The following is a 57,671-nucleotide window of genomic DNA, read 5'->3' on the forward strand; positions in this document are numbered from 1 at the left end:
CGCGGGGAAGCGCGCTGCGCTTGCGGAGGACGATGCGCCCCGTAGGGGCGCGGGGAACTGCGCGGCCCGCCCCCACCGGCCGGTGGTCCGAAGACAACGCGTCTGCCCCTCTGGGGCCGGTGGTGACGTGCAGGAGCGCGACGGCTGGTCGCGCAGTTCCCCGCGCCCCTTCGGGGCACTACGGTGCCTGCCCTTCCGCAAGCGCAGCGTGCGTCGCTGATCCGTACTACCGTGAGTCGGATGCTGACCCTGGACCTGCACCCGATCTTCCGCAACAACCGCGACATCGAGCTGGCCCTGCGCGAGATCATCTTCCGGGCGGCGCGCACCGGCGTCAGCACCGTCGAGATCATCCCCGGCAAGGGGACCGGCCAGCTGAAGAAGCGCGTCCTGGCCTTCCTGGCGCAAAAGCACATCAGGAAGCTGTACGTCCGCGTCGAGACCGACGCGACCAACAGCGGCCGGGTGCTGGTGCACTTCACCTGAGACAGGTGCGGCGCCGTGCCGCCGGGAACGGCACGTCACCCGGGACCGGGCCCACGGTCGGAGGGCCCGGTCCCGGGTGCGTGTGTCCGTACCGGCGTCAGTGCTGGGGCGCGGGCACCCAGGGACCGACGCCGCCGACCCGCTCGACCTCGTAGCGCAGCACGAAGCCCGCGGAGTCGCCGGGCGCGGTGAACTCGAACTCCGGCGTCACGTACACCTTGCCGAGCCGGTGGAGCAGCTCGCGCGCGCCGCCCTCCTCCACGGTGGCGGTGGCCCGCACGATGGCGTGCTCGGCCAGGAACGCCCCCGGGGTGGGCGGCGCGGCGAAGGACAGCACGACCCGGGGGTCGCGCTCGACATTGCGCACCTTCAGGCTGCGATGGATGTGGCCGCTGACGATGGAGTCGCCGTCCAGGCCGATCCAGATGGCGGTGACCTGGGGGCTGCCGTCGGCGTTGACGGTCGACAGATGGGCCAGCGGCCCGGTCTCGATCAGCTCGCGCAGCTCGCGGGGAATGGTCGTCACGGGCACCAGCATAGGCGGCCGATGATCACCGCGCGGGCGCTAAAGGTCAGCCTCTACCGGCTGGCCACCGGCACGAGCCCCGCTGCGGCGGCCGCCTCCCGCAGCGCGTCGGCGACCGCGGGGCCGAGGGGTTCCGGGGCGGCGCCCGGCTTCCGGCCGAGGCAGGTGATCCTGCGGTGGCCCGCGACGGGTACGGGCGCGGCCGCCACACCGTCCGGCGGGGCGCCGCCGAGCGCGAGTGTGGGCACCACGGCCGCCCCGGCGCCCGCCGCCACCATGGCCAGGACGGTGGGGAACTCGCGGCAGGTGTGGGCGAGGTCGGCGGTGAAGCCGTGCTCGGCGCCCAGCCGTTCCAGCGCCCGCCCGCAGGCGGTGTCGGCGGGACCGGCGACCCAGGGCCGCCCGGCGAGGTCCCGCATCGCCGTCGGCGGCCCGGCCCGCGACCCCGAGCGCGGCCTGTGCCCCGCCCCGGCCGCGGGAGTCCCCTGGGGCGCCGCCCAGGACGCCGGGACCACCACCAGGTAGTCGTCGTCGGCCACCGGAAGCACCGACAGGCCCTGCCAGTCGGCGGGTTCCGGGCTGTCGCCGTCGTGTTCGGCGACGACCAGGTCGAGCCCGCCGGCCCGCAGGTCGCGCAGCGCCTCGGGCCCCTCCCGCTCGACCACCCGCGGGGCCAGCTCGGGGTGGGCGCGGGCCAGCGCGTCCAGCGCGGGCACCAGCAGATGGCAGATCGCCGAGGAGAACGCCGCGATCACCACCGGCCCCGACATCCGCCCGCTCAGCTCGGTCAACTCCCGGCGTGCCTCGGCCAGTTCGCGCTCGATCCGCTCGGCCCGCGCGGCGAGCAGCCGCCCAGCCGGGGTGAGCGCGACCCGGCGCCGCGAGCGGTCCACCAGCGGCTGGCCCACCTCGCGTTCGAGCTGCGCGAGCTGCTGGGAGACGGCCGAGGGCGTCAGATGCAGCAGCCGCGCCGCGTCCATCACACCGCCGCGCACGGCCACCGCGCGCAGCACCCTGAGCCGCCGGGGGTCCAGTTCCATAAGCAGAACTGTAGCGTCACTTCAGAAAACATCGATTGAAGTAAAGTGCCACTTCAGTAAGGATGGCGGTATGGCAAGCACCGAGCAGTGGCGGGTCCAGTTCGACGCCGACGTGACCTTCAGTAACGGCGGCGGACTCCAGGTCCAGGAGTTCCGCCTCGACGTCCCCGGCCCCGACCTCGACGCGAAGGAGGTCGGCGAGCTGCTGGTACGCCATCTCGGTCTGCTCATGGTCGGCGAGGTGCGGGTCAGCGGCCTGCGGGCGCTCCGCGAGCCGCACAAGGGCGGCCGCGGGGTGGACGCCGCCTCCGGCGCGGGTGACGGCGGCGGGCGTACGGACGGAACGCGCCGCGCGGTGGACCTGAGCCACCCGATCCGGCACGGCATGGTCACCTACCCGGGCCTGCCGGGCCCCGAGATCGGCGACCACCTCAGCCGCGAGCAGTCCCGCGGCCACTACGCGCCGGGCACGGAGTTCGCGATCGGCCGGATCAGCATGGTCGCCAATACCGGCACCTACGTCGACAGCCCGCACCACCGGTTCGCCGACGGGCCGGACCTGGCGGCGCTGCCGCTCGACCGGCTGACCGATCTGGACGGGCTGGTGGTCCGGGTGACCGGCGGCGCGTCCCGGGCGATCACCCGCGCGCTGCTGCTGCCGTACGCGGTCACCGGCAGGGCCGTACTGCTCCAGACCGGCTGGGACCGGCACTGGGGTACCGACGCCTACGGCAGCGGCCACCCCTATCTCACGGGCGACGCGGCCGCCTGGCTCGCCGACCAGGGCGCGGCGCTCGTCGGCATCGACTCGGTCAACATCGACGACACCGCCGACGGCACGCGCCCCGCCCACACCACCCTGCTCGCGGCCGGTGTCCCGGTGGTGGAGCACCTGCGCGACCTGGACCAACTCCCGCCGGAGGGCTTCCGCTTCCACGCCGCGCCCCCGGCGATCGAGGGCATGGGCACCTTCCCCGTACGCGCCTACGCCCTCGTCGGCGAGCGGCGCTGACCCGCCGTGTCCCTCCTCGTCGCGGCCGTCGGCTGGGCCGGTGCCGCCCTGCTGCTGGCGGCCTACGCGCTGGCCTCGGCCGGCCGACTCCCGGCGGCGGGGCCCGCCTTCCAGTCACTCAACCTCTCGGGCGCCGCCGCCCTCACGGTCAACGGCGCCTACCACCACGCCTGGCCGTCCGCCGTCCTCAACATCGTCTGGATCGTCATCGGCCTCACCGCCCTCACCATCCGCCGTACCCCGCACGTACCGTGACGCTCCGTCAATTCGCTTACCCCGGAAGGCCCGTCACCTCGGTGCGCGCCCCATCCGGCGGGGCACGCACCCGTGACAGGTGGGGCGAGCGTTGCTTGAATGTGGCAAGCGCTTACCAACCACATTCCTGGAGGGTCCGCCGTGCAGATCTCGCGTCGCGTCCTGCTGTCGATGATCCCGGCCACGACCCTGTCGGCGCTCGCGGAGCCGCTCCGGGCGCGGGCGGCCGACCGTAGCCCCGCCGCCGTCGCGGCGGCCGCGGGCGACCACGCGAGGGTGACCGCCAACACGGTGGCGATATTCGCCGGCACCGAAGCGTCCAACAGCCGCCCCGAGGCCGCCGCGAAGCTCGCCGCCATCGCCGCCACCGCGCGGACCCGGCTCGCCGCGATGGACACCGCGGGAGCCGGCGAGCTGTTCCACGGTGTCCCGCTCGGCACCAGCGACCCCAACCTGACGACGTCGTTCCAGTACCTGTACGAGACCGCGCTCGCCACCCGCGCCCCCGGCGCCGCCACCGCCGGCCTGCGCGACGACCCCGCGGTGCAGCGGCGGGTGATCGACGGCCTGGCATGGCTCTACGACCGCTACTACGGCGACGAGTCGAAGGGCTACTACGGCAACTGGTTCAACTGGGAGATCGGCATATCGACCTACGCGAGCAAGACGCTCGTCCTGCTCCAGGACGCGCTGGCGGCGTACCGGCCCGATCTCACCGCGCTCTACGTCACGGCCATGGACGGCTATCTGCGCAACGGCAAGGACGGCGACGTCGACCTCGACTCGCGGTTCCACACGGGTGCCAACCTCGCCGACATCACCACCAACCGCGTCCTCCAGGGCGCCGTGCTCGGTGACGACGCGCGGATCGGCAAGGCGGTCGCCGACCAGCTGACCGTCTTCGCCACCGTCGACCCGTACGCCCTCCGGCACGGTGTCACCGACGGTTTCTACGCCGACGGCTCCTTCCTCCAGCACGCCTCGGTCGCCTACACCGGCTCCTACGGCACCGGTCTGCTCACCCGCGTCGTGCAGACCATAAAGATCCTCGACGGCACGGGTTATCTGCCCGGCGGCGGCCTGACCGGCGTCGTCCAGGGCTGGGTGTCGGGCAGCTTCGCCCCGCTGGTCTTCGAAGGCTGGATGATGGAGATCGTGAAGGGCCGCGGGGTGTCCAGGACCGGCACCGGATACGCCGACGTCGCCGCGGTCGTCGAGGCGGTCGTCGACCTGTCCGGCTACGCGACCGGCGCGGACGCCGAAGCGCTCGCGGGATACGTGAAGTTCGTCCGGCAGACCGCCAAGGCCCCGCTCAACCCGGCCGCGTTCGTCTCCCCGGTGAGCGTCGTTCGCTACGCCGACCTGCTGGCCGACGCCTCGGTCCCGGCCCGCGACCTGCAACCCGCCGCGCACCACGCCGCGTTCAACGCCATGGACAGGACCGTCCACCGCCGCCCCGGCTACGCCTTCGCCCTGGCCCGCAGCTCCACCCGGATCAGCGGATACGAGTACATGAACGGCGAGAATCTCCAGCCGTGGTTCCAGGGCCAGGGCGCCCACTACCTCTATCTGTCCGGCGAGGACCAGACGCTGGCCTTCGGCGTCGACTACTTCACCACCGTGCCGCCGTACCGACTGGCGGGTGTCACCGCACCCGTGGAGGTCCGCCGTACGATCCCCGAGCTGTACGGCACACCCTGGTACGACAACCCGGCGCTGGGCTTCACCTCGTCGTCGACCTCCCAGAACACCTATGTGTACTTCCCGCTGGCCACCAACGTGTTCTCCGGCGGCGCCCGGCTGGACGGCTACGGCGCCGCCGGGCTGGTGCAGTCGAGCGACGCCGCCTACGCGGCCAAGCAGGCCGGGCTGCTGCCCGACGACTTCACCGCCTACCGCAACGCGGACGCGACCAAGTCGTGGTTCATGTTCGACGAGGAGGTCGTGGTGCTCGCCGCCGGAGTGGGCGACGGGGCGGGCCGGGCGGTGACCACGACGGTCGACAGCCGGATCGCCCGCCCCTCCGACACCGTCGAGCTCACCGGCGAACTGCGCGGCGGCGCCCCCTGGTCGGGGACCGGCACCGCCCCGCTGTCCTGGCTGCGCTACGCCAACTCCGGCCAGGGGGCGGCGGTCGGCTATGTCCCCCTCGACCACGGCGGACCGCTGCCGACCGTCGCGCTCGACGCCGTCACCCGCAGCCGCCGGGTGGTCCGTACCGCCAACCCCGACACCATGGTCGGCAAGCAGGTGTTCTCGCTCCGGGTGGACCAGGAGGCGGGCGCGCCGCCCGCCGCGTTCGCCTACGCGCTGCTGCCCAACGCCGCGCGGGACCGGGTGCGGTCGTACGCCCGCCGCCCGCCGGTCCGCGTACTGGCCAACTCGCCCAGGATGCAGGCCGTGCGCCACGACGGCCTGGGCATCCTCGCGGTCAACAGCTTCGCCCCCGGCGCCGGGCACACCGAACGCCTCGCCCTCGACGGCCCGGCCTCCGTGGTCCTCCAGGAAACGCGCGACGGCGAGGTGTCCCTCGCCGTCGCCGATCCGACCACCCTGCGCGACCGCGTCGTGGTCACCCTCCACGGCCCGGCAGGGCGCGTGGTCGCGGCCGACGACGGCGTCCGGGTGCGACGGGTCCCCGGCGGCACCCGGATCGAGGTCACCACCCGCCAGGCGTACGGCAGCAGCTTCCGGGTGACACTCCGGCCGGCCCGGTAGGCGGTATCCGGCCTGATCGAGCGGAACCCCTGACGCGAAAGCCGCGAACACGCGACTCGCGGCGAGGGGCGCCGTAGTGTCCGAGGAGAGACCATGATCAGCATTCGGCCGGTATCGGCGGATATCCGGCCCCTTGCCCCGGAGGACTCATATGGCCACCAGCGACACCGTTGTCGATCTCGCCGCGCTCGGACCGGACTTCGCCACCGACCCGTACCCCGTCTACGCCGAACTGCGCGCCCGCGGACCCGTCCACCGGGTGCTGATGCCCGAGGGCTACGAGGCATGGCTGGTCGTCGGGTACGAGGCCGGGCGGGCCGCGCTGAACGACGCCCGGCTCTCCAAGGCGTGGTCCAACGCCGCGCCCGACATGGGCGTGGAGTCGGTGGCCGCCGGGCGCACCATGCTCGGCACCGACCTGCCGGAACACACCCGGCTGCGCAAGCTGGTGGCACGCGAGTTCACCCCGCGGCGCGTCGAGGCGATGACGCCCCGGGTGCAGGGCTTCGCCGACGCCCTCTTCGACACGATGGCCAAGGAGCCGTCCCGGCGCGGCGACCTGGTCGAGGACCTGGCCTTCCCGCTGCCGATAACGGTCATCTGCGAGCTGCTCGGCGTGCCCTTCCTGGACCGCGCCAGGTTCCGCGGCTGGTCGAACACCGCGCTGACGGACCACTCGGCCGAGGCCCGCGCGGTGGCCCAGAAGGCCATGAACGACTTCCTCGTGGACCTGCTCGACGACAAGCGCAGGCAGCGCGGCGACGACCTGATGAGCGACCTGATCCACACCGCGGACGAGGACGGCGACCGGCTCGACGCCGAGGAACTGCTCGGCATGGCCTGGGTGCTGCTCGTGGCCGGGCACGAGACCACGGTCAACCTGATCTCCAACGGCGTGCTCGCGCTGCTCACCCACCCCGAGCAGCTCGCCGCACTGCGCGCCGACCCCGACGGCCTGCTCGACGGGGCCGTCGAGGAGATCCTGCGCTACGACGGCCCCGTGGAGACCACCACCTACCGGTTCTCCGTGGCGCCCGTGGAGCTGGGCGGCACGGTGATCCCCGGCGACGGGCGGCTGGTGCTGATCGCGCTCGCCGACGCCGACCGCGACCCGGCCCGCTTCCCCGACCCGGGCCGCTTCGACATCAGCCGGGACGCGCGCGGCCATGTCGCCTTCGGCCACGGCATCCACTACTGCCTGGGCGCGCCGCTGGCCCGGCTGGAGGGCAGGATCGCGCTGCGCGGGCTGCTCGACCGCTTCCCCGGGCTGACGCTCGACACCGATCCGGCCGAACTCACCTGGCGCGGCGGCATGCTCATGCGCGGCCCCGTGCACCTCCCGGTGCGCTGGTGACCGAACGCGACGAGGCAGGCCGCCGCTTCACCGCTCAGGCGTTGGGGTCGAAGGGGATTCCGGACGGCATGGAATGGGCGAGGGCGTAATCGAAGTCGACATCCCGGATTTTCAGTGTGGCGGCGCCGAAATCGGCGTTCATGAGCGTGTCGCGCAACCCGGGCGGATAGCCGTTCCAGCCGACGAGCCGCGGATAGAACCAGCCGCCGGTCTCGTTCTCCGGCGGTTCGTCGTTGCTGTTCGCGAAGCGGAAGTCATGGGTGGAGGCGCCGTCCTTGTGGTAGACGACTTTGGGGTGGGTCCCGTCGAAACGCACCGATGAACTGGCGGCCACCTGGTAGCCGGAGTGCTGCGACACCGCCACGTACTTGACCTGGTTGCCGTTGATCCACACCACGACGTGCTCCCAGTCGTGCCGGTGCCCGATGGCCGCGGGGCCCAGCGTCGCCTGGTCCTTCTCGAAGTAGCTGCCGTACACCACCGCGCACCAGTCGTGGTTGCACTTCTCGCGGGAGTACGTGTTGGCGTTGTCGAGCTGCGCGGCGTCGTGGCAGTGGCCGTTGACGTCGCCGCCGAGCTTCAGGCCGGGGTTGAGGGTGCCGTCGGCGCCTATCGCGGCGGTGGCGTAGCAGCCGTCACCGTCGTAGTCGTAGGCGGGGGAGAAGCTCTGCTCCAGTCCGTCCGCGTTCTGCGGCAGCCGCTGCAGGACGTCGGCACGGGCGTCGGCGGGGAAGGCCAGGAGCAGTGCCACGGCGCCGAGGGCGGCCGCCGGCGTGGAGCGGCGGGTCCTCCTCGAACGCGGCGGCCGGCCGGGGGATTCGGGGGATTTCCTCATCGATGGCAGCATGCCGCGCACGCCAACTCCTCGGTGGGTGTGGGGGGAAAGGATCCTGGGCGGGAATCCCCGCAAGGTTATGCCCCACCGGGCTGGCGGTATCCCGGTGAGGCGGCATCAAATTAGCCCGTGGGTGCGGCCCGCGCAAGGCGGGCCTTCTGTTCATTCCGCGTTCAAAGAGGCGACCAACTCGGGCCATTGTGCGGGGTGCGGGAAATACCCGAAGTGGTGACACACTGTCACCAAAGCCGCTGTGGTGGAGTGAACACTGGGGCGGGGAAACCCTGTTGGGGCCATTGACACGCGCTCGGGGTTCACGTTTCACTCACCACTTGTGTGCAGGGTTGGCAACGTTGTCATGCCGTAGACCGCAGGACGACGTCGCCTGTTTTGAGCGCAGTCACGTTCACGTCAGCGTATGAGGCACGACCCGCCTGCGGAGGCAAACCGATGGTCAGACCGCGACGTTCAGGTGCACCACTCCACTCCCGCCGATACCGTCCACGCTTGGCCGCCGTGTCCGTCCTGGGCATGGCGGCGGCGCTGCTGGCCACACCGGTCGGCGCGGCGTCCGCCGCGAGCGGCACGGACCTGGTCAAGGACCCCGCGTCCCTGGTCAACCCGCTGATCGGCACCTCCGGGGCGGTCGACACCTTCCCCGGCCCCGACATGCCGTTCGGCATGATGCAGTGGGGTCCCGACACCACGCCCAACCGCCCCTCCGGCGGCGGCTACGAGTACCAGGACAGCAAGATCTCCGGCTTCAGCCTGACCCATGTCTCGGGCCCCGGCTGCCCGGTGGCGGGCGACCTGCCGATCCTCCCGGTCACCGGCGCGCTGTCCGGGAACCTGTCGAACACCTCCTCGCAGTTCAGCCACACCGCCGAGCAGACCGGGATCGGCTACTACGGCGTCACCGACGCGGGCGGCGTCAAGACCGAGCTGACCGACACCACCCGCGCGGGACTGGGCAGGTTCACCTTCCCGGCCGGGTCGCCGGCCAATCTGCTGCTGAAGCTCAGCGGCGGCGCCACCCAGGTCGACGGCACCCGGGTGCACGTGGTCAGCGACCACGAGGTGAGCGGCGCCGTCGACAGCGGCCACTTCTGCGGCGCGGGCAACCGGTACACGCTGCACTTCGACATCAAGTTCAACCACCCCTTCACGGCCAGCGGCACCTGGGTCGGCGGCACCATCAACCCCAACGCCACCTCGCTGAAGCAGGGCCGCCCGCAGCAGGACCTGGCGTCCGTACCGGCCGCCAAGCGCGGCGGCCACCTCGCCGTCCCGGCCACCCCGGCCCCGACCCTGCACGGCGCCAAGCCCGCCGCCACCGCCGGGGGCACCGCGAAGAGCGCGGCGAGCGCACCGCCGGTCACCGGCGCCAACGGGATGTACCTGACCTTCGACACCGCCGCCGACCCGAGCGTCACCGCGGCCGTCGGCATCTCGTACACCAGCGACGCCAACGCGACCGCCAACCTCTCCACCGAGGTCAAGGGCTTCGGCTTCGACGCGATGCGGCAGGCCAACCACACGGCCTGGAACGCGGTGCTCGGCAAGGTGAAGATCGGCGGCGGCAGCCACGACCAGCAGGCGCAGTTCTACACCGCGCTCTACCACGCGCTGCTGCACCCCAACGTCTTCTCCGACGACAACGGCCAGTACATGGGCATGGACAACCAGGTCCACAAGCTCGCCAAGGGCCAGCAGGGGCAGTACGCCAACTACTCCGGCTGGGACACCTACCGCTCGCAGACCCAGCTGATGGCCACCGTCGCCCCCAAGGTGACCAGTGACATCGTCACCTCGATGCTCAACGGCTACGACCAGACCGGTCTGCTGCCCAAGTGGGCCTCGAACAACGGCGAGAGCTACGTGATGGTCGGCGACCCGGCCGCCGGGATCATCGCCGACGCGTACGCCTTCGGTGCCCGCGGCTTCGACACCGCCCACGCGCTGGACGCCATGCAGCACCAGGCCACCACCCCCAGCCAGGACCGGCCCGGCGAGTCCGTCCGCGACGCCAAGGGCTACCTCCCGCTGGACAAGACCGACTACGGCTGCTGCAACTTCTACGGCCCGGTGTCGACCCAACTGGAGTACGACAGCGCCGACTACGCCATCGCGTCCTTCGCCAAGTCGCTCGGGAACACGGCCGTGTACACCAAGTTCGCGACGCGCGCCCAGGACTGGATGAACGTCTTCAACCCGCAGACCGGCTACATGCAGGGCAAGAACAGCGACGGCCAGTTCGTCGGCGGCTTCACCCCCGGCACCTCCAACGGGTTCGTCGAGGGCACCTCCGCCCAGTACACCCCGATGGTGCCGTTCGACCTCAAGCAGCTCTCGATGGCCCGCGGCGGCACGGCGGCGTACTCCTCGTACCTCGACAGCCTGCTCAGCGACATCACCGAGCCCGGCGGCACCAACGCCGACCTGAGCAACGAGCCCAGCGTCGAGATCCCCTGGGAGTACAACTACCTCGGCCAGCCGTGGAAGACGCAGGCCGCGGTCCGGCAGGCGCAGCAGAAGCTCTACTTCAACGCCCCCGTCGGTTCCTTCGGCAACGACGACCTGGGCGCGATGAGCTCCTGGTACGTCTGGTCCGAGCTGGGCATGTACCCGGAGACACCGGGCACCGACACGCTGGTGCTGGGCAGCCCGGTCTTCCCGGTCGCCCAGGTCACCTTCGGCAACGGCAAGACGGTGAAGATCAACGCCCCGCAGGCCGCCACCGACGCGCCCTATGTCCAGGCGCTCGACGTCAAGGGCAAGAAGTGGAACAAGTCCTGGCTGACCTTCGGCCAGTTGGAGGCCGCGGGCTCGCTGGACTTCGCGCTCGCCACCGTGCCGAGCACCTCGTGGGCCACCGCGGCGTCGTCCGTCCCGCCGTCGGACACCACCAGTGGTGAGCGGGTGCTCGCCGCGACCGGGCCGACCAGCGACGGCCTGAACCTCGCGCCGGGAGGCGCGAGCCACGGCACGCTGCACCTGACCAACCTCGGCAGCAAGCCCGCCACCGTGGACTGGACGGCGACCGCGCCGTCCGGCGTCACCCTCGGCACCACGTCCGGCTCGCTGACCGTGCCCGCCGGAGGCAGCGCCGAGGCCACCATCGCCGTCACCGCCGGGACCACCGAGGGCACGTACCCGGTGACCTTCGCGCTCACCGACCACACCAGTGGCGCCTCGATCGGCGGTGCGAGCATGCGGGTGACCGTCGCCCAGCCGGGCGCCCTGTGGCCGTACGAGACCAACAAGGGCATCTACCCGGACGGTGCGACCTTCAGCGGCGGCTTCGACGACGGCGGCTGGGCGTACTCGCAGAACGCGCTGGCCACCGCGGGTGTCACCGGCGGCAGCACCGTGACCGCCGACGGCATCGACTACAAGTGGCCGATGATCGCCGCCGGTCAGCCGGACAACCTGGAGGCCGCCGGCCAGACCATCCCCGAGCCGTCCACCACGACCGGTTCGTGGCTGGGCCTGCTCGGGTCGGCCGCCAACGCCCCGACCGACGGCAGCGGCGTGCCCGGCACGCTGACCGTCACATACACCGACGGCAGCACCGCGAAGGCGCAGGTCACCTTCTCGGACTGGACGCTCAACGGCGGTGGCAGCAAGCCGGTCGCCGGGGATACCACGGCCGTCACCACCACCTACCGCGACACCGCGAGCGGCGGCCGGGACACGGTGAAGGCGTATGTCTTCTCCACCCGGGTGCCGATCGACCCGACGAAGACGGTCGCCTCGGTCACCCTCCCGGTGACCAGTGCCTCGGGTACCGTGCACGTCTTCGCGATCGGGTTCGGCAAGTGAGGCGCTGAGAAAAACGCCTGACGGATGATCAGGAGCCGGTCCTGCCCGCCGCGACGGTGGGGAGGACCGGCTCCCGCGGTGTGCTCAGCGGAACTGGGTGTCGTGGCCGACCCGGTGGTCGCCCGCGTCGAACTCGTCGACGGAGGCGATGCTCCGGTCGGCCGGGATCGCCACCGCCCATGCGCGGTAGACGGTGCCCGGCACGGCGACGGTGGACGCGGTCAGCCGCTCGCCGTCGGACAGCGTGACCGTGGCGTGGGTGACCGCGGCCTCCGGGTTGCCCACGACCAGCCGTGAACCGACGGCCCCCTTGTCGTGCAGTCCCCACAGCCCGGTCTCGCCGCCCACCGACGGGTCGTGCGTGCCGTTCACCAGCTGGCAGTCCGACCAGGGACCGCCGTTGTGGTCGACACGGACACCGTCGATGACCATCCGCTGGCACAGCAGCGAGGTGCGGTTCGGCGGCTGCGCCATCCCGGGCGGCGGCGATCCGGCGCTGAAGCCCGCGGGCAGCGTCGGGTGGAACTCCAGGGTCACCGACCACGGCGTGCCGTCGACCGTGCCGTGCCCCACCACCGCCTTCACCAGAGCGCGGCCCGGGGTGTCGCGGTCGGACGCGTCGGTGTGCGACGGGTGCGCCACCGGACGGCCGGGCCGGTCCGCCGGGCGCACACCGCCGTGCCCGGTCAGTGGCAGCGCGGTCAGCCCCGCGGCCAGCACGGCGGCGGCGGACGCCACCACCGCGGCCCGGCGGCGCCGGGCGCGGTGGGCGCGCCCGGCCGCGAGGATGCGGCCGACGGGCGCGGGGGAGGGAGTGTGCGCGTCCACCGTACGGGCGAGGGCGGCGCGCAGCCGCTCGCCCTGGTCCTGCTCTGGTGTCATCGCGGGTCTCCTAGCCTGCTGGCCAGCGGGTGTTCGGCGAGGGCGGGATGGGTGCGCAGCTTGGCCAGCGCGCGGGACGCCTGGCTCTTGACCGTGCCGACGCTGCAGCCCAGCGTCTGCGCGACCTCCTCCGCCGACAGGTCCTCCCAGTAGCGCAGCACCACCACCGCGCGCTGCCGCTCCGGGAGATCGCCGAGGGCGTCCATCAGCGCGTCGGAGTCGTCCGCCGTCCGGAAGCCCCCGTCGTCGGTGACGGCGGGGGACTCCGGCAGGACGGCCAGCAGCAGATGGGTGATCCTGCGTTTGCGGTACCTGCTGCGGTTGTTGTTCACCAGGGCGCGCCGCACATAGTGCTCCGCGGTCTCCGGCCGCACCCGCCGCCAGTGGACGTAGACCCGGGACAGCGTCGTCTGCACCAGGTCCTCCGCCTCATGGAAGTCGCCGGTGAGCAGATACGCGGTGTGGGTCAGCGCACGCCACCTGGCGGCGACGAACCGGGTGAAGTCGCTGTCCGGTCCGTCGACCGCCTCGCGGTCGTGAGGGTGCTGCACGAAGGGTGGATCCCGTCCTTCTCGGTCGTACTCGGTTCAGCGTGGTGGTGCCGGGTGCCGCGCTGCGGTCAGCGCCACTCGGTCTGGTGGCTGACCCGGTGGTGGTGCGCGTCGAACTCGTCGACGGAGGCGATCGTCCGGTTGTCGGGGATCGCCACCGCCCACGCACGGTAGCTCGTGTGCGGGACGGCGACCACGTGCGCGGTCAGCCGCTCGCCGTCGGTGAGCGTCACCACACCGTACGAGACGTTGGCCTCGGGGTTGCTGACGAACAGCCGGGAGCCGGTGGTTCCCTTGTCGTGCAGCCCCCACAGCCCGGCCTCGCCGCTGCCGGACGGGTCGTGCGTGCCGTCGACCGGCTGGCAGTCGGCCCACGGGCCGCCCTGGTGGTCGATGCGGATCCCGCCGATGACCATCCGCTGGCACAGCAGGGAGGTGCGGGCGGGCTGCTTCGGCATGCCGGGCGGCAGCGTTCCGACCTTGAAGCCCTTGGGCAGCGTGGCGTGGAACTCCAGCGTCACCGACCAGGGCGTGCCGTCCACCGTGCCGTGCCCGATGAGCTGCGACACCACCGCGGGCGCGGTGGCCCTCACGGCCGCCTTTCCGAGGTGGTCGGCGACATGGGGGGCGGGGGCGCCCGCCGGCCGGCCCGGCGCCGCCGCCGGTGCGGTGGCGGGGTGCGAGGCCCCCGAGGTGGACGCGAACGCCGAGGCGCCGAACGAGATCCCGCCGATCGCGGCGACGGCTGCGCCGGTCACCACGATCTTCCTGACGCGGTTGCGAACCACGGACACTTCTCCTTCACGACACTCCGCCTGACGCTTCATCAGGCGGTGGAGCCGGTCGGCACGCCGGGCCCGCCGCGCCGACCACCGCCGGCCGCCCCCCGTGGAGCGGCCGCCGAATGGACATCCGTCCGTAGGTACTCCGGTGGGCCGTCCGGGGGTTGCACGCGACGCCGATCAATATCGCCCGCCGTTCGATGCAACCGATCGGGGCCGCACGGACTATCTAGGAGTGGGCGCCTGTCACAGACGCCGCAGAAGTACCGCAAGAGAACTGGAGTTTCCGTGTCTGTTCTTCGAACACGCCCCGCCCGTCGCGCACTCGCCGCGACCGTGGCCCTGGGCGCGCTCGGATCGGTCGTCCTCACCGCGGGCGCGGCGAGCGCCGCCCCCGGCTCTTCGGGACCGGCCATGGCCCGGTCGGTCACCGCGCTGGCCGTCCCGGCCCCTGGAACATCCGGCCCGGCGCCCGACCTTCAGGGCCTGAAGACGGCGCTGCAGGGTGTCGTCACCGCGGGCTCGCCCGGCGCCTTCGCCCGGGTGAGCACCGCAGGCAGTGCCGACCGCGGTGTGAGCGTCGGCACCGGCGACCTGTCGGCCAAGACCCCCGTCGACCCCGACGGACAGTTCCGGGTCGGCAGCATCACCAAGAACTTCACCGCCGTCCTCGTGCTGCAGCTCGTCGCGCAGGGCAAGGTGAACCTCGACGCCCCGGCGGCCGGCTACCTCGCCCCGGGCGTCCTGCCGGCGAACTCGGCCATCACGGTGCGCGAACTGCTCAACCACACCAGCGGCCTGTACGACTACACCAACGACATCCTGGCCGGTGACACCATCCCCGGCTACCAGAACTTCCGCTACAAGGTCTACAAGCCCGAGGACCTGGTCGCCCAGGCCCTCGCGCACGGCTCGCAGTTCACCCCCGGCGCGCGCTACCAGTACTCCAACACCAACTTCGTGGTGCTGGGCCTGCTGGTCGAGCACCTCACCGGGCAGCCGTACGCGAAGGTGCTCGGCGACCGCATCCTCACCCCGCTCGGGCTGACCCACACCCGCTTCATCGTGCCCAGCACCGGCATCGGCGGCCCGCACGCCATCGGGTACCTCACCGACGACGACCGCACCAAGCCGATGCTGGACGCGACGGCGCAGACCGGCTCCTGGATCTGGACCGCGGGCGCGGCCATCTCCAGCACCGCCGATCTCAACACGTACTGGCGCGCGCTGACCGGCGGCCGTCTGCTGCCCGCGGCGCAGCTCGCCGAGATGGAGAAGATGTCGCCGGTGGACACCACTTCCGGCTACGGGCTCGGCCTGCGCGAGTACAAGCTGTCCTGCGGTACCGAGGTCTACGGCCACGACGGCATCGTCGAGGGCTACCAGACGTACTCGTACACCACCAAGGACGGCCGCCGGCAGCTCACGGTGTCGGCCAACGCCTCCAACAACACCGCCATCTTCGCCGCCGAGCGCAAGGCCCTCGACCCGGTCTTCTGCGGCGCCCCCGCCCCCGCGGCGTCCGCCTCCGCCTTCACCGCGGACGCCACCCGCATCGCCCACGAGGAGACCACCGGCCTCCCGGCCCGGTCCCTCCAGCGCTGAACCCCCGCTCTCCCAGGGCCCGCCCCGCGACCTCGCGGGGCGGGCCCCGGCCTTGTGGGCGCCCGATTTCGCGGTACCGGCTCGCCCCCGGTGCGGGGCCAGGCGCAGGGCGGGGCGCCGCGTCAACCTCGCGCCCGGCGCGAAGACGTTCGCGTTGCGGCATTGACGCTGCGGCGAGTTCGGGTCAAGATTCCTGACGTCCCGTTGGCGTGTCCCGTACTCCCGGTTTTCTGGGCGTGAGGTGTGCGTGGCGCTCTGACAACGTTGTCAAAGGGGTGAAGGGCTGACATGGTTCACACGATGCAGCGGCTGCGGACGGCGGCCGTCGCGGCCGTCACCGCGTTGCTCGCGGTCGCGGCGACCGGGGCGGGGGCCGGGTCGGCGCACGCGGCGGGCAGTGCGGGGGGCGATCTGACGCACCTGGTCAACTCGTTCATCGGCACGCAGAACGACGGCAACACCTACCCGGGCGCCGCGGTGCCCTTCGGGATGGTGCAGCTCTCGCCGGACACCGGGCACAACACCGGGTACGACTACGACCAGGACCACATCCGCGGGTTCAGCGCGGTGCACCTGTCGGGCGTGGGCTGCGGGCTCGGCGGCGACCTCCCGGTGCTGCCGACGACCGGCGCGGTGAGCGCCACCGACGACGCGCGCTACGCGGCGCAGTTCAGCCACGCGGACGAGACCGCGTCACCGGGGTACTACAAGGTGACCCTGGGCACCGGAATCACCGCGGAGCTGAGCGCCACCGACAGGACCGGCTGGCAGCGCTACACCTTCCCGGCCACCGACCAGGCCAACGTGCTGCTCAACTCCGGCCAGGCGCTGCACCAGGTGACCTCCAGCACGGTCCGGGTGCTGGACGACCGTACGGTGGTCACCGCCATCACGGGCCGCGGTTTCTGCCAGGACACGAAGCCGTACACCGTGTACACCGCGACCCGGTTCGACCGCCCGTTCCTGTCGTACGGCACCTGGAGCGGGAACACCGTGACGGCGGGCAGCCGCACCTCCACCTCCACCGGGCTCGGCGGCGCCTTCGTACGCTTCGACACCACGACGGACCGCGCGGTCACCGCGGTGACGGCGCTGTCCTGGGTGGACGCGGACGGCGCGGCGAAGAACCTGGCCGCCGAGGGCGGCGGCACCTTCGACGCGACCGCGGCCGCCGCCCGCCAGGCATGGCAGGACCGGCTCGGCGAGATCCGGGTGACCGGCGGCAGCCAGGAGCAGCAGCGCACCTTCTACTCCTCGCTCTACCGCTCCTTCCTCGCGCCCAACATCGGCAGCGACGTCGACGGCCGCTACACCGGCTGGGACGACAAGACGCACTCGGCGGGCGGCTCGACGTACTACCAGAACTGGTCGCTGTGGGACACCTACCGCACCCAGCAGCAACTGCTGTCGCTGCTCGCGCCCGCCGAGTCACGGGACATGGCGCTGTCCCTGCTGCGGGTGGCCCAGCAGAGCGGGCAGCTGCCGCGCTGGGGGTACGCCACCGCCGAGACGAACATCATGACCGGTGACCCGGTGACCCCGTTCCTGGTCGACGCCTACCGGCAGGGCCTGCTCAAGGGCCATGAGGAGGAGGCGTACCAGGCGCTGCGCAAGCACGTGGACACCGTCCCGCCGCCCTCCTCGCCGTCCGCGGTACGGCAGGCCGACGCGGAGTACCTGGCCGGCGGCTTCGTCCCGTACGACCCGGGCCGGGCGCAGGACAAGCCCGGTGACGACGACTTCCAGCACGGCCCGTCCGCGACGCTGGAGTACGCGCTCGCCGACGCCGCCGTGGGCGGCATGGCCCGCGACCTCGGCCATCTCGCCGACGCCCGGCGCTATCTGGCCCGCGGCCAGAACTACCGCAACCTCCTCGACCCCAGGACCGGCTTCTTCCGGGCCCGCACCACCGACGGCGCCTTCACCGGCCCCGCCGACCCGGCCGCCAGCGTCGGCTTCCACGAGGGCACCTCGTGGCAGTACATGTGGCTGGTGCCGCAGGACGTGCCGGGCCTGGTCGGCCTCATCGGCGGCAACGCCACCGCCAACGCCCGCCTCGACTCGTTCTTCGCCTACGACAAGCTGCTGGCCGACCCGGCGGGCACGGCCCGCAATGTGTGGGTCAACGGGCCGTACTCCTACTACAACCAGGACAAGTACAACCCGCAGAACGAGCCCGACCTGAGCGCCCCGTACACCTATCTGTCCACCGGCCAGCCGTGGAAGACCACCGACGTGGTGCACGCGGCGCTGACGCTGTTCACCGACGCGCCCAACGGCGTCACGGGCAACGACGACCTCGGCACCATGTCGTCGTGGCAGGTGCTCTCGGCGATCGGCATCTACCCGACGACACCGGGCACCGACCTGTGGGGCCTGTCGACGCCGATCTTCGACCGCGTCGACCTCACGCTGGACAGGCACTACTACCCGCGCGGCCGGATGACCATCACCGCGCCGGGCACCACCGCCACCGACCGCTACATCCAGTCGGCGCGGCTCGGCGGCCGGACGCTGGACAACACCTACCTGACCACGAGGGACATCAAGGCGGGCAAGGACCTCGCCCTGACCGTCGGCGCGTCGCCGTCCACCTGGGGCACGGCCGCGTCCGCCGCCCCGCCCGCGCTCGACACCGTGCCCGACCGCCAACGGCGTACGGCGGCGGGGGTGTCCCCGGCGGCGCCCGGGCTGCTCACCGGCGGCCAGGGGACCGACCTCACCGTCTCCGCCGTGCTCACCGGTCCCGGCCGGGTCACCGGCACGGTCACCGTCACCGCGCCCAAGGCGCTCACCGCCGACCCGGCGCGGAGCACCTTCCGGCTGGACTCGGGGACGCTGCCCGCCACACGGGACGTGGCCGTCCGGCTCACCGCCGCGGCGGGCACCCCCGACGGCACCTACCCGGTGACCGTCACGATGGCACAGCCCGGCGGACCCACGGTGACCAGGACCGTACCGGTCTCGGTGACCACCGCGAACTGCCAGGCGGGCAGCGGCTTCTGCCCGCAGGACCTGGCGGCGCTCTACGACGTGGACGGCGTGGGCACGGCGGGCTCGAGCGGGGGAGGGGACTTCGACGGCACCGGCACCAGCTTCCCCGCCGAGCAGCTCCCCACCCCCGGCACCGGTGTGCTCGCCGGGCGCGCCTATGCCTTCCCCGACACGACCGGCAGTGCGCCCAACTTCGTCAGCGCCCACGGGCAGACCGTGCCGCTGGCGCCGCGCGCCTACTCCGCGCTCGACCTGCTGCTCAGCGCCCACCACGGCGATGTGACCGGCACCGCCACCGTGCATTACGCGGACGGGAGTTCGGCGCCGGTGACGCTGACCGCGACCGACTGGGCGGCCTCGGCCCCCCGGCTCGGCGAGGACCAGGCGCTGCACGCCGACAGCCGCTACGACCGGCAGGGCGCACCGGACGGCGTCGGCGTGAACATCTGGCATCTGACACTCCCGCTGGACGCCTCCAGGACCGCGGTCTCGCTCACCTTGCCCGACGACTCCCGCATGGCGCTGTACGCGATCAGCGGACGCAACGCCTGACGGCCGCCGCGTGGACAACTGACCGCCCGTACCGCCCGTACCGCCCGCCCGCCGGGCGGTACGGGCCCCCGACTCCCCCCGCACCGAAGCGCTGCGCCAGCAGCACCCGCACCACCGCACCACCCCGGAGCCGCACCCAGAAAGGCAGCACCACATGAGACACGGCCCAGTCCGCCGCACCCTCACCAGATCACTGTTCGCGGGGGCGGTCTCGCTGGCCCTCACCGTTCCCGTCTCGGCCGTCGCGCACGCCGACGCCGCGGGAGCGGGCGGCGGCGCCCCCGCCTTCAGCACCTCCTTCGAAACGGACCAGGCACAGCCCGCCGCCGACACCGCGGAGACCCGCGGGGGCGCCCCGTGGGTGTCGGGAGTGACCGCCGGCACCCTGCCGGTGCTGCCCGGCAGCATCAAGGACAAGATCACCGCGGTCACCGCCAACTCCGACAACCCGCCCAACGAGACGGCGCCCAAGGCCGCCGACGAGGACCCCAACACCAAGTGGCTGACCTTCAACTCCACCGGCTGGCTCCAGTACCAGCTCAGCGCTGACGTCACGGTCAAGAAGTACGCGCTGACCTCGGCCAACGACTCCCCGGGCCGCGACCCGAAGGACTTCCAACTCCAGGGCTCCGAGAACGGTTCCGACTGGACCACCGTGGACAGCCGCAGCGGCCAGGACTTCCCCGGCCGCTTCAAGTCCCGTGTGTACGACGTCGCGACGCCCGGCGCGTACCGCTACTACCGGCTCAACGTGAGCCTCAACCACGGCGACCCGATCGTGCAGCTCGCCGACCTGATCCTCTCCGACGGCTCCCCGGCGCCCACCCCCGTCGCCGGGATGACCACGGAGGTCGGCAACGGCCCCTCCTCGGGCCCCAATGTCACGCCGAACACCGGCTTCACCGGCCACAAGGCCCTTCAGTACGCGGGCACCCACACCCGCAGCGGCGCGGTGCACGCGTACAACAAGCTGTACGACGTCCACATCAAGGTGCGCCCCGACACCCGGCTGTCGTACGACATCTTCCCCGAGCTGACCGGCGGCGACCTCGCCTACCCGAGCACCTACGCCTCGGTCGACCTGCACTTCACCGACGGCACTTACCTCAGTGAACTGCGGCACCCGGCGCAGGACCAGAACGGCGTGGACCTGTCCCCGCGGGGCCAGGGCGACGGCAAGATCCTCTACGCCTCGCAGTGGAACCAGGTCACCGCGGACCTCGGCAAGGTCGCGGCGGGCAAGACCGTGGACCGGATACTGCTCGGCTACGACGACCCCAAGGGCCAGTCCGCGGACGGCGGTTCGACCCAGTTCAAGGGCTGGCTCGACGACCTCGCGATAGGCGCGGCCCCGCGCCGCGACAGCGCGGCGACCTTCGTGGACCACGTCGACACCCGCCGGGGCACCAACTCCTCCGGCTCCTTCTCCCGCGGCAACAACCTGCCGCTGACGGCCGTCCCGAACGGCTTCAACTTCTACACCCCGGTCACCGACGCGGGCTCCGACAGCTGGGAGTACAGCTACGCGGCCCAGAACAACGCCGACAACCTGCCCACCCTGCAGGCCCTCGGCATCAGCCACGAGCCCAGCCCGTGGATGGGTGACCGCGACCTCTTCCAGGTCATGCCGTCCGCCGCGGCCGGCGCCCCCGACCTCAACCGCCAGAAGCGCGCGCTGCCGTTCACGCACGCCGACGAGACGGCGAGGCCGGACTACTACGGCGTCACCTTCACCAACGGGATCAAGGCGGAGATCGCGCCCACCGACCACGCGGCGGAGTTCCGCTTCACCTTCACCGGTGACACCGGCGACCTGCTCTTCGACAACATCGACAACAACGGCGGCCTGACCTTCGACGCCGCCAACGGCACCCTCGACGGCTGGTCCGAGCACCGCAGCGGACTGTCCACCGGCGCCAGCCGGATGTTCGTGCACGCCGAGTTCGACCGGGCGCCGGCCACCGCCACCAAGACCACGGGCCAGGGCCGCGACAACGTCACCGGCTACGCGCAGTTCGACACCTCGGGCAGCAAGGTCGTGACGATGCGCATCGCCACCTCCTTCATCAGCGCCGCCCAGGCAAAGAAGAACCTCGACCTGGAGATCCCGGCCGGAACGTCCTTCGCCTCCGTGCAGAAGCAGGCCGCGCGGGCGTGGAACGCCAAGCTCGGCAAGGTCGAGGTGCAGGGCGCGAGCGACGACCAGCTCACCACGCTCTACTCCGACCTGTACCGGATGAACCTGTACCCCAACTCGGGTTCGGAGAACACCGGCACCGCCGCGCAGCCCGTCTACCGGTACGCCAGCCCGTTCTCCAAGCAGGGCCCCAGCTCGCCCACCGAGACCGGCGCCCAGGTGGTCGACGGCAAGGTGTACGTCAACAACGGCTTCTGGGACAGCTACCGCACCGAGTGGCCCGCGTACTCCCTGCTGGAGTCGAAGACCGCGGGGCAGCTCGCCGACGGCTTCGTCCAGCAGTACAAGGACGGCGGCTGGACCGCCCGCTGGTCCTCGCCGGGCTACGCCGACCTGATGACCGGCACCAGCTCCGACGTGGCCTTCGCCGACGCCTTCGCCAAGGGCGTCACCGACTTCGACGCCAAGGCGGCGTACGACGCGGCGGTGAAGAACGCCACCGTGGTGCCCACCAGTTCCGGCGTCGGCCGCAAGGGCCTGGACACCTCGGTGTTCAACGGCTACACCAGCACCTCGGTGGACGGCAGCGTCTCCTGGTCGCTGGACGGCTACATCAACGACTACGGCATCGGCACCATGGCGGCCAAGCTCGCCAAGGACCCGAAGACCGCCAAGGCCGACCGCGGGCGCTACCAGGAGGAGTCCGACTACTTCCTCGGCCGCGCGCGGAACTACACCACGCTCTTCAACCAGAACGTGGGCTTCTTCGAGGGCCGCAAGGCCGACGGCTCCTGGCGGGTCCCGGACGCCCAGTACGACCCCCAGCAGTGGGGCAACGAGTACACCGAGACCAACGCCTGGAACTACGCGTTCACCGTGCCGCAGGACCCGGCCGGGCTCGCCGCGATCTACGGCGGGCAGCAGAGCCTGGAGAAGAAGCTCGACACCTTCTTCGCCACCCAGGAGACCGCCGACGGCGACGCGGGCGGCTACGGCGGCACCATCCACGAGATGCTGGAGGCCCGTGACATCCGGATGGGCGAGCTGGGGCTGAGCAACCAGCCGTCCTTCGGCATCCCCTACATGTACGACTACGCCGGAGCCCCCGCCAAGACGCAGGCGGCCGTCCGCGAGATCGAGCGGCGGCTGTTCACCGGCAGCGCGATCGGCCAGGGCTACCCGGGCGACGAGGACAACGGTGCCACGTCCACCTGGCAGATCTTCAGCGCGCTCGGCTTCTACCCGCTGCAGACCGGCAGTGACACCTATGTGATCGGCTCCCCGCTGTTCACCCGGGCCACCATCCACCTCGACAACGGCCGCAGCATCGTGGTCAACGCCCGGAACAACAGCCGGAGCAACGTCTACGTGCAGTCGCTGAAGGTCGACGGCAAGCCGTGGAACAAGGTCTATCTGACGCAGAACCAGCTCGCCTCCGGCGCCGTACTGGACTTCACCATGGGGGCCGAGCCCTCGGCGTGGGGCACCGGCAGCCACGCCCTGCCCCCGTCGCTGACCCCGGCGGGCCAGGCGCCCAAGCCGCTCGCGGACACCACGGGTCCGGGCCTGGGCACGGCGACGTCCGCCGACGGCACCGACGCGGCGCCGCTGTTCGACAACACCTCGGCGACCCGGGTCACCTTCCCGACCGCGACCCCGGTGATCGGCTACGGCTACACCGGCAGCGGCGACCAGGCCAGGCACCAGGCGGCCTTCTACACCCTGACGTCGTCCACCACGGCGGCGCAGGACCCGAAGAGCTGGCAGCTGCAGGGCAGCACCGACGGCAGCCACTGGACGACCCTGGACACCAGGAGCGGTGAGGTCTTCGCCAACCGGCTGCAGACCCGTCCCTTCGAGATCGCCCACCCCGGCGCGTACTCCTCCTACCGGCTGGTGGTGACCGCCAACGGCGGTGACGCCTCGACGTCGCTGGCGGAGGTGGAGCTGCTGTCCCAGCACTAGCCGCACGGTGAGATGACGGGTGGGGCGGGGTGCCGGTCTCGGCGCCCCGCCCCACCCCTGTGTGCCGCGTACCGTCAGCCCGGCAGCGGCAGGACCATCAGCAGGCGGTCGGCGCCGGGGCCGAAGTAGTTCTCGCGGCGGTCGACCCGGGTGAAGCCCAGCGAGAGGTACAGCTCGATGGCGGCGGAGTTCGCCGGTTCCACGGTGAGCCGCACCTCGCGGACGCGCTCCTCGCGCAGTTGGTGCAGGCACTCCGACATCAGCACCCGGCCCAGGCCGTTGCCCCGCCACTCCTCCTCGATGCCCAGGCCCAGGATCCAGCTGCGGCCGCGGTCGGGATCGGTGCCCGCCAGCACGTAGCCGTGGAACCTGCCGCCGTCGTCCACGACCAGCAGATGGTCCCCGTAGAGGTCGTAGAACTGCCGCAGCACGAAGTACGGGTAGGCGTGCTCCTCGAAGACCTCCTCGTCCAGGCGGGCCAGTTCGCGCAGCTCTCCCTCGGTGATCCCTCTCACCCGTAGGGGCAGGCCGTCCGGCACCGGGAACAGCGGGGTGACGGGGACGGACGGGGCGAGGCGGTCGCCTGTGCCGTGAAGAGGAGTAGTCATGCCGCTCCCTGCGGAAGGGGTCAAGGAGGAAGTGCCTCGTACGAGTGACATGAATCGCGCGGCGTGCGGCCGGTCCGCCGGGGTGGTGGCGGCCACCGGTTCAGACCAGCATTGCCCGCCCGATCTGGACGTTCAAGGCGGATTCGGGCCTGAAATGGGTATACGCCACCGCGCGCCCCCTGTGCGCCCCGAAGGGCAGTCGGACGCAACGGGCGACGGGACGGTCACTCTGCACTACCATTGGACAATGGATCTGAGATCGCCCGGCGCTCACGTCGGCACTGACGTCGGTGCTCAACTGAATGCGGAGGTCGCGTGGGATGCCTTCGACCCCGCCGCCTATATTGATCACAACTACCGCCTGCTGCGCATGGACGACGAGCAGATCCTGAAGATCGTCCGAGATCATTTCAGTGATCATTTCAAGGGCCAACCGGAACGCCCCGCGAGGGGAATCGACGTAGGCGCCGGTGCCAATCTCTACCCGGCGCTCTCGATGCTTCCCTGGTGCGGAGAGATCACCCTTTTCGAGCGTTCCGCCGCCAACGCCGACTACCTTCTCGGCCAGCGTATCTCCTACGACCAGCACTGGGACCAGTTCTGGGACGTGCTGTGCGAAGACGATTCCTACCGCAGCGTCAAGTCGCCCCGGGAGCGCTTCAAGGACATCGTCGGGGTCGAGGAGGGCGACCTCTTCGACCTCGGCCACGCACGCCATCGCGGGCGGTGGTCGATGGGCACCATGTTCTTCGTCGCCGAGTCGATGTCGACCTCCCACACGGAGTTCGCGGCAGGCGTGGAGCGCTTCATGGGGGCACTGGAGCCCGGTGCGCCCTTCGCCGCCGCCTTCATGGAGGGGTCGCTCGGCTACAAGGTCGGCAACCACTTCTTCCCGGCGTGCAGCGTCACCGAGACCGAGGTGCACCACAGCCTGCGCCCCTTCGCGCGCGGCGAGATCGCCATCACCCCGATCGGCATGCCGGGCGAGGCGCTCAGGCCCGGCTACGAAGGCATGATCGTGGCCTGCGGAATCCGCGGCTCCGAATAACACCGCTGGAAATCAGCCGACCGAGAACAGCAGACCGAAATCAGCCAGACCACGACAACAGCACGGAAAAGTGAAAACCGGATCGCTCCCCGGCTCGCCCCGGGGAGCGTCTGAGCGAGGGGTATGGGGGATGCAGATCAAGCCGCGCCAGCACTTGCTGGACGTCTGGCAGGCAATCGCGCGCCACTCCTTCGAGGACGGCGAATGGCAATGGGGGGAATGGGGCGGGCGAAGCAGTGTCGCGGACGCGGAACGCCTGCTCTGCATCATGTATCCGGCCACCGAAATCCCGGCCTTCCGGCTGGACGACCCGGACACCACGGAACGCGATGTGCACACCGCGCTGAAAGAGGTCGGCGGGCGCCCGGAGATCCCCGGAAAGCTCGTCAACGCCCTTGTCGAATTCATGCGGAACCACACCACGGACGACAAGCGCCCGAGTTTCGCGGGCGGTTACTACTTCAGCGCCCGGGACCCCGAACTGGAACCCACCCAGGCGCAGCGGGACCTCGGCGTCGTCGACAGTTTCTCGATGTCGATCACCCTGTCGCTGGCCACCCTCGGCTTCCTCAAGATCTACGAGGGCAAGACCCGCCGCGGTGAGGTGCGGGCGCTGATCGACGAGCTGCGCACCGCCACCGAGTCCCGGCTGACCGCCGCCATGGTGAGCCTGCTGCGCTCCTTCACCGTCAACGTCTTCGACGCCGACGAGGCCCAGGGGCGTACGCTCTGCAAGCTCCTCGGCCAGGGCCAGGTCTCCGACCGGATCGTGCTGCAGCAGTTCCAGCGCCGCTTCAAGGCGCTGCGCGCCACGATCAGCGAGAGCTTCACCCTCGGCGTCGACATCGCCGACCGCCTCAAGGACGACAACCAGCTCTTCGAGTGCGGCTGGGCGTGGAGCCTGGTCAAGGACGCGCCGCCGGTCGAGACCAGCGAGCCGATCGGCCCGCAGCCCGACGGGTTCGCCAAGGCCATCCCGTACCTGTACTTCACCGTGGTCGCCCTCGACGGCATCCAGGACCTCTTCTCCGACCGCACCCTGACCCTCGGTCTGCTCAACGCCGAGCAGCAGCGGCTGGCGGAGGCGCTGCGACTGCGCTGGGAGATCACCCAGCAGTACTGGTCGGGCATCGCCCGGTTCGGCGACGGGAGCTGGCCGCTGGAGGACATCCCCTGGCGGACCACGGGCCAGCGGCTGGAGTCCGAGTACTTCTCGCTCTCGGTGGCCTCCATCCTCGTGCACGACCTGGTACGCCGCCGCGCCACCGACGACGACCTCACCAGGACCGTCAGCATCATGGAACGGCTGGCGGAGCGCGGCCGCATCACCAGCCGGATGACCCTGACCGACACCGCCGTCGAACTGCACAGCCCCGGCGTCAGGATGCCGCTGCAGGGCAGCGACACCCTGGGCCCGCAGCTGGTGTGGACGATGAACGACTTCTCCGCGCAGCTGCTCAAGCGGAGCATCCAGCTGTGCACGCTGTCCCGCAACATCTCCTCGCACGACCGGCTGTTACGCCTCGCCGAGCAGATCTTCGACCATGTGTGGAAACGCAGGAACCGCGGCGGCGAAGGCGTGGGACTGTGGGACAACGTCGAGGCGGTGTACCCCGAGACCAAGCTGGGACCACCGGGCCCGCTGTCGTGGAGCATCACCGAGCGCGTCACCGAGTGCATGGTCGCCGCCCGTCAGCTCTACACCCAGTCGCCCATCCGCAGCACCGAACTCGCCATCCTGGCCTCCGCGCTGCTCAGCGAGGCGACGCACCTGCTCGGCAACGAACAGCTCGAACCCACCTCCCACACCGAGGGATCGCGCGGCATCGCCCTCAAGGGCGTCGAGATCAAACTGCGGCGCGCCAGGCTCATCCTGGACAACCAGCCGGGCACCGCCGTCGCCCTCACCATGGAAGTGCTCGGCGAACTCGACACCCTGGCCCTGGCCAGGCACACCGCCACCAGGGGAGTGTGAACGGTGCTCGTCTTCGCCGCCTCCGACAAAGGAGGCACCGGGCGCTCGGTCACCAGCGCCAACGTCGCCTACCGCAGGGCGCTGACCGGGGACGACGTCTGCTACCTGGACTTCGACTTCGGCTCGCCCACCGCCGCCGCGGTCTTCGACGTACCGAGCGCGCTGCGCGGTATCGAGCAGGGCGGGCTGCACACCTACCTCAAGGGCAAGACGACCGAGCCGGTACGGATGGACGTCTGGGGCGAGACCGAGCACGAGGTGCTGCGCCACCGGCCGACCGGTTCCGGCAGCCTGGTGCTGCTGCCCGGTGACCGCAGCGGCGGTGAGTTCCCGGTCGGCAAGGAGACGGTGAACCGCTGTGTCGACCTCTTCCTGCGGCTCAACGGCGAGTTCGACCTGGTGGTGGTCGACCTCAGCGCGGGCCGCAGCTACGCGGTCGACATGGCGTTGGAGGCCACCTCGCGCCCCGAGTTGAGCGGTGTCGACGCCCGCTGGCTGGTCTACCACCGCTGGACCCGTCAGCATGTGATCGCCGCCGCGGGGCTGGTCTACGGCATGCGCGGCATCATCGCGGGCGGCGTGGCCCGCGGCCACGACGAGGAGCGGCTGGAGGCGTGCATCCGCTTCGTCCGCGCCGCCGTGCCCGATCCCGAGTCGCCGCTGTGGTCGCAGGTGCCGCTCGCGCAGTCCGCCTGGATGGCCAAGTGCGACCAGGACCTCAACGCGCTGGCCGCCGACCTCAACGTGGGGTTCTCCAGGATGCTGGGCGCGGTCCCGCTGGAGCCCGTACTGCAGTGGCGCGAGCAGCTGATCACCGACGAGGACGTGCTCGCCAGCCGGATCGCCAACCTGGAGACCCGGCAGGCGTTCGAGGACCTCGCCCTGCGGCTCACCGACGACGAGGCGTGGGGGATGGCATGACGGACACCGCGCCCGGCGGTGCCGGGACCGGCACGGTGTTCCGGGAGACCACCGCGGAACCCCGCACCCAGGCCGTACCGCTCGCCCATCTCTCCCTCGAACTCGGCCACTTGTACATGGAGGACTTCGAGGCGGGCCCCGAGCGGCTGCACCGGCACTTCGCCCAGGTACGGCCCTGGGCGGACGCGGCACGGGCGGCGGCGGCCGCGGCGGGGCGCGGCGCCCCGCGGATCAGCACCTGCTTCCTCATCGACGACTACTTCACCCGGCTGTCGTCCCCCGCCGAGCTGATCCCGATGCTGCTGGCCGAGGCCGAACGCGCCGGGCTGGCCATCGACTACCTGGCCCGCGAGTCGGCCTGCGCGACCGCCGACGGCATCGCGCTCGCCGACGCCGTACTGCACCGGCTGGTGGAGTCACCGCACCCCGGCAGCGACGGCTCCCGGCCACCCGCGAAGGACACCGGCTGGCTCACCAACGGCGAGCGCACCCCCGGTCTGGAGAGCCTGGAGGCGATGGCCAACGTGGCGTCCTGGCGCCCGCCCGCCGAGACCGCGGCCCGGCGCCACTCCGTGTTCCTGGACGTCGAGATGTGGGACGAGGCCGACGACGGCAGCCGCACCTGGTCGTGCGCCTTCCTCGCCGCCGTCTGGCAGTTGGCCCGGCTGGGGCTGCTGCGGCACGCCGGCGAAGCCGTACTGCGCCCCACGCCCTGGTCCGGCGACGGCTTCCCGCGCGACTGGGCCGCCCTGCCGCCGCTGCTGCAACTCGACCCCACCGCCGCGCCGTTCGCCGCCTACCGCACTCGCTCGGTGCTCCCGGCCCGCTTCCTGTCCGTCGAGCACGCCGTCGGTGTCGTGCTGGCGCACTTCGAGGCCGACGCGGCGGCGCTGCGGCAGATCGCCGAGCGCTCCCGGGCCGAGGGCCTGCCGGTCCCCGGCGACATCCCCGACCGCGCCACGTACTCCTTCTACGAGGCGCCCTGAGATGACGGTCCCCGACGGCGCGACGGAGCCCGTGCTCGCCTGCGGCGAGGTGCGGACCTGGCTGCTGCAGCACTCGCAGGCCCTGCCGCACCGGATGGCCGCCGACCTGCTCAGGCTGCGCGCCGACGAGCGGGTCAGGCTCTCCGAGCGGCCCAACCCGTACGCCCTGTCGCCCGACGTGCTCACCGGCGTGGACTGCCGGCTGACGACCGCGTCCGGCAGCAAGGTCCGCGCGGTCGGCACGGTCACCGCGCGCGCCGCCCTCACCGAGGGCCGGATGATCCAGGCGGGTGCCCACTTCCAGGCCCCCGCCGCGGGCCCGGACCAGCGCCAGCCCTGGGGCCACTACCTGCTGCGGCCGGGCGTGGTCGAGCCCTTCGGGAAGCTGCCCGACGAGGACGTGGCCCGCGGCTTCCTGTACGGGAGCAGGCAGCCCGGCGAGCTGGACCTCGGGGCGATCGCCGAGCGGCTGCTCGGCGCGGTGGCACGGAACCCGCTGCTCGACCGGCGGCCCCCGTTCAAGTCCCAGCCGACGCGGCTGCGCTGGGCGGCGTTACGGGCCCTCGACGGCGACGGGCCGTCGCTGACCCGCTTCACGCTCGCCGAGGACGGCCTGCGGACCGTGGAGCTGCGGCTGCCGCAGCAGACTGCGCCGGAGGCCGCCGCGGGGCTCTGCGAGGACCTCGCCCTGCACGACTGGCTGCTCACCGCGCTGCTGCGGATGATCGGGCGCAGCGGACTGGGCTCCGCCGACGGACGCGACGCGGTGGCGGCACTGCGCCCCGCCGTCGACCACCTGCTGCACCTGTGGATGCCGCAAGCACGTGTGGACCGGACCCTGGGACCGCTGTGGGAGGTGCTGGAGGGGGAACCAGGCTTCACCCGGCAGTGGCGGACCATGGTCCAGCGCATCAGGGACCAACTGGCACTGCAGGCCATCGACCTGCCGCGCGCGGTCCCGCCCGACCGGTGAGCGGCCCGGCACCCGCCCGATCCCACCAGGGGGAGACGAAGCAATGGACGGATCGACAACAGCGCGCGTCGCCGTAGGCGACACCCAGCCGACCGGGATCGCGCCAGTCCTGCTCAAGATGCTGGTCACGTCCCTGGTCGGGGCGGCCAGCTATCTGGTGACCAACATCGCCAACCAACCCGAGTTATGGAAGCTGACCGTCTCCATCTTCCTCGGCGGCGCGGCGCTCATCGTGCAGTACATGGTCGACTTCGAGCGGCGGCTGGAGGCGGTGGAGAGCAGCCTGTACGTGCACAACGGCGAGATGAAGGAACTCGTCGCCCGCGGCTTCGCCCGGATCAACGAGGTCACCGAGCTCTTCGGTCTGGTGGACCGCTCGGCGCTGCCGCCCGACGGCGTCACCCGGCTGATCCGCAGCGCGACCCAGGTCGGGTCCAGCGCCCCCACCCTGATGCAGTCCTTCGCGCGGGAGGAGATCAGCAGGCTCACCACCCTGATGGAGAACCTCAACCAGGAACTGGTCGACTACGAGGGCGAGGACCACGACTGGATCGTGACCCTCACCCAGTGCGCCGACCTCACCATCGACGCCACCAGCACCTCCGTGGACCGCGACTTCTGGCCCAGCGAACTCGGCCAGCGCTATCTGCGGGCACAGCGCGACGCCATCACGGGGCGCAACGTCCGGATCCGGCGGCTGTTCATCGTGGAGTCCCGCGAGGAGAGCGGCGCCGACCTGGAGCAGCTCTGCGACGACCAGCAGAGCCTGGGCATCGAGGTCCGCACCGTCGCGCTGTCCGAGCTGTCGCCGATCGACAGGATGGACGAGACGAACGACTTCATCGTCTTCGACGGCTCGCTGTCGTACGAGGTCGGCTCCGACCTGCGGGGCGTCAACACCAAGACGATCATGGACCTGCGCGCCGACCGCGTCTCCAAGCGGGTGCAGCGGTTCAAGGCGCTGTGGGAGGCGGGGGAGTAGTCCCCGCCCGGGAGCGGTACCCGACGCGCCGCGGGCCGGCGCGTCTGTGGCGTGCGACATAGCGGATCCGTGCGGGGCCAGGTGTCCGGGAGGGGCCGTCACGAGATATCTTGATGTCGAGACGTTGTAGACGTGAAGCGGGAGTACCGGTGACTGACTCGACCATCATCTATACGCACACCGACGAGGCCCCGGCCCTGGCGACGTATTCGTTCCTGCCAGTGATCCAGGCGTACGCCTCGACGGCGGGTGTCCGTGTGGAGACGCGGGACATCTCCCTGGCCGGGCGCATCATCGCCAGCTTCCCCGAGCGTCTCGAGGAGGGCCAGCGGATCGACGACGCCCTCGCCGAGCTGGGCGAGCTCGCCAAGACCCCCGGGGCCAACATCATCAAGCTGCCGAACATCTCGGCCTCGATCCCGCAGCTCAAGGCCGCGATCGCCGAGCTGCAGGCGCAGGGCTACGCGCTGCCGGACTACCCGGACGACCCGAAGTCCGACGAGGACCGCGACGTCCGCGCCCGCTACGACAAGGTCAAGGGCAGCGCCGTCAACCCGGTGCTCCGCGAGGGCAACTCCGACCGGCGTGCCCCCGCCTCCGTCAAGAACTACGCCAAGGCGCACCCGCACCGCATGGGCGTGTGGTCGGCCGACTCCAAGACCAACGTCGCGCACATGACCGCCGACGACTTCCGCTCCACCGAGCAGTCCGCGGTCATCGCGCAGGACGGCTCGCTGCGGATCGAGCTGGCCGCCGCCGACGGCACCACCACCGTGCTGCGCGAGAGCGTGCCGGTGCTCGCCGGTGAGGTCGTGGACGCCTCCGTCATGCGGGTCGCCGCGCTGCGCACCTTCTTCTCCGCCCAGGTCGCCCGCGCCAAGGCCGAGGGCGTGCTGTTCTCGGTGCACCTCAAGGCCACGATGATGAAGGTCTCCGACCCGATCATCTTCGGCCACGTGGTCCGCGCCTTCTTCCCGCAGACCTTCGCCCAGTACGGCCAGGTGCTGGCCGCCGCGGGCCTGAGCCCCAACGACGGCCTCGGCGGCATCCTCAAGGGCCTGGAGTCGCTGCCCGAGGGCGCCGAGATCAAGGCGTCCTTCGACGCCGAGCTGGCCGACGGCCCGGCGCTGGCCATGGTCGACTCCGACCGCGGCATCACCAACCTGCACGTGCCCAGCGACGTCATCGTCGACGCCTCCATGCCCGCGATGATCCGCACCTCGGGCCACATGTGGGGCCCGGACGGCGCGGAGGCCGACACCCTGGCCGTCATCCCCGACAGCAGCTACGCGGGCGTCTACCAGGTCGTCATCGACGACTGCCGCGCCCACGGCGCCTTCGACCCGGCCACCATGGGCTCGGTGCCGAACGTCGGCCTGATGGCGCAGGCGGCCGAGGAGTACGGCAGCCACGACAAGACCTTCGAGATCCCGGCCACCGGCACCGTCCGCGTCCTGGACGCCGCGGGTGTGGCCGTACTGGAGCAGCCGGTCGCCGCCGGTGACGTGTTCCGGATGTGCCAGACCAAGGACGTGCCGATCCGCGACTGGGTCAAGCTCGCCGTCAGCCGCGCCCGCGCCACCGGCGACCCGGCCGTCTTCTGGCTCGACGAGGGCCGCGCCCACGACGCCAACCTGATCGAGAAGGTGCGGGCGTACCTGCCCGAGCACGACACCGACGGGCTGCGGATCGAGATCATGACGCCCGAGCAGGCGACCGCGTTCTCGCTGGAGCGCATCCGCCGCGGTGAGAACACCATCTCGGTCACGGGCAACGTGCTGCGCGACTACCTGACCGACCTGTTCCCGATCCTGGAGCTGGGCACCAGCGCCAAGATGCTCTCGGTGGTCCCGCTGATCCACGGCGGCGGCCTGTTCGAGACGGGCGCCGGCGGCTCCGCGCCCAAGCACGTGCAGCAGCTCCTCAAGGAGAACTACCTGCGCTGGGACAGCCTCGGCGAGTTCCTCGCGCTGGCGGTCAGCTTCGAGCACCTGGCGCAGACCACGGGCAACGCGCGGGCCCAGGTCCTCGCCGACACCCTGGACCGGGCGACCGGCACCTTCCTCAACGAGGACAAGTCGCCCAGCCGCCGCCTCGGCGGGATCGACAACCGCGGCAGCCACTTCTACCTGGCCCTCTACTGGGCCCAGGAGCTGGCCGGGCAGACCGAGGACGCGCAGCTCGCCGGGGCGTTCGCGGACCTGGCCAAGACGCTGGCCGAGCAGGAGTCGACCATCGTCGACGAGCTGATCGCGGTCCAGGGCTCGCCCACCGACATCGGCGGCTACTACCAGCCGGTGGTCGCCAAGGCCGCGGCCGTCATGCGCCCGTCGAAGACGCTCAACGAGGCCCTCGCGACCCTCGGCTGACGAGCGCCACCGCGTCACACGAAGGTCCCCCGTACCGCCCGGCAGCGGTACGGGGGACCTTCGTCGTGTGCGGGGTGCCGCGGTGTGTCAGTGCAGGTGGTTGCGCCAGTCGGCCGGGAGGCGCTCGGCGGGGCCGGGCACCGGCTGGCTCTCCGGGTGGTGGTGCGGCGGGCTCAGCTCCACGTCGGTCTCGGCGTACTCCTCGGAGCGGAAGTCCCAGAGCCAGTTCTCGCCCGGCTCGAAACTGGTCATGATCGGATGCCCGGTCGCCGCCGCGTGCCCCCTGGCGTGCTGGGCGGGCGAGGAGTCGCAGCAGCCGATGTGCCCGCACTGCGTGCACCTGCGCAGATGCAGCCACCAGCCCGCCAGTTCCTCGCATTCCGCGCAGCCGGTGCCGCTGGGCAGCGCGGCGGGGTCGATCTCGGGTGTGGTGGTCATGACGGCTCCTGCTCGGTGTCGGGTTGCGGGGCGGTCAGCGGCAGCCGGACCCGGAACCGGGTGTCTCCCGGCACCGACTCCACCCGGAGGTCACCGTGGTGCTTGTTGACCACGATCCGCCAGGAGATGTCGAGGCCGAGGCCGGTGCCCTCGCCGACCGCCTTGGTGGTGAAGAACGGCTCGAAGATCCGGTCACGGATCTCCGGCGCGATGCCGGGACCGGTGTCGCCGAACTCGACCAGCAGCTGGTCGCGGTCGAGACCGGTCCGTACGGTGAGGGTGCCGGTGCCCTCCATCGCCGACACCGCGTTGTCGATCAGGTTGGTCCACACCTGGTTCAGCTCGCCCGGATAGCCGGGGATCCTCGGCAGCGACCGGTCGAAGTCCTTGACCACGGTGACACCGGGCCCGATCTTCCCGGCGAGCATCTGCAGGGTGCTCTCCAGCAGCTCGTGGATGTCCGTCACCTGGTACGGCGCCCGGTCGAGCTGCGAATACTGCCGGGCCGCGCCGACCAGCGCCGAGATCCGGGTGGTGGAGTCCTGGATCTCGTTCATCAGCAGCTCGGTCTCCAGGGTGTAGCCCAGCCACCGCAGCGCCCCGTCCAGGTTCGCCGGGGCGGCCACCGCCTCCACCCGGTCCAGCCAGCTCGCGTCGAGCCCGGACTGGACGAAGGTCGACGCCAGCTCCCAGCCGCGGGTGACACCGTGGTCGTCCATCCAGTCGGTGACCGCGTCCTCCCGGTCGGAGGTCTCCAGCGGGCTGAGCGGCTCGGCCTTCGCCGCCTGCTCGACCGCCTGCTCCTGCAGCTCCATCAGCGCTTCGAGCTCGGCCCGCTCGTGCGGGCCACCGGCGATCTTGCCCAGCTTGTGCCGCATTCCCGCGACCCGCTCGCGCAGCGTCGAGGTCGCCCGCAGCGCCGCCGCCGCCGGATTGTTCAGCTCGTGGGTGAGGCCGGCCGACAGCGAGCCCAGCGCCAGCAGCCGCTCGCGCTGGCCGATCACCTGCTTGGCGTTCTGGCTGCCGAAGAACAGCCCCTCCAGCATGTGCACGGCCATCGGGAACCACTCCCGCATGAGCTGCGCGAACGCCTCCGACGACAGCACGAAGAACCGCGACGCCACCGGGACCCGCAGCGAGCTGTTGTAGACCTGCGGCACCCGGTCGCCCAGATACGACTGGAAGGCGCCCGAGTACACCCCGCGGTCGGAGGTCCGGTTCACCTCCACGTCGTCCGCGCCGACCCGCCGCGAGAGCACCACGGTGCCCTCCAGCAGCACGTAGAAGCAGGTGGCCGGGTCGCCCTCGCGGTAGACGTAGCCCGGCTCGAACATCTGGACCCGGCCCTCGCGGCACAGCCAGGCGAGCTGCTCGTCGGTCAGCTTCTCGAACAGGAACAGGGTGCGCAGCTCGTCGACGCTGCACAGGATCGTCTCCGTGCTCATAGCCGCTCCAGGTATCGGTGGACGAGCATGACGGCCATGGCGCCCTCGCCCACCGCGGAGGCGACCCGCTTGGCGGACTCGGCCCGCGCGTCACCGGCCACGAACACGCCGGGGACGCTGGTCTCCAGGTGGTACGGCGGCCGGTCCAGCGGCCAGCCCGCGGGCAGTTCGCCGGGCGCCGCCAGGTCGGGGCCGGTCACCACGAACCCGCGCGTGTCGCGCTGCACCACACCTTCCAGCCAGTCCGTCAGGGGCGCCGCGCCGATGAACACGAACAGCCACTGGGCGTCGACCACCTCCGTCGCACCGGTCGTGGTGTCACGCAGTGTGATCTTCTCCAGGTGGTCCTCGCCGTGCGCCTCGACCACCTCGGTGCAGGTCCGCACGGTGATCGCCGGGGTGCCCTCGACCTGCTGGATCAGATAGTGCGACATCGAGGCGGTCAGCGAGGAACCGCGCACCAGGATCGTCACCGACTTCGCGCCCCTGGCCAGGTAGACCGCGGCCTGCCCGGCGGAGTTCGCGCCGCCCACGATGTAGACGTCCTGGCCCGCGCAGCCCGCGGCCTCGGTCAGCGCGGACCCGTAGAACACCCCGCGGCCGGTCAGCTCCGCCACCCCGGGCGCGTCGAGCTGCCGGTAGGACACGCCCGTCGCCAGGATCACGGTGTGCGCGGAGACGTCGGTGCCGTCGGAGAACCGTACGGTCCGCGACGAGCCGTTGACGTCGAGGCCGGTGACCTCGCAGGCGGTGAGGATCTCGGCGCCGAACCTGGTCGCCTGGCGGTGCGCCCGGTCGGTGAGCTGCCCGCCGGAGACCCCGTCGGGGAAGCCCAGGTAGTTCTCGATCCGTGAGCTCTGCCCGGCCTGCCCGCCGGTCGCCGTCCGCTCCACCAGGACGGTCCGCAGCCCCTCGGAGGCGCCGTAGACGGCCGCGCCGAGACCGGCGGGGCCGCCGCCGATGACGACCAGGTCGTAGAACCGCTCCGAGGGCGTGGTGGCGAGCCCCACGCTGCTGGCCAGGTCCTGGTCGGACGGTTCCACCAGCACCTTGCCGTCCGGGGTGATCACCACCGGGAGCTGCAGCCCGTCCTCCTCCGCGGCGGCCAGCAGTCCCTGCCCCTCCGGCTCGTCGGCGGCGAACCAGCGGTACGGCACCTGGTTGCGGGCCAGGAACTCCCTGGCCCCCGACGAGCGCGCCGACCAGCGGTGCCCGACGACCTTGGTCTCCCGCACCGGCCGGTGGTCGGACGCCTTCCACGCCTCCAGCAGGCTGTCCACCACCGGGTACAGCTTCTCCTCCGGCGGGTCCCACGGCTTGAGCAGGTAGTGGTCGAGATCCACCACGTTGATCGCGTCGATGGCCGCGCCGGTGTCGGCGTACGCGGTCAGCAGCACCCGCCGGGCCGTCGGGTAGACGTCCATGGCCCGTTCGAGGAACTCGATGCCGTTCATCGCGGGCATCCGGTAGTCGGCCAGGATCACCGCCACATGGTCGCCGCGCAGCCGGATCTCGCGCAGCGCGTCGAGCGCCGACTCACCGGTCTCCGCGCGCACGATCCGGTGCGACTCGCCGTACCGCCGCCGCAGGTCGCGGGCGACCGCCCGCGACACCGCCGGGTCGTCGTCGACGGTCACGATCACTGTCCGTGCCGCGCCGCCGGGTTCTGTCCCCAGCATGCTGCCCCCATTCGTGCGAAACCTCGGTGCCGATCAACGGCACTCCCCATCGTAGGTACCGCACTGCCGCACCGCAGTCCCGACCTGCGGGCGGCCCGCTGTGCCGGTCAGGTGCCGAGGGGGCCACGCCCGGGGGCCGGTCCCGACCACGACACGGGGTCATTTGACGACGGACCGTAGCGCCTCCCGCAACTGCTCCGGCCGCGGCTGCATCTCCCGGTCGAGCGCCGGGGCGAACGGCAGCACCGCGCCGTCGGGCCGGGTCACCCGCAGCGGCGGGGCGAGCAGCCGGGACTCCTCGGCGGCGACCGCCAGCAGCTCGGCGGCGAAGCCGCAGCCGCGGTTGGCGTCGTCGTAGACCACCAGGCGGCCGGTGCGGCCCAGCGACTCGCGCAGCGCGTCCCAGTCGAACGGGTACAGGGTGCGCGGGTCGAGCACCTCCACGGAGACCTCGTCGGCCAACTCCCGTGCCACCGCGAGGGCTTCGCCGACCAGATGGCCCACGGCCACCACCGTCACATCGGTGCCCGGCAGATGCCGCCGCGCCGAACCCAGCGGCACCGGCGGCAGCGGGCCGGTGAGGTCCTCGCGTATCCCCATCGCCCCGGCCGGGGCGAACACCACCACCGGGTCGTCGTCGGCGATCGCGGCGTGCAGCAGCCCGTACGCGTCGGCCGGCATCGACGGCACCACGGTCTTCACTCCGCTGTGCACGAACAGGCTGTACGGGTGGTCGGAGTGCTGCCCCGCCCACCCGGCCCGCGAACCGGAGCCCGGCACCAGGAAGGTCACCGGCACCCGGACCTGACCCCCCGTCATCAGCCGGAACTTGTGGGCCTGGTTGACGATCTGCTCGAACACCAGGAACAGCAGGGACGGGATCTGGAACTCCACCACCGGACGCATCCCGGCCAGCGAGGCGCCGATCGCGAAGGAGGTGAACGCCTGCTCCGACAGCGGCATGTCGAGCACCCGGTCCGCGCCGAACCTGCCCTGGAGGCCCAGCGTCGGTCCGGCCAGCCCCGCGCCGACGTCCTCGCCGAGCACGCACACCCGGTCGTCGGCCGCCATGCTGTCGCCGAGCGCCCGGTTCAGCGCCTTGGTGTACGACAGCCACGTCACGCGGGCACCCCCGGCCGTGGCAGCGGACCGTCGGCGTACAACCAGTCGCCGGCGCCCGCCGGTTCGGGGCGCGGTGACGCCAGCGCCCAGTCGGCCGCCGCCCGCAGCCGCTCCGCCACCTCGGCGTCGATTCGGTCAGCCGCGGCAACGCGCGGGCGCAGCCGCTCCAGCGGGTCCCGCGCCCGCCACAGCGCCACCTCCTCCGCGGAGCGGTAGCCGAGCCGCAGCCGGTTCTCCATCGTGTGATGGCCCTCGAACCGGTAAGTCAGGCACTCCAGGAAGCCCGGCCCCCGCCCGGCCCTGGCCCGTGCCACCGCCTCACCGGCCGCCTGCCGCACCGCGTCGACGTCCATGCCGTCGACCGTGACCGCGGGCACCCCGAAGGCCGCCGCCCGGCCGAGCGCGCTGCCGCCGATCCCCGCGGTGGCGGGCAGCGTGGTGGCGTACCCGTTGTTCTCGCAGACGAAGACGACGGGCGCCCGCCGTACCGACGCCAGGTTCAACGCCTCCAGCAGCACGCCCTGGTTGAGCGCGCCGTCGCCGAAGAACGCCACGACGACGGTGGACCGGCCCAGCCGCGCGGCCGCCCACGCGGCGCCCACGGCGATGGCGGCGCCCGCGCCGACCATGCCGTTGGCGCCGAGCACCCCGAGCGACAGGTCGGCGGCGTGCATCGACCCGCCGCGGCCGCGGTTGAGACCGCCCTCGCGCCCGGCGAGTTCGGCCAGCAGCCGCGCCGGGTCGGCGCCCTTGGCCAGCACATGGCCGTGGCCCCGGTGGGTGCTGGTGAGCTGGTCGCCGGGGGCCAGCGCGCCGCACACCCCGACCGCCACCGCCTCCTGGCCGATGTACGGGTGCACCCCGCCGGGGATCTCCCCGGCCCGCACCCAGTCGAGCGCGAGCGTCTCGAACTCCCGGATCAGCCGCATCATCCGGTACGCGCCCTCGGGCGTGCCCAACTCCGGTGCCCGATCCGGTGTGGGCGACGTGCGGGGTGCCTCGGGCTCGCTCACCGCGGCTCCCGCCACAGCACCGGGCAGAACTCAGGGTCCGCGTAGTCGGGCACACCGTCCGCGGTACGGCGCACCACCTCGTCGTGGTTGTAGACCACCGGTGTGCCGTCCGGCTTCGGATAGCGGCGGTACCGGTTCGCACCGTCCTGGAGGTGCAGCGACACCGCCCGGCGCGGCCGGTCCGACAGGTTCGGGCCGCTGCCGTGGTACGTACGGCAGTGGTGGAAGCTCACCGCCCCGCGGGGGATCTCCACCGACACCCTGCGCACCTCGGCGCCGTTGAACTCCGCGTTGGCGGCGAGCAGTTGGTCGAGCTCGCGGGGGTCGCGGGCGGCGAAGTGCCGGGTCGAGTCATCACCTCCGGGCCGCTCCTCCCAGCGGTGGCTGCCGTCCACCATCGTGATGGTGCCCATCTCCACCGTGCAGTCGTGGAAGGGGATGAAGGCGGTGAGCATCCGCTGCGAGGTCGACGTCTGCCAGTAGTGCTTGTCGAAGTGCCAGGGCACCACGTTGCTCGGCTCCTCCGGCACCGGCGGCTTGTGGATGAGCGTCGCCTGGAAGACCCGGATCTCCGGCACCTGGGCAAGCCCGGCGGCGACCGCGCCCAGTAGCGGTTTGCGCAGCAGCGCGCCGATCGCGTCGCTCTCGTAGTGCACGTAGTCGTTGTGGCGCTGGACCGGGCCGTCGGCGGGCCGCCAGGACGCCAGATGGCGTGGCCTGACCGGGAGTTCGCGGTCGCGGTGGCCCGCGTAGTAGCGCTCGGCCGCCTCCTGGAGCGCGTCCAGTTCGGCGTCGGAGAAGATCCGCCCGGACAGGAACCAGCCGTGTTCCGCGTAGTCGAGCGCGTCCCGCGCGGTGGGCAGCGCGGCGGTCTCGTGCGCGCCGAGGACGAAGCGGTCGTCGGCTGCGGGAATGGTCGTCGTATCCGGGGTGGGTGAGCCGGTCGTCGTGGTCATACGGGGTCTCCTGGGAGGGGGTTGCGGACGGGAGCGACTGCCGCACGGTTCACACGCCGTCGGCGCGCTCGCGCTCCACCGCCTCGTAGAGGGCCTTGATGTTGGCAGAGCCGAAGGTGCCCGCGCCGCGGCGCTCGATCAGCTCCAGGAAGAGGGTGTTGCGGGGGTGCGTGGAGCGGGTGAAGATCTGGAAGAGCTGGCCGCCGTGGTCCTGGTCGACCAGCAGGTTCAGCTCCCGCAGCACACCCGGGGGGATCCCGGTCCCGCCGAGACGGCCGGGCAGGGCGTCGTAGTACGTGCCCGGTGTGCTGAGGAAGGCCACCCCGCGCTCGCCCAGGGTGCGTACCGCCGTGGCGATGTCGTCGGTACGGAAGGCCAGGTGCTGGACGCCCGCACCGCCGTGGGCGGCCAGGAAGCCGTCGATCTGGCCCGGTTCGCGCGAGGGGTCGGGCTCCAGCAGGGTCAGCGTCACTCCGCCGCACGCGCTCTGCACCACCTGGGAGTTCATCGCCTGCGCGCCGATCTCCAGGTACTCGCTGAAGATCACCCGGAACTCCAGCGACTGCTCGCTGTATTGGACCGACCGCGCCAGCGTTCCCGCGGGCACGCACACCGCCAGATGGTCGATCTCGGCGAGGAGCGAGGGATCGGCATCCGGCGCGTGGTCGTTCCCGGCCAGCAGCGGGTCGTCCGCCCCGGTGAAGCGCAGCGCGAGATCGCCGAAGCCCGCCACGGTCGTGCCGTCCAGCGCCGACGCCCCCCGGCGCACGGCGCGTTCGGCCTGCTCCGCCGCGTCCCGCGCGTCGTCGCAGAGCAGGGCGAGCACCGCGACGCCGTCGCCGTGGCGGCTGACGAAACCGTTGACCGGATCGTCGGGAGCGGCCGCCGAGTCGAGTACCAGGGTGATCCGCCCCTGACGGGCGGTCAGCCTGGTCAGTCCCGGCCGGTCCGCCGGGGCGTCACGAATCGTGAACCCGTAGTCGTCGCGCAATCGGTCGGCGTACTTGTACGCGTCCTCGCAGAAGAACTGCACATAGGCGATGCCGTGGACACTCATGGTCTTCTCCCCGGGAGATGGGTGCCGCTGGTGCTCGGCGGGCCGAACACCAGGCTGAGGTTGTGACCGCCGAAGGCGAAGGAGTTGGAGAGCACCGCGCCCAGCGGTCCGTGCCGTGCCGCGCCGCGCACGTGATCGATTCCGTGCGCGGCGTCGGGTTCTTCGAGGTTGAGCGTCGGCGGTGCGGTGTCGGCGGCGAGCGCCAGCGCGCAGAACGCGGCCTCCACCGCCCCTGCCGCGCCGAGCAGATGACCGGTCGCCCCCTTGGTCGAACTGACCGGCGGACCGTCCGCACCGAAGACCGCCCGAAGCGCGGCGGCCTCTGCTGTGTCGCCCAACTTGGTGCCCGTGCCATGGGCGTTGACATAGCCGATGTCGCCCGGCGTGAGCCCGGCGGAGCGCAGCGCGGCGCGCATGGCGTCGGCCGCCCCCTCCCCGTCGGGCCGCGGCATCGTCGGATGGTGCGCGTCGGTGGAGGCACCCCAGCCGACGACGTCCGCGTACCCCGCGGCCCCCCGGGCCCGGGCGTGCCCGGCGCGCTCCAGCACCAGCACACCGCAGCCCTCACCGAGCACGAAGCCGTTGCGGCTTACGTCGAACGGCCGGGACGCCTCCGCCGGGTCCGCCCAACCCGAGGCGAGTGCCCGCGAGTTGGTGAACGCCGCCGCGATCGTGGGATGCAGCGGCGACTCGCTGCCGCCGCACACCACCACATCGGCCTCGCCGCCGCGGATCAGCCGCAGCCCCTCGGCGACGGCCTGCGCGCCCGCCGCGCACGCGGTCACCGGCGCCGCGCTGTAACCGCGGATGCCGTGTGCGATGGCCACCCGGGCGGCGGCCATGTTGAACAGCATGCCCGGCAGCAGATACGGGCTGACCGCGGGCCTGCCGCGCTCCAGCCTGCGGTGCGACTGCTGCTCGAACGTCTCCAGGCCGCCGCCCCCGGTGCCCAGCACCACCGCGCAGCGGTCCGCGGCCACGTCCCGCCCCACCAGCAGCCCGGCGTCGGCGAGCGCGTCGCCCGCCGCGGCGAGCGCCAGCAGCACGAAGCGGTCCACACAGCGGGTCTCCGTGGGCGGCAGCACCTCGGTGGCCGCCAGCGCGGGCGCCAGCCCGGCCGCCGTCAGCCACCCGTGCGCCGGGTGGCCCTCCGGCGGCGTACCGATGCCGCTCACCCCGGCGGCCAGCGCACCGAACACGTCCGCGGGCGCGCGGCCCAGCGGTGTGAACAGCCCGATCCCGGTGACGGTCGCCGCGTCCACGCCACGGGCCACGTCCCGGTCATTCACCCGGTCCTGGCCATGCGCCGCGTCCACACCGGGCGCCGTGCCCCGGCCGGGTGCCGCGTCCCTCTCCCGTGCCGCCCCGGTCCCGGGCTCCGGGCCCGCCGCGGCCGTCATCCGTCCACCCCGGCCAGGTGGCGCTCGCGCAGCAGGACCTTGCGCACCTTGCCCGTCGGCCCGAGCGGCAGGTCCTCGTCCGCGACGACCAGCACATCCCGTACGGTCGCGGCCACATGAGGTGCCAGCGCGCCGAGGACGCGGGCGGTACGGTCCGCGGCCGGGTCCGCTTCCGGCGTGAGCTGCAGCAGCACGTCGGTGACGGCCTTGCCGCCGCGCCGTACCGCCACCACCGTGCAGTCGAAGACGTCGGGGCAGGCGGCGAGCACCTGCTCCTCGGCCTGCGCGGTGTACAGCCGCAGCCCGCCACCGAGGTCCACCGCGTCCACCGCCCGGTCCAGGTGGTAGTAGAAGCCCTCCTCGTCCCGGTACATCAGGTCACCGGTGAGGAAGTAACCGCGCACCCGGGTGCGGTAGGTGGCCGCCGAGTCGTTCCAGTAGCCCAGCGCCAGGGTGGGAGAGCGTGTTCCCAGCTCGCCGACCTCGCCCGCGGGCAGTGTGTTGCCGTCCGGGTCGAGGATCGCGCAGTCCACGAAGGCGTGCGGGCGGCCCACGCAGCGGCCGAAGCGGGTGGAGGCGACGGTGTGACTGATGAAGAAGTGCGAGTGCCCCATCTCGGTCGAGCCCAGACCGTCCACGAACACCGAGCCGGGTGTCCGCACCCGGCCACCGCGTGCGGCCTCCTCGCGCGAACCGACCGCGGTGAGCCGCCGGATGTGCGTGGCGTGCGCGCAGTCGCCGGTGTTCCACCACAGGGCCACACTGTCGAGGTCACGCGCCCCCAGGTCGTACCGCGCCAGATCGGTCCAGGTGGTCGCGAAGCCGTAGACGCTGCCCGGCCGCCAGCTCTCGATGGCGTCGAGCACCTGCGGGCCCGTCTGCCGTGACAGCAGCAGCAGTTCGGAACCGAAGCTCAGCGCCAGGTTGACGGCGATGAGCGTGGCCGCGTGCGGCGACGGCAGCGCGCTCAGCATCCGGTGCGCCCCCTGCGGCCGGGGCAGGCCCAGCCGGTAGCGGATCGCCGCGTAGAGGCTGTCGTGCGAGTGCGCCACCGCCTTCGGGAGGCCGGTCGTGCCCGACGAGTGCGTGATCGCCACCGGATCACCGCCCCAGTGCCGGTACGGGGCCGGCGCGGACTCCGGGTCGCCCGCCGCGAGTTCACCGATCCCGGCGAGTACCGCGTGCGGCCGTCCGTCCAGCGCGGCCAGATGCTCGGCGTCCGCGACCAGGCCCACCCGCGCCCCCCGGCCGAGCCCCTCCAGATAGCTGGCGGTGCGCTCGCCGTCCAGCAGCGGGTTGATCAGTGCGGGCACCGCACCGAGCCGCGCCACGGCCAGGAAAGCCAGCACGTTGTCGGCCGCGTCCGCCGTCTGTACGGCGACCGGGTCGCCGCGCCGCACCCCCAGCCCGTCCAGCGCGGCAGCCCGCACCCGTACGGCCCGGTCCAACTCCCTTACGCTCAGCGGCTCCCACGCCGGGCGGCCGTCGACAGGCGTGTCGAAGGTGAGCGCGGGCGCGTCCGGGTCGAGCCCCCGCTCGACCCGCGTGGTCAGCACGTTCGCGGCACCGACCGCCGGATCTCCGGCCAGCTCTGCCCGCAGACTGCGGATGGTCATGGGATGCCGATCTCCTTGGGTCGTGCGGTGAAGGGATGTCAGATGACGCTGGGCGTAGGTGAATTGGTCAGAGCCCCGGGCGCCGCCGCCCCGACCGCCGCCTTCTGTCCGGGCGGGGCGCAGAGAGCGGCTGTCGCCAGCCCCGGCCGGGCGGTCAGCAGAAGCACGAGATCGGCGTCGCCGTCATCGAGGAGCAGGGCGGCGGCGTCCAACGGGCCGCCGTCACCGGGGGATGGCGATCCCTCGTCCGCCTCCGGCACCCCGTGGCCCGCGCCGAGCGACATGACCGGGCCGCCGAGGGCCCAGCGGGCGGCGATGTGGCCCAGTACGGCGTTCGGGTTGGACTGGAAGAACAGCAGGGGCGGTACGCGGCGGCCCTGGTCGAGGGCGTCGCTGACCGCGCGGGCCGTCCCGATGTCCCCCTGGGGGCTGATCAGCAGGACGGCGACGCGGTCGCCCGCCGCGACGGGCGGCGCCCCGAAGTGGGACTCCAGGCAGCGCTCGGCCGCGGCGGCGACCAGTGGGCTGAACTCCGACAGGACGAACCCGGCGACGGCCGGCGGCGGGCCGTCGTCGGCGGTGGCCCAGCGTGCTTGCGCGAGGACGGCGAGGACGTCCGGGGAGGTGGTGGGAACGGCGGGTCTCATGCCGCCGCCAGCAGGAGCGCGGTGTTGGCGCCGCCGAACGCCGCGTTGAGGGTGAGGGCATGGGTCGGGGGACGGGCGGGCGGCGGGTCGCCCGCCAGCAGCGGGCGCACACCGCACTTGTCGTCGGGGCCGAGCCACCCCGCCGTGCCCGGGAGCGCCGCGTCCGCCGACCTGCCGTCCAACGCCGCTACGGTGACGGCCAGTTCGAGCAGGGCGGACGCCTCCAGCGCGTGGCCGTGGACGGACTTGGTGGCGCCGACCGGCGGCAGCGCCAGGGACGCGCCGCCCGAAGGCGGGCCGTCGCCCCCGAACGGGCCGGAGGCGGCACGCGCACCGCGGCCCGCCAAGAGAGCGGTCCCCGCGAACAGGTCGTGCAGCGCCCGCGCCTCCGAAGCGTCGCCCAGCGCCGACCCGGCGCCGTTCGCGTTGATGTAGCCGATCCGGTCCGGCGTCACCCCGGCCCGCGTCAGGGCCGAGCGGGCGGCGCGGGACAGCCCGGAGCCGTCGGGGGCGGGGCGGCAGACATGGTGGGCGTCGCCCGCGCGGCCCCAGCCGGCCAGCCGGGCCACCGCCCGGCCGCCGCGCGCCCGCGCCGCCGCGGACGACTCCAGGACCACGGCCACCACGGCGTCGCCGAGCAGCACACCGGTCCTGTCCCTGCTGAACGGCCGCACCGCGCCGTCGCGCGCCAGGGCGCGGCCCGCCGAGAACAGTGCGTAGGTGTCACGTTCGACCAGATAGCCCGCGGCGACCACCACGCGGTCCTCCCGCCCGGAGACGATCGCGGCGGCGGCGTCGGCGACGGCCGTGGCGGCGGCCACGCACGCGCCGGTGTAGACGCGCGCGGCCGGGTCGACGGCGGCGGCGACCCGCGCGGTGCGGGCGTCGGCGTGCAGCGCGAGCAGCAGCGGCCCGGCCGAGCGCGGGCAGCCCGCGACGGCGCGCGCCTCGGCGACCACCTCGGCGAGCAGCGGACCGAGGCCGGGTGATCCGGCCAACGCCGCGGCGGGCGGCGGCGGTTCACCCGGGGCGGTGCCCGGCCCTGCCGCGGGCGCGGGGAAGCGGTCGACCGGCCGGAAGAGCGGCAGGGCCGCCGCCGTGGCCGACCGTAACCGCGTCAGGCCCTCTCCCGCGGCGCTGCGCACGGCCAGCCCGGTGACGAGAACCGTACTCATGGCGCGGCCGCCTCCTGGAGCACGTCCGACAGCACGCGGACGGCGTCGTCGACCGTCCGCACCGACGCGAACCGCTGCTCGGACAGCTCCAGCACCACCTCGCGCTCCTGCTCGACCTCGGCCAGCAGCCAGGTGAGTTCGAGCGAACCGATGTGCTCGTCCACCAGCTCGGGAGAGCGGTTGCCGAAGCGGGCCAGGAGGGTCAGCACCTCCTCGCGGGTCAGCGGCGTCACGACGCGCTCGCGACCGGCTCGCCGCCCTTGGCCAGCCGGTCGGCCACATAGGTGGTGAACTCGTCCAGCGTCATCAGCGCCGCGTGCTCCATGTCGTCGAGTTCGAAGCGGACCCCGTACTCCTCCTCCACCTGGACGGAGAGGTCGGCCAGCGCCAGCGACTCCAGATCGAGGCCCGCGGGGCCGAGGTCGGTGTCACCGGTGACCTCGGAGACGTCGTAGTTCATCTCCGTGAGCGCGGCCAGGACGAAGGCACGGATCTGCTCCTGCATGGGGTACTCCTCGGTGCACGGTGAGGGCGGTGGGAGAGCGCTTGCGGTACGGCGGTGCTGGTGGTCTGTACGGCAGTGCTGGTCTGTACGGCGGTACGGCGGTACGGCGGTGGCGTCGTGAGGCGACGCCTGCGGACGCGCCGCGGCCGGTGTCTGGGGCCGGACGCGGCGCGTCCGCGGCACCCCCGCGCGGCGGCCGGGGTCACGGGGCCGCGCGGGGGCGGAGGGGAGGCACATGTCGGGTGAGCGGAGTGGGGGAACGCGGTGCACTGGCGGAGGGCGCGCGGCCGCCGGTCCCCGCGGCGGTGGCCGCGCGACGGGTCCTGTGGCCGCCGCCGCTACGGGTGGTCGGAGGCGTGCTCGCGCAGTGTGTCGGCGCTGCGCGACAGCTTCCCGGTGGCGGTGCGGGGCAGCGCGGGCAGAACCACCATCCGGCGTGGCAGCTTGTATCCGGCCAGCCGCTCCGCGAGCCGCTCGCGCAGCGGTTCGGGACCGGTGTCAGGGCCGGACACGTACGCCTCGATGGCCCCGTCGGTGAACAGGACCACCGCCTCGGCCACGCCGGGCAGTGCGGCGAGCGTCTGCTCGACCTCGGTGAGGTCGACCTTCAGTCCGCCGATCGAGACCTGCGAGTCACGCCGTCCGTGGACGGCGACCCGGCCGGTGGCCGGGTCGAGGGAGGCGGCGTCGCGGGTGTGCAGCAGCCCCTCGGACCAGCGGGTCGGGTCGGGCTCCCCGAGATACGGTGACTCGGGCAGCGCGAGGTGCAACTCCCCGTCGGCGAGGGACAGTTCCATCCCGTGGACGGGTTCGAGCCAGGGCCGGGAGAGCCCGGACAGGTCCGTGGCGATCACCCCGGTCTCCGTCATGCCGTACATGGTGCCCAGCGGGATCCCGTAGCGCTCGGTGAACGCCTCGGGGACCCCCGGGCGGACCAGTTCGCCCGCCACGATCATCCGGCGGAACTGGGGCAGTGCGGGTGGTTCCCTGCGGCCCGCGAGCAGTTCGGCGTGGAAGGGCACGCCGATCACCGTGGTCGGCGCGTCCCTGCGGCCCACCGCGGCGAGGATGCCCGCGGGGGTCATCCGGTCGGGCAGCACCAACTCCGCGCCCGAGTGGAGGGCGTTGAGCAGACCGCCCACCAGGCCCAGCACATGGACCATCGAGGAGAGCAGTACGACCCGTTCACCGGGCCCGGGGAACGCCGACAGCTTGGCGTAGCAGGCCAGTTCGCGGGTGAGGTCGGCGGCGGTCCTGGCGATCGCCTTGGGCCGTCCGGTCGATCCGGAGCTGAGCTGGACCACGACGTGGTCCGTCGCCGCGGGGCGCCCGTCCGGCAGCGCCACCGCGACGACGTCCTCGCCCCCGCCGCCGGGGGCGCCGGCGGTGCCGAGTGCGGTGCGGGGAAGGTCGCGCAGCCCGGCCGGGGCATGGGCGGGGGAGCAGAGCAGTACCCGCGGGTGGAGCATGCCGAGCGCCACGTCCACCTCGGCGTCGGTGAGCCGGTGGTCGAGGAGCACGGCCGTGCCGCCGCCGCGCCACACCGCCAGCAGTGTGGTGACCAGGTCGAGTGACGGTGGCAGCCGCAGCGCCGCGGTGCCGCCTCGCAGCGGGCCCGCCGCGCCGAGCGCCGACTGCCGTTCCTCCACCAGCCGCCGCAGGGCGCCGCGGTGCAGCGGGCGGCCGAGGTCGAGGCACGGTTCGTGGTCGGGGCCCGCCAGCAGGACGGGGTCCACCCAGTCGGTCCGTTCGTTGAGGGGCAACGGGACTCCACATGACAGAAGACAGCAAAACCTGAAATGTGCGGTGAATCAGCCGAATGTGATGCGAACTCCGTCGGCTGACACTCGCACAGCGCCGCTCGGATCGTCAAGGTCTATACCAATAGTCCAGTACCCCTTAAGCTCCTTGCGCCCAGCCCGAGTTGATGAGCAATCAGCGCCGCGGAGGTGCGTCACGACCATGCCCTCGCTCACGATTCACGCGCTGCGCGAGCGAGCCGGGCACCTGCTCCCGGCCCCGGTCCGGGACTTCGTCGAGGGCGGCAGCGGCGCCGAGCACACCCTGCGCGACGCCGAGGCGGCGTATCTCGCGCTGCGCCTGCGGCCGCGCGTCCTCGTCGACGTGTCCGCCCCCGACTGCTCGCTCGAACTACTGGGCGACCGCCTGTCGTCTCCGGTGGGCATCGCACCAATGGCGTACCACCGTCTGGTCCATCCGGACGGTGAGACCGCCACCGCGGAGGCCGCCGGGACGGCCGGGGCGCTCCTGGTGACCGGTATCTTCGCCAGCCGCACACTGGAGGAGACCGCCGCGGCGGCCACCGGCCCGCTGTGGCTGCAGCTCTACTGGCTGCGGCGGCGCGACGCCCTCGCCGCGCTGGTGGCCCGCGCCGAGACCGCCGGATACCGCGCGCTGGTGCTCACCGTGGACGCGCCGAAGGTGGCCCGCCGCCGCCGCGACCTGCGCAACTCCTTCGCGCTGCCGCCCTCGGTCAGCGCCGTCAACCTCGACCCCGTCCTCACCGCGACCAGCCACCGGACCACGGCCGGCGACTCCGGCATCGAGGCGCACTCACGCGAGCAGTTCGACCCGCGGATCACCTGGGCCGACCTGGCGTGGCTACGGGCCAGGACCCGGCTGCCGCTGGTACTCAAGGGTGTGCTGACCGCGGAGGACGCCGCGCTCGCCGTCGACCACGGTGTGGACGCGCTGATCGTCTCCAACCACGGCGGGCGCCAACTCGACCGTGCGGTGCTCGCGTTGGACGCCCTGCCGGAGGTCGTCGCGGCCGTACCGCCGAGCTGTCCGGTGCTCGTGGACGGCGGCATACGCTCCGGGACCGACGTCGCCGTGGCCCTCGCCCTCGGCGCCCGGGCCGTGCTCGTCGGGCGCCCCGTGCTGTGGGGCCTGGCCTGCGACGGAGCGAAGGGCGCCGCCGCCGTACTGGAACTGCTGCGCTCCGAACTGCTGGAGGCCATGGTGCTCTCCGGCCGCCCGACCCTGGCCGACCTCGATGCCTCGGCCCTCGCCAGAACCACCCCGTCCGCCCCACCGCACGACCCCAGGAGGAATCGGTGACCAGTGTGCCCGCGGAACCGGCCGACGCCACCGGCCCCGGAGCCCGTACGGGAACGGGAGGCGGGCAGACCGACCCCGCGTTCCCCGGCTGGGACTGGGAGGACCCCGCGCGCCTCGACACCCTGATGGCCCGGTTCACCGAGAACCTGGCTGCCTGCGAGACGCTGGAGACCGTACGCGCCAAGGCCCCGCGCACCCGCGCCGACTTCCTCGAACTCGGCCTCACCGGCATCGAGTTCGCGTCCTTCCGCACCCCGCACCCGCAGGGGCTCGGCACCGACCTGCTGCCGCTGCACACCCCGCAGACGTCCACCGCGCCGGGACCGCTCTACCTCGTCGACGGCGTCCACCGCTTCACCCAGCTCGACATCGGCGAGCCGCTGCCCTTCGACGACGCGGTCGTGGACTGGGTCTACGCCGAGCACCTGGTCGAGCACGTGCCGCTGGGCATCGTGATCGGCTGGCTCGGCGAGGTGCGGCGCGTCCTGCGGCCCGGCGGGGTGCTGCGGCTCACCACCCCGGACCTGGAACTGTACGTCCGCGGCTATCTCGACCAGCGCGGCGGCTTCTTCGCCAGGCACCGCCGCCGGTTGCGCACCCTGCGCGTCGGGCCGCCCATGCCCGAGCGCCGGGCCTTCATGGTCAACCAGATCTTCTACCACTTCGGCCACCGCTGGATCTACGACGAGGCCGAACTGCGGTACGCGCTCGCCGTCGCGGGGTTCGACGGGTGGCAGGTGAGCAGACGCGACTACCGCGAAGGCACCAGAAACGACGTAGCCGCCCTGGACACCGGCTTCCGCCGGGACGAGACGCTCTACCTGGAGGCGGTGGCCCCGGGCGCACCTCCCTCGGAGAGCGCAATCCCCGCCGACGCCGACGAGGACGCCACCGAAGACGCGACCGACGCGGCCACCGCCCACACCCCCGAGGAGACCCGCTGATGGCGCCGCTGCACCCCCAGTGGCAGCGGCTGCGCGAAGCGCGCGCCCGGGCCGGGACGCCGCCGCTCTACACCCTCCCGCTGGACCGGGCCCGCGCCGACGACCTCGCGGCGCTGCGGTCGGCGGGCGGCACGCCGGAACCGGTGGCGCGGGTCGAGGAGAGCGTCATCCCGGGCCCCGGCGGTCCGTTGACCGTCCGGCTGTACCGCCCGGCGACGACACCCGGCCTGCCCGTGCTGCTCTACCTCTACGGCGGCGGCTGGACGCTCGGCTGCCTGGACACCGCCGACGGGGTGAGCCGCGGCCTGGCCAACGCCGCCGGGTGCGTGGTGGCGACCGTCGGCTACCGGCTGGCCCCCGAGCACCCGTTCCCCGCGGCGGTCCACGACAGCCACGCCGCGCTGCGCTGGCTGTACGCCAACGCCGCCCGGCTCGGCCTGGACGCCACCCGCGTCGCCGTCGGCGGCGACAGCGCGGGCGGCAACCTCGCCGCCGCCGTCGCCCTGCTGCGCCGCGACGACCCCGGCCCGCGTCTGCGCCACCAGCTCCTGGTCTACCCCAACACCGACTACCGGCCGCCCGGCGCCCCCTCGGCCCAGGACGGTGAGGACTCCCTCCTGTTCAACCGGCACTCGGTGGACTGGTACTGGTCCCACTACCTCGCCGCACCGGAGGACGGCGCCGACCCCCTCGCGTCCCCGCTGCGCGCCGCCGACCTCTCGGGCCTGCCCCCCGCCACCGTGATCACCGCCGAGTACGACCCGCTGCGCGACGAGGGAGAGCGCTACGCCGAGCGGCTGCGCGCCGCCGCCGTCCCCGTCTCCCTCCACCGCTTCACCGGCATGGCACACGGCTTCTTCACCATGACCGCCACCTTCGACGACGCCCGCGCGGCCCAGCGGCTGGCGGCGCGGCGGCTGCGGGAGGCGTTCGGGGAGGGGAGCGGACACGCACCCGCGGGAGAGGAGCCGGACCCGGGCGAGCTGCTGCTCGACGACCTCCACGGCTCGCTCTCGGACCCGCTGCTCGACCGGATGACCTTCCTCAACGAGGCGACCCTGCGCTACCCGGACGCCGTCTCCTTCGCGCCCGGCCGCCCCTACGAAGGGCTGTTCGACCCGGCGGAGGTGCCCGCCGCTCTGGAGGCGTATCTCACCCACCTGCGCGAGACCGAGGGGCTCGGACCGGACGCCGTGCGGGAGCGGCTGTTCCAGTACGGCCGGACGAAGGGCTTCATCAACGATCTGATTGCCCGTCAACTGCACGCGGACGAAAAGATCGTGGCCGACCCGGAGGCGATCGTCGTCACCGCGGGCGCGCAGGAGGGCATGCTGCTGGTGCTCCGGGCGCTGTGCGCGGGCCCCGACGACGTCCTGCTGGTGGCCTCGCCCTGCTACGTGGGCATCACGGGCGCCGCGCGGCTGCTGGACGTCACCGTCGTACCGGTGCCCGAGTCGGCGGACGGCGGTCTCGACCCGGAGGCGGTGGCGGTCGCGGTCCGCGAGCAGCGGGCGGCCGGGCGGCGGCCGCGGGCGTGCTACGTGGTGCCGGACTTCGCCAACCCGTCGGGTGCCAGCCTCTCCGTCCCGGCGCGGCGGCGGCTGCTGGAGGTCGCGGCGGAGGCCGGCCTGCTGGTCGTCGAGGACGACCCCTACGGCTTCTTCGCGCTCGACGGGCAGCCGCGGCCCACCCTCAAGGCGCTGGACACCGGGCGCCAGGTGATCCACATCGGCTCGTACGCCAAGACCTGCCTGCCCGGGGCCCGGATCGGCTACGTCGTCGCCGACCAGCGGGTGCGCGGCCCGCACGGCACCACCGCGCTCGCCGACGAACTGGCCAAACTCAAGTCGATGACCACGGTCAACACCTCGGCGGTGAGCCAGGCGGTCATCGGCGGCATGCTGCTGCGCTGCGACTTCCGGCTGCGCGAGGCCAACAAGGACGCGGGCGCCTTCTACGCGAGCAATCTCCGTACCCTCCTCGACGCCCTGGAGAGCGCATTCCCGGCAGACCGGCGGCACCACCACGGGGTGTCGTGGAACCTCCCGGAGGGCGGCTTCTTCGTGGTCGTCACACTGCCCTTCGCCGCCGACGAGCGGGCGATGGAGCGCTGCGCCCGCGAGTACGGGGTGCTGTGGACGCCGATGTCCGGCTTCCACCCGGCGGGCGGCGGCGAGCGGACGGCCCGGCTGTCGTGCAGCTATCTGACACCCGCTCACATTCGGGACGGGGTAAGGAGGCTGGCGGCCTTCGTCGCCGCCGTCGCCGCGGAGGAGGGCGGCCCGGTCAGCGGATCCGCTGGGTGAACAACCGGGCCGACCAGGCCACCGCCACCACCGTCAGGCCCGCCATCAGCACCAGCGCCCGCCACACGGCGGGCGCTCCCACATCGCCCGCGAACAGCGCCCGCATGCCCTCGACGGCCCAGAAACAGGGGTTCCAGTCCGCCGCGGCGCGCAGCCAGTGCGGGGCGAGGGCGATCGGCAGCAGGGTGCCGGACAGCAGTGCCAGCGGCTGCGCGATCGTGTTGACGACCGGGCCGAGGGCGGCGTCACTGGGCACCAGCAGCGCGAGCCCGTACGACACGCTGGAGGACATCAGCGCGATCAGCGCCAGCAGCAGGAAGGCCAGCAGCAGGTCCAGCGGCCGCACCGACAGCCCGAACGGCAGGGCCAGTACGGTCACCAGCGCCGCCTGGATCAGCAGCGCCAGCACCTCGCGCAGCGCCCGCCCCAGCAGCAGGGCGACCCGGCTGACCGGAGTCACCCGGGAGCGCTCCACGATGCCGCCGCGCAACTCGCCGAGCAGCGCGAAACCGGTGAACAGGCCGCCCATCAGCGCCAGCGCGCTGAGCAGGCCGGGTACGTAGATCCGGTACGCGTCGGCGTAGCTGTGGGCGCCGGAGGAGGCCAGTGCGGGCTTCAGCAGCGGGGCGAACAGCAGCAGGTAGCAGAGGGGCTGGAGGATGCCGACCACGATCCAGACCGGCGTGCGGAACATCAGCAGCACCTGCCGCTGGAAGACCAGCCAGGTGTCGCGCAGCAGCTTCACAGTGGCCTCGCGGGGGAGGAGAGGGACGGGGAGTCAAGGGAAGGGCGGGCGGGAGCGGGCGCCTCAGCCGCCGTCGAGCGGCCGTCCGGTCCTGGCCAGGAAGACGTCGTCCAGACTGGGGCGGCGCAACTGCACCAGGAGGGGCTCCACGCCCGCCTCCTGGAGCACCCGCATCAGCCGCGGGAGAGCGGTTGCCGCGCTGTCGACATAGAGCCTCAGCACCGTCTCTCCCGCATCGCTCCCGCCGCTGCCTCCGTCGCCCGCGTCCGCGCCCGGCTCGCCGGGCACCGACTCCAGGCCGCTCACCCAGGGCAGCGCGCCGAGCGCCCCTTCGGCGGCGGGGCAGTCCTCGGAGCGCAGCGAGAGCGAGACCGCGTCGCCCGCGATCTCCTTCTTCAACTGCTCGGGCGTGCCCTCGGCCACGACGCGGCCGTGGTCGACGATCGCGACCCGGCCGCAGAGGCTGTCCGCCTCGTCCAGGTAGTGGGTGGTGAGCAGCACGGTCATCCCCTGGTCGCGCAACCGCCGTATCTCGGCCCAGACATGGGCGCGGCTCTGCGGGTCCAGGCCCACCGTCGGCTCGTCGAGGAAGAGCAGCCGAGGCCGGTGGATCACCCCGAGCGCCAGGTCCAGCCTGCGGCGCTGGCCGCCGGAGTACGTGCCGCAGTTCCGGTCGGCGAACTCGCCCAGCGCGAAGCCGTCCACCGCCTCCTGCGCGCGGGTGCGGGCCTCGGCCTTGCCGACGCCGTACATCCGTGCCTGCAGGACCAGTTCCTCGCGGGCGCTCACCCCGTCGGCCGTGCCGCCGCCCTGGGCGACGTACCCGATGCGGCGCCGCACCTCGGCGGCCTCGCCGAGCAGGTCGGCGCCCGCGACGGTGGCCGTACCGCCGTCCGGTGGGACCAGCGTGGCGAGCATCCGCAACGTGGTGGTCTTTCCCGCGCCGTTGGGGCCGAGGAAGCCGAAGATCTCGCCTTCGCCGACCGTCAGGTCGATGCCGCGGACCGCGTCGACGGGTTCGCCGCGGCCCCCTCGGGACGGGAAGGACTTGCGCAGGCCCTTGGTCACGATCAACCGAGTCTCCCGGTCGTGGTGGGGAAGTGCGCGGAGGCCGTGTGAGGCCGTGTCTGGCAGGTCCCGCCCGGCCGGCGGGGCCTGCAGGGCCTTGCCGAGCGACACCTTAGGCGACCTTCCACCGTGCGGACAATGGTCTGGACCATGAATCGGCATACGTCCGCGGCCGGAGGGGGCACGACGTCAGACGGCGCATTCCTCCAGCAGGTCCGCGGCGCGCGGCGCGCCGCCGAGCGAACCCAGCTCGCGCGCCAACTCCCCGGCGGCCAGCCGTGGTTCGGGACGGTCCAAGACCGCGAGCAGTGCCGCCCGGATCTGCTCCGCGCCGGCCCGCTCGAAGTCCAGCACGACGCCCGCACCCGCGGCCGCCACCCGGGCCGCGGTGATCGGCTGGTCGTGCCGGATCGGGGCCAGCACCAGCGGCACGCCGTGCGACAGCGACTCGCAGACGGTGTTCATGCCGCCGTGGCAGAGCACCGCGTCCAGCGCGCCCTGCCGCAGCAGTTCGAGCACGGGCACCTCGGTGAACCCGAGCATCTCCTCCGGCAGCCGCTCCAGGACCTCCGCGGGCGCGGCGACCACCGCCCGCACCCGGTCGCCGACCGACCGCAGGGCGTCGGCGGCGCGCAGCAGGAAGTCCCCGGCGACCGAGGCGGACAGCGTGCCGAGGGTGACCAGGACGTGCTTGCGGTCGGGCCGCAACTGCTCCCAGGGGAAGCCGATGGTGGACGGACGGTCCGTCAGCAGCGGTCCCACCACGGCGCATCGCGGCGGCAGCGGGGTGCTGGGCGGCGAGTCCGCGGCCCGGGCGGTGTCCGGCGCGACCCCGAGCAGGACGGGCGCGGTGCACGCCAGGATCAGCCGCGCGGAGAAGCGCGGATCGGCGTACTCGGCGGCGTTCAGCCCGGCCCGGCTCCACAGGTCGCGCAGCAGGCCCTGCTGCCACTCCTCCAGGCCCGGCTCGTCCAGCGGCGGACGCCCCAGCTCCATGGACGAGGGCGCGAAACCGGCCCAGGGGACGCCGTACCGCTCGGCGGCCAGTGCCCCCGCCGGGCTGTGCTGGTCCACGAGGACGAGATCGGGGTGCCAGTCCCGCACCGCCTGCCGCACCTTGGGCAGGGTGAACCGGGTGTACGGCACCACGAAGTCCTGCCACAGCGTGCGGATCGCCGCCGTACCGCCCACCGCCTGCTGGCGGAAGAGCCGCGACCCGGTGGGCATGATCAGCGCCTCGGGCCCCAGCACCGGCCGGAGCACCGGCTCGGGGCCCGCCCACGCCACGCGATGGCCGCGCCGGGTCAGTTCCGCCGCCAGCGACAGCGCCGGGAGCAGATGACCGGCGAGCGGCGGCAGCACGAACAGCAGGCGCAGCGGACGCGAACCCGAAGGCAGGTCCGACGGGGCCTCGGAAGCAGACGCGGAGCGAGACGTGGGACGGGCGTGCGGACGTGGATCGGCCGGTACGGCCACCGTGGGCTCCAGGGGGTCGGCGGGCGGACGGGCGTCGCGCCGCCCGGGGGAGCGAAGGTACCCAAAGGGGGATCTTGTGCGAAGCACAGGGCGCCGGAATACTAACCCGCGTGACCGCACTGAAGGCAGTCGCAGTCCATCTGCCCCCCGTCGTCGAACCGGTCGAAACGGTCGGTGAGCGGCTGGGTTTGACGACCCGTCAGAAGACGTTGCTGCGCCGGTTCCACGGCCTCGACCAGGTCCGTTTCCAGCCGGACGGCGATCTGACGGATCTGCTCGCCGCGGCGGCCGGAGCGCTGCCGGGGCTGCGCGGTCGCGCCCACCTCGTCCGCTACGTGCTGCACGCGCGCAGCATGCCGGTCGGGGTGCCGTACCCGGTCAACTCCCCGCACGAACTGCTCGGCCGTCTGGGGCTGGAGCACGCGCGTGCGTTCACCGTCACCCATCATGCCTGCGCGGGCTCGCTGCTCGCCGTCGACGTGGCCGGCCGGCTGCTGGCGGCGGACGGCGACCCGGAGGCGCTGGCACTGATCGTGGCGGGGGAGAAGACCTTCACCCGGGACGCCCAACTGGTGCCGGAGACCGCCGTGTTCGGAGAGACGGCGGCCGCCTGCCTGGTCGGCGCGGACGGGGAGAGGGACCGGGTGCTGTCCTATGTGGTGGACCTGCGGGGCGAGTTCGACGGCCGTCTCGCCGAGGACCGCCAGCTGCTGGACCGCTATCAGCGGGCCTACCCGCAGGCCATGATCGGCGTGATGGAGGCCGCACTGGAACGGGCGGGCGAGAGCTGGGACACCCTGGCGCTGCTCCTGCCGCACAACGTCAACCAGATCTCCTGGAAACGGATCTGCCGCACCACCGGCTATCCGCTCGACCGGGTGGTGCTGGAGAACGTCCCGTCCGTGGGCCACAGCTTCGCGGCGGACTTCTTCCTCAACCACCACACCGCCACCACCCGCGGACTGCTCCGGCCCGGCGACCGCTACATGGTCGCCGCCTCAGGGCTCGGCGCGACCTTCGCGGCGATGGTGCTCACGCACTGAGCCACCCGCCACCCCGCTCGACCAGCTGACTCACGCGCCATCCCTCCATGCCCGGCCCGGCACGCGCCGGCGGGCCACCTCCCCCAGACGGGATCGGACCATGACAGACGCCTCCCCGGCCACCACCGACGCCACCGTGGACGCCGCCACCGCCGAGCTGCGCGACAGCGCCGAGCAGGGCATCCTGCTGCTCCTGCCGCGCGTGCTCAAGCAGGAGCCGGCGCAGCCCGTGTCGCCGGACGCCGCCCTGATGGAGGACCTCGGCCTCACCTCGGGCACCACGCTCGAACTGATCCTGGAACTGGAGGACCACCTCGACATCCAGGTCGACATCGAGGAGATCAGCCCGGACGACCTGCGGTCCGTGACGGACCTGGCGGCGTACGTCGCCGCACACGTCGTCGCCGAGGACTGACCGCGTGCGTACGGTCTCCGCGTCCGGCCCCCGCCGCCCCGACGCCGCGCTGCGGCTCGCGGACGCGGTGAGCCTGGCGTTCCCCGCCGACTCGCCCGCCGCGCTCGACCCGGACGTGCGGGTGTTCTTCGGGGACATGGTGCGCCCCTACGGACTGCCGCT

Annotated in this window: 45 protein-coding genes and 1 pseudogene (1 of these 46 running past the window's edge); 22 read left to right on the top strand and 24 right to left on the bottom strand. The window is 72.5% G+C overall.

Features of this window, described 5'->3' with window-relative positions; all coding sequences use genetic code 11:
* The first annotated feature begins 240 nt into the window (after nucleotides 1-240).
* Entirely contained in the window at nucleotides 241-486 is a 246-nt protein-coding gene (locus AB0M29_RS26905; protein ID WP_365386979.1) for a Smr/MutS family protein, read from the top strand.
* Between the two features lie 97 nt (nucleotides 487-583).
* On the opposite strand, the gene AB0M29_RS26910 is transcribed toward AB0M29_RS26905, so the two are convergent.
* Nucleotides 584-1,012, bottom strand: coding sequence for a PPOX class F420-dependent oxidoreductase (locus tag AB0M29_RS26910; RefSeq protein WP_365386981.1), 429 nt, complete (start codon nucleotides 1,010-1,012; stop codon nucleotides 584-586).
* 53 nt (nucleotides 1,013-1,065) lie between these two features.
* Entirely contained in the window at nucleotides 1,066-2,052 is a 987-nt protein-coding gene (locus AB0M29_RS26915; RefSeq protein ID WP_365386983.1) for a LysR family transcriptional regulator, read from the bottom strand.
* A 70-nt stretch (nucleotides 2,053-2,122) separates the two neighbouring features.
* Between AB0M29_RS26915 and AB0M29_RS26920 the strand changes: the two genes are divergently transcribed.
* The 4 genes from AB0M29_RS26920 (at nucleotide 2,123) to AB0M29_RS26935 (ending at nucleotide 7,391) form a co-directional block, all read left to right on the top strand.
* Nucleotides 2,123-3,064 carry a cyclase family protein gene (locus AB0M29_RS26920; protein ID WP_365386985.1) on the top strand — a complete coding sequence of 314 codons (942 nt, stop codon included), beginning with the start codon at nucleotides 2,123-2,125 and terminating at the stop codon, nucleotides 3,062-3,064.
* Nucleotides 3,065-3,070: 6 nt separating this feature from the next.
* Nucleotides 3,071-3,319, top strand: coding sequence for a hypothetical protein (locus AB0M29_RS26925; protein ID WP_365386987.1), 249 nt, complete (start codon nucleotides 3,071-3,073; stop codon nucleotides 3,317-3,319).
* A 141-nt stretch (nucleotides 3,320-3,460) separates the two neighbouring features.
* Nucleotides 3,461-6,037: a polysaccharide lyase family 8 super-sandwich domain-containing protein gene (locus tag AB0M29_RS26930; protein ID WP_365386989.1), complete on the top strand. Its 2,577-nt coding sequence runs from the start codon at nucleotides 3,461-3,463 to the stop codon at nucleotides 6,035-6,037.
* 151 nt (nucleotides 6,038-6,188) lie between these two features.
* Nucleotides 6,189-7,391 carry a cytochrome P450 gene (locus AB0M29_RS26935; protein ID WP_365386991.1) on the top strand — a complete coding sequence of 401 codons (1,203 nt, stop codon included), beginning with the start codon at nucleotides 6,189-6,191 and terminating at the stop codon, nucleotides 7,389-7,391.
* Nucleotides 7,392-7,425: 34 nt separating this feature from the next.
* Here AB0M29_RS26935 and AB0M29_RS26940 read toward each other — a convergent pair whose 3' ends face one another.
* On the bottom strand, nucleotides 7,426-8,226 hold the full coding sequence (locus AB0M29_RS26940) for an NPP1 family protein (RefSeq protein ID WP_365386994.1): 801 nt from the start codon (nucleotides 8,224-8,226) through the stop codon (nucleotides 7,426-7,428).
* 516 nt (nucleotides 8,227-8,742) lie between these two features.
* Between AB0M29_RS26940 and AB0M29_RS26945 the strand changes: the two genes are divergently transcribed.
* Nucleotides 8,743-12,048 carry a lectin gene (locus AB0M29_RS26945; RefSeq protein ID WP_365387154.1) on the top strand — a complete coding sequence of 1,102 codons (3,306 nt, stop codon included), beginning with the start codon at nucleotides 8,743-8,745 and terminating at the stop codon, nucleotides 12,046-12,048.
* A gap of 84 nt (nucleotides 12,049-12,132) precedes the next feature.
* Here AB0M29_RS26945 and AB0M29_RS26950 read toward each other — a convergent pair whose 3' ends face one another.
* The 3 genes from AB0M29_RS26950 to AB0M29_RS26960 form a co-directional block, all read right to left on the bottom strand.
* Nucleotides 12,133-12,930, bottom strand: coding sequence for a hypothetical protein (locus AB0M29_RS26950; RefSeq protein ID WP_365386997.1), 798 nt, complete (start codon nucleotides 12,928-12,930; stop codon nucleotides 12,133-12,135).
* Complete coding sequence (locus AB0M29_RS26955; protein ID WP_365387000.1) at nucleotides 12,927-13,481, bottom strand: SigE family RNA polymerase sigma factor; 555 nt, start codon at nucleotides 13,479-13,481, stop codon at nucleotides 12,927-12,929. Before AB0M29_RS26955 ends, AB0M29_RS26950 begins: the two co-directional genes overlap by 4 nt.
* Before the next feature lie 68 nt (nucleotides 13,482-13,549).
* Nucleotides 13,550-14,269, bottom strand: a complete 720-nt coding sequence (locus AB0M29_RS26960) for a hypothetical protein (protein WP_365387003.1) — start codon at nucleotides 14,267-14,269, stop codon at nucleotides 13,550-13,552.
* A gap of 282 nt (nucleotides 14,270-14,551) precedes the next feature.
* Here AB0M29_RS26960 and AB0M29_RS26965 point away from each other — a divergent pair, with 282 nt between their 5' ends.
* The 3 genes and pseudogenes from AB0M29_RS26965 (at nucleotide 14,552) to AB0M29_RS26975 (ending at nucleotide 23,516) form a co-directional block, all read left to right on the top strand.
* Entirely contained in the window at nucleotides 14,552-15,868 is a 1,317-nt protein-coding gene (locus AB0M29_RS26965; protein WP_365387005.1) for a serine hydrolase domain-containing protein, read from the top strand.
* Nucleotides 15,869-16,168: 300 nt separating this feature from the next.
* Nucleotides 16,169-18,499: pseudogene (locus AB0M29_RS26970) on the top strand (GH92 family glycosyl hydrolase); the annotation flags it as partial.
* 1,069 nt (nucleotides 18,500-19,568) lie between these two features.
* Nucleotides 19,569-23,516, top strand: coding sequence for a GH92 family glycosyl hydrolase (locus AB0M29_RS26975; RefSeq protein ID WP_365387007.1), 3,948 nt, complete (start codon nucleotides 19,569-19,571; stop codon nucleotides 23,514-23,516).
* 74 nt (nucleotides 23,517-23,590) lie between these two features.
* Here the strand turns inward: AB0M29_RS26975 and AB0M29_RS26980 are convergent, their stop codons facing one another.
* The gene (locus tag AB0M29_RS26980) at nucleotides 23,591-24,124 is read right to left on the bottom strand and encodes a GNAT family N-acetyltransferase (RefSeq protein WP_365387009.1); all 534 of its coding nucleotides are present in this window, start codon (nucleotides 24,122-24,124) and stop codon (nucleotides 23,591-23,593) included.
* Nucleotides 24,125-24,371: 247 nt separating this feature from the next.
* Between AB0M29_RS26980 and AB0M29_RS26985 the strand changes: the two genes are divergently transcribed.
* The 7 genes from AB0M29_RS26985 (at nucleotide 24,372) to AB0M29_RS27015 (ending at nucleotide 33,378) form a co-directional block, all read left to right on the top strand.
* Nucleotides 24,372-25,172: an SCO2525 family SAM-dependent methyltransferase gene (locus AB0M29_RS26985; protein WP_365387011.1), complete on the top strand. Its 801-nt coding sequence runs from the start codon at nucleotides 24,372-24,374 to the stop codon at nucleotides 25,170-25,172.
* A gap of 130 nt (nucleotides 25,173-25,302) precedes the next feature.
* On the top strand, nucleotides 25,303-27,147 hold the full coding sequence (locus AB0M29_RS26990; RefSeq protein WP_365387013.1) for an SCO2524 family protein: 1,845 nt from the start codon (nucleotides 25,303-25,305) through the stop codon (nucleotides 27,145-27,147).
* A 3-nt stretch (nucleotides 27,148-27,150) separates the two neighbouring features.
* Entirely contained in the window at nucleotides 27,151-28,068 is a 918-nt protein-coding gene (locus AB0M29_RS26995) for an SCO2523 family variant P-loop protein (protein WP_365387016.1), read from the top strand.
* A complete protein-coding gene (locus tag AB0M29_RS27000) occupies nucleotides 28,065-29,054 on the top strand; it encodes an SCO2522 family protein (RefSeq protein WP_365387019.1) in 990 nt (329 codons plus the stop codon). The genes AB0M29_RS26995 and AB0M29_RS27000 overlap by 4 nt, the downstream gene beginning before the upstream one ends.
* A 1-nt stretch (nucleotide 29,055) precedes the next feature.
* A complete protein-coding gene (locus AB0M29_RS27005) occupies nucleotides 29,056-30,027 on the top strand; it encodes an SCO2521 family protein (RefSeq protein ID WP_365387021.1) in 972 nt (323 codons plus the stop codon).
* Between the two features lie 43 nt (nucleotides 30,028-30,070).
* Nucleotides 30,071-31,009 carry a hypothetical protein gene (locus AB0M29_RS27010; RefSeq protein ID WP_365387023.1) on the top strand — a complete coding sequence of 313 codons (939 nt, stop codon included), beginning with the start codon at nucleotides 30,071-30,073 and terminating at the stop codon, nucleotides 31,007-31,009.
* Nucleotides 31,010-31,158: 149 nt separating this feature from the next.
* A complete protein-coding gene (locus AB0M29_RS27015) occupies nucleotides 31,159-33,378 on the top strand; it encodes an NADP-dependent isocitrate dehydrogenase (protein ID WP_365387026.1) in 2,220 nt (739 codons plus the stop codon).
* An 87-nt stretch (nucleotides 33,379-33,465) separates the two neighbouring features.
* Here the strand turns inward: AB0M29_RS27015 and AB0M29_RS27020 are convergent, their stop codons facing one another.
* The 14 genes from AB0M29_RS27020 to AB0M29_RS27085 all read right to left on the bottom strand — a co-directional run bounded on the left by AB0M29_RS27020 (nucleotide 33,466) and on the right by AB0M29_RS27085 (nucleotide 48,194).
* Nucleotides 33,466-33,816 (bottom strand): UBP-type zinc finger domain-containing protein, encoded by a 351-nt coding sequence (locus AB0M29_RS27020; protein WP_365387028.1) that lies wholly within the window; start codon nucleotides 33,814-33,816, stop codon nucleotides 33,466-33,468.
* Nucleotides 33,813-35,261, bottom strand: coding sequence for an ATP-binding protein (locus AB0M29_RS27025; protein ID WP_365387030.1), 1,449 nt, complete (start codon nucleotides 35,259-35,261; stop codon nucleotides 33,813-33,815). The genes AB0M29_RS27020 and AB0M29_RS27025 overlap by 4 nt, the downstream gene beginning before the upstream one ends.
* Nucleotides 35,258-36,940: an FAD-dependent oxidoreductase gene (locus tag AB0M29_RS27030; protein WP_365387033.1), complete on the bottom strand. Its 1,683-nt coding sequence runs from the start codon at nucleotides 36,938-36,940 to the stop codon at nucleotides 35,258-35,260. The genes AB0M29_RS27025 and AB0M29_RS27030 overlap by 4 nt, the downstream gene beginning before the upstream one ends.
* Nucleotides 36,941-37,099: 159 nt before the next feature.
* Complete coding sequence (locus AB0M29_RS27035; RefSeq protein WP_365387035.1) at nucleotides 37,100-38,062, bottom strand: transketolase C-terminal domain-containing protein; 963 nt, start codon at nucleotides 38,060-38,062, stop codon at nucleotides 37,100-37,102.
* Entirely contained in the window at nucleotides 38,059-39,075 is a 1,017-nt protein-coding gene (locus AB0M29_RS27040; RefSeq protein ID WP_365387037.1) for a thiamine pyrophosphate-dependent dehydrogenase E1 component subunit alpha, read from the bottom strand. Before AB0M29_RS27040 ends, AB0M29_RS27035 begins: the two co-directional genes overlap by 4 nt.
* Complete coding sequence (locus AB0M29_RS27045) at nucleotides 39,072-40,031, bottom strand: phytanoyl-CoA dioxygenase family protein (protein WP_365387040.1); 960 nt, start codon at nucleotides 40,029-40,031, stop codon at nucleotides 39,072-39,074. The genes AB0M29_RS27040 and AB0M29_RS27045 overlap by 4 nt, the downstream gene beginning before the upstream one ends.
* Before the next feature lie 49 nt (nucleotides 40,032-40,080).
* On the bottom strand, nucleotides 40,081-41,088 hold the full coding sequence (gene hppD / locus AB0M29_RS27050; protein WP_365387042.1) for a 4-hydroxyphenylpyruvate dioxygenase: 1,008 nt from the start codon (nucleotides 41,086-41,088) through the stop codon (nucleotides 40,081-40,083).
* Complete coding sequence (locus AB0M29_RS27055) at nucleotides 41,085-42,404, bottom strand: beta-ketoacyl-[acyl-carrier-protein] synthase family protein (RefSeq protein ID WP_365387044.1); 1,320 nt, start codon at nucleotides 42,402-42,404, stop codon at nucleotides 41,085-41,087. Before AB0M29_RS27055 ends, hppD begins: the two co-directional genes overlap by 4 nt.
* An 80-nt stretch (nucleotides 42,405-42,484) precedes the next feature.
* Nucleotides 42,485-44,104 carry a class I adenylate-forming enzyme family protein gene (locus AB0M29_RS27060; RefSeq protein ID WP_365387047.1) on the bottom strand — a complete coding sequence of 540 codons (1,620 nt, stop codon included), beginning with the start codon at nucleotides 44,102-44,104 and terminating at the stop codon, nucleotides 42,485-42,487.
* Between the two features lie 38 nt (nucleotides 44,105-44,142).
* Entirely contained in the window at nucleotides 44,143-44,751 is a 609-nt protein-coding gene (locus tag AB0M29_RS27065) for a hypothetical protein (RefSeq protein WP_365387048.1), read from the bottom strand.
* Nucleotides 44,748-45,926 carry a beta-ketoacyl synthase N-terminal-like domain-containing protein gene (locus tag AB0M29_RS27070; protein ID WP_365387050.1) on the bottom strand — a complete coding sequence of 393 codons (1,179 nt, stop codon included), beginning with the start codon at nucleotides 45,924-45,926 and terminating at the stop codon, nucleotides 44,748-44,750. The genes AB0M29_RS27065 and AB0M29_RS27070 overlap by 4 nt, the downstream gene beginning before the upstream one ends.
* On the bottom strand, nucleotides 45,923-46,159 hold the full coding sequence (locus tag AB0M29_RS27075; RefSeq protein WP_365387052.1) for an acyl carrier protein: 237 nt from the start codon (nucleotides 46,157-46,159) through the stop codon (nucleotides 45,923-45,925). The genes AB0M29_RS27070 and AB0M29_RS27075 overlap by 4 nt, the downstream gene beginning before the upstream one ends.
* Entirely contained in the window at nucleotides 46,156-46,431 is a 276-nt protein-coding gene (locus tag AB0M29_RS27080) for an acyl carrier protein (protein ID WP_365387054.1), read from the bottom strand. Before AB0M29_RS27080 ends, AB0M29_RS27075 begins: the two co-directional genes overlap by 4 nt.
* Before the next feature lie 338 nt (nucleotides 46,432-46,769).
* Entirely contained in the window at nucleotides 46,770-48,194 is a 1,425-nt protein-coding gene (locus tag AB0M29_RS27085) for a class I adenylate-forming enzyme family protein (RefSeq protein WP_365387056.1), read from the bottom strand.
* 199 nt (nucleotides 48,195-48,393) lie between these two features.
* Between AB0M29_RS27085 and AB0M29_RS27090 the strand changes: the two genes are divergently transcribed.
* The 3 genes from AB0M29_RS27090 to AB0M29_RS27100 are packed head-to-tail and all read left to right on the top strand — an operon-like array spanning nucleotide 48,394 to nucleotide 52,762.
* Complete coding sequence (locus AB0M29_RS27090) at nucleotides 48,394-49,512, top strand: alpha-hydroxy acid oxidase (RefSeq protein WP_365387058.1); 1,119 nt, start codon at nucleotides 48,394-48,396, stop codon at nucleotides 49,510-49,512.
* Nucleotides 49,509-50,456, top strand: coding sequence for a methyltransferase domain-containing protein (locus AB0M29_RS27095; RefSeq protein ID WP_365387060.1), 948 nt, complete (start codon nucleotides 49,509-49,511; stop codon nucleotides 50,454-50,456). Before AB0M29_RS27090 ends, AB0M29_RS27095 begins: the two co-directional genes overlap by 4 nt.
* Nucleotides 50,456-52,762, top strand: coding sequence for an aminotransferase class I/II-fold pyridoxal phosphate-dependent enzyme (locus AB0M29_RS27100; RefSeq protein ID WP_365387061.1), 2,307 nt, complete (start codon nucleotides 50,456-50,458; stop codon nucleotides 52,760-52,762). Before AB0M29_RS27095 ends, AB0M29_RS27100 begins: the two co-directional genes overlap by 1 nt.
* Here the strand turns inward: AB0M29_RS27100 and AB0M29_RS27105 are convergent.
* From AB0M29_RS27105 to AB0M29_RS27115, 3 genes are all read right to left on the bottom strand, one after another.
* Nucleotides 52,743-53,507 carry an ABC transporter permease gene (locus tag AB0M29_RS27105; protein WP_365387063.1) on the bottom strand — a complete coding sequence of 255 codons (765 nt, stop codon included), beginning with the start codon at nucleotides 53,505-53,507 and terminating at the stop codon, nucleotides 52,743-52,745. The two genes, AB0M29_RS27100 and AB0M29_RS27105, sit on opposite strands and share 20 nt — an antisense overlap.
* Before the next feature lie 63 nt (nucleotides 53,508-53,570).
* On the bottom strand, nucleotides 53,571-54,575 hold the full coding sequence (locus tag AB0M29_RS27110) for an ATP-binding cassette domain-containing protein (RefSeq protein ID WP_365387157.1): 1,005 nt from the start codon (nucleotides 54,573-54,575) through the stop codon (nucleotides 53,571-53,573).
* Nucleotides 54,576-54,764: 189 nt separating this feature from the next.
* Nucleotides 54,765-55,937 (bottom strand): glycosyltransferase, encoded by a 1,173-nt coding sequence (locus tag AB0M29_RS27115; RefSeq protein ID WP_365387064.1) that lies wholly within the window; start codon nucleotides 55,935-55,937, stop codon nucleotides 54,765-54,767.
* A 224-nt stretch (nucleotides 55,938-56,161) separates the two neighbouring features.
* Between AB0M29_RS27115 and AB0M29_RS27120 the strand changes: the two genes are divergently transcribed.
* The 3 genes from AB0M29_RS27120 to AB0M29_RS27130 form a co-directional block, all read left to right on the top strand.
* On the top strand, nucleotides 56,162-57,094 hold the full coding sequence (locus AB0M29_RS27120; RefSeq protein WP_365387065.1) for a 3-oxoacyl-[acyl-carrier-protein] synthase III C-terminal domain-containing protein: 933 nt from the start codon (nucleotides 56,162-56,164) through the stop codon (nucleotides 57,092-57,094).
* Between the two features lie 100 nt (nucleotides 57,095-57,194).
* The gene (locus AB0M29_RS27125) at nucleotides 57,195-57,509 is read left to right on the top strand and encodes an acyl carrier protein (protein ID WP_365387068.1); all 315 of its coding nucleotides are present in this window, start codon (nucleotides 57,195-57,197) and stop codon (nucleotides 57,507-57,509) included.
* Between the two features lie 4 nt (nucleotides 57,510-57,513).
* On the top strand, nucleotides 57,514-57,671 hold the beginning of the coding sequence (locus tag AB0M29_RS27130) for a hypothetical protein (RefSeq protein WP_365387070.1). It continues 721 nt past the right edge of the window; 158 of the gene's 879 nt are visible here — the first part of the coding sequence; the start codon lies at nucleotides 57,514-57,516; the stop codon falls past the right edge of the window.

This window comes from Streptomyces sp. NPDC051976, from assembly GCF_040680795.1.
GTDB lineage: Bacteria > Actinomycetota > Actinomycetes > Streptomycetales > Streptomycetaceae > Actinacidiphila.

Excerpts from the sequence above, each read along its gene's own strand:
- AB0M29_RS26920 (WP_365386985.1), top strand. The coding sequence starts at position 2,123 with ATGGCAAGCACCGAGCAGTGGCGGGTCCAGTTCGACGCCGACGTGACC.
- AB0M29_RS26975 (WP_365387007.1), top strand. The coding sequence starts at position 19,569 with ATGAGACACGGCCCAGTCCGCCGCACCCTCACCAGATCACTGTTCGCG.
- AB0M29_RS27020 (WP_365387028.1), bottom strand. The coding sequence starts at position 33,816 with ATGACCACCACACCCGAGATCGACCCCGCCGCGCTGCCCAGCGGCACC.
- AB0M29_RS27100 (WP_365387061.1), top strand. The coding sequence starts at position 50,456 with ATGGCGCCGCTGCACCCCCAGTGGCAGCGGCTGCGCGAAGCGCGCGCC.
- AB0M29_RS27090 (WP_365387058.1), top strand. The coding sequence starts at position 48,394 with ATGCCCTCGCTCACGATTCACGCGCTGCGCGAGCGAGCCGGGCACCTG.
- AB0M29_RS27060 (WP_365387047.1), bottom strand. The coding sequence starts at position 44,104 with ATGACCATCCGCAGTCTGCGGGCAGAGCTGGCCGGAGATCCGGCGGTC.
- AB0M29_RS26985 (WP_365387011.1), top strand. The coding sequence starts at position 24,372 with ATGGATCTGAGATCGCCCGGCGCTCACGTCGGCACTGACGTCGGTGCT.
- AB0M29_RS27070 (WP_365387050.1), bottom strand. The coding sequence starts at position 45,926 with ATGAGTACGGTTCTCGTCACCGGGCTGGCCGTGCGCAGCGCCGCGGGA.
- AB0M29_RS27030 (WP_365387033.1), bottom strand. The coding sequence starts at position 36,940 with ATGCTGGGGACAGAACCCGGCGGCGCGGCACGGACAGTGATCGTGACC.
- AB0M29_RS27080 (WP_365387054.1), bottom strand. The coding sequence starts at position 46,431 with ATGCAGGAGCAGATCCGTGCCTTCGTCCTGGCCGCGCTCACGGAGATG.
- AB0M29_RS26940 (WP_365386994.1), bottom strand. The coding sequence starts at position 8,226 with ATGAGGAAATCCCCCGAATCCCCCGGCCGGCCGCCGCGTTCGAGGAGG.
- AB0M29_RS26905 (WP_365386979.1), top strand. The coding sequence starts at position 241 with ATGCTGACCCTGGACCTGCACCCGATCTTCCGCAACAACCGCGACATC.
- AB0M29_RS26935 (WP_365386991.1), top strand. The coding sequence starts at position 6,189 with ATGGCCACCAGCGACACCGTTGTCGATCTCGCCGCGCTCGGACCGGAC.
- AB0M29_RS26990 (WP_365387013.1), top strand. The coding sequence starts at position 25,303 with ATGCAGATCAAGCCGCGCCAGCACTTGCTGGACGTCTGGCAGGCAATC.
- AB0M29_RS26950 (WP_365386997.1), bottom strand. The coding sequence starts at position 12,930 with ATGACACCAGAGCAGGACCAGGGCGAGCGGCTGCGCGCCGCCCTCGCC.
- AB0M29_RS27000 (WP_365387019.1), top strand. The coding sequence starts at position 28,065 with ATGACGGACACCGCGCCCGGCGGTGCCGGGACCGGCACGGTGTTCCGG.
- AB0M29_RS27005 (WP_365387021.1), top strand. The coding sequence starts at position 29,056 with ATGACGGTCCCCGACGGCGCGACGGAGCCCGTGCTCGCCTGCGGCGAG.
- AB0M29_RS27010 (WP_365387023.1), top strand. The coding sequence starts at position 30,071 with ATGGACGGATCGACAACAGCGCGCGTCGCCGTAGGCGACACCCAGCCG.
- AB0M29_RS27065 (WP_365387048.1), bottom strand. The coding sequence starts at position 44,751 with ATGAGACCCGCCGTTCCCACCACCTCCCCGGACGTCCTCGCCGTCCTC.
- AB0M29_RS27125 (WP_365387068.1), top strand. The coding sequence starts at position 57,195 with ATGACAGACGCCTCCCCGGCCACCACCGACGCCACCGTGGACGCCGCC.
- hppD (WP_365387042.1), bottom strand. The coding sequence starts at position 41,088 with ATGAGTGTCCACGGCATCGCCTATGTGCAGTTCTTCTGCGAGGACGCG.
- AB0M29_RS26915 (WP_365386983.1), bottom strand. The coding sequence starts at position 2,052 with ATGGAACTGGACCCCCGGCGGCTCAGGGTGCTGCGCGCGGTGGCCGTG.
- AB0M29_RS27025 (WP_365387030.1), bottom strand. The coding sequence starts at position 35,261 with ATGAGCACGGAGACGATCCTGTGCAGCGTCGACGAGCTGCGCACCCTG.
- AB0M29_RS27045 (WP_365387040.1), bottom strand. The coding sequence starts at position 40,031 with ATGACCACGACGACCGGCTCACCCACCCCGGATACGACGACCATTCCC.
- AB0M29_RS26980 (WP_365387009.1), bottom strand. The coding sequence starts at position 24,124 with ATGACTACTCCTCTTCACGGCACAGGCGACCGCCTCGCCCCGTCCGTC.